Source organism: Serratia nevei (assembly GCF_037948395.1).
Taxonomy (GTDB): domain Bacteria; phylum Pseudomonadota; class Gammaproteobacteria; order Enterobacterales; family Enterobacteriaceae; genus Serratia; species Serratia nevei.
This window is the reverse complement of the sequence record NZ_CP149940.1, coordinates 3,119,029-3,174,366: the sequence shown is the minus strand read 5'-3', so window position 1 is coordinate 3,174,366 and position 55,338 is coordinate 3,119,029. Positions and strand designations below refer to the sequence as shown.

Here is a 55,338-nt window from a genome sequence, read left to right as displayed (position 1 = left end):
CGTCGACCACCCGTTCCAGCGCGGCGTCGTGCCGATCCAGCAGCACCACGATCTCGAACTGGCGCAGCGCCTTTTTCCCTTCGCGCACGCTTTGCAGCAGCGGGCGCAGGCCGTTGACGCTGAAGAACTGGAAGCGCGTCGGGAAGGCGAAGTACTCCTGCAGCAGCCGGTAGCCTTCGAAGTTGCGCAGGTCGTTGGGCAGCAGCGCCTGTTCGGCGGCGAAGCCCTCCTGCCGCAGCCCGTCCAGCGCCAGCGCGCGCCGCTGTGGCTGCGCCTCCACCGTTTGGCAGACAAGCCCGACGCTGTGCTGCATCAGCAGTTCCAGCAGCTGCTGCGCCTGCATGTCCGGCCCGGCCAGGTAAAACATCAGCTGGTCCAGCTGCAGGTTGTTGAGCGTCACGCTTTCGTAGCACTCGAGACGAATGCGCAGCGCGCTGACGCAGCCGCTGTGCTGCAGCCCCAGCGAGGCCAGCGGGATATCGGCCGGAATGCCGCCCAGCTCGACGCCGGCGATGCGCACCGGCTGCAGCGTGACGTCATGGGCGGTGGTGTAGCTGCAGGTGATGCCGCTTTTCTTCAGCGTCTGGCTGTCCATCATGGTGCCGCGCGGCACCACGAAGCCGTTGCTGATGTCGCCTTTGCTGCTGTCCGGCTGCAGCTCGGCGATCGCCATCGACGGCGTCGGCGACAGGTAATTGGGGTAGATGATCTCCAGCAAGCGCTGAGAAAAGCGCGGGAACTCGGCGTCCATTTTCAGCTGCACGCGCGAGGTGAGGAAGGCGAAGCCCTCCATCAGGCGCTCGATATAGGGATCCGCCACGTCGATGCCGCGCATGCCGAGACGGCCCGCGACCTTCGGGTACTGTTCGGCGAACTCGGCGCCCATCTCACGCAGATAGGCCAGCTCGCGGTTGTAATAGTCTAAAAGTTTACTGTCCATCGCCTTACCCTATGTCTTTCAGATCGAAGTGGCCGTTTTCCAGATCCACGTCGGTACGGAACAGAAACTCCAGCGGATAGGGCACGCACCACAGGCGGCCCTTGATTTCGATCGACAGCACGTTGTGCAGCTCCAGCGAGCCGGTGTCCGAGATGCAGCGCACCTGCAGCCCCTCGGGCAAAATGCGCGGTTCGAAATGGAGAATGGATTCGGTCAGCGCGCGCTGAATGTCGAGCCATTCGATATCCGACATGCGCTTGCCCGCCAGCGAGGCGATGCCGTAATTCAGGGTGGAGCGCCGCACCTGCGGAAAGTCGCCGAGATCCAGATTGGACTCGCTGTTGACGCAGTTGAACAGCCACTGCAGATCGCGCAGCACCCGGCGGCGCAGCTCGCTGTGCGACACCAGGTTGCGCACCTGTGCTTCCTGCTTTTTCTGCGGTTCGTCGTCGGTCAGCATGTCGAGCAGCACCGGCTGCATTTTGTCGCGCGACGTCAGGCGCTCGCTGTCCTGACGATAGCGATAGCCCTGGCGGCGCAGATCGCCGCCGTCGTAGTGGGGTGGGCGCTTATCGTTCATGTTCAGGCGCTCGCGTCGAAGCTCAGCTGCCGCAGGCTGTGCAGCGGGAATTCGTCGCTTTCGCTGAGCCAGGTCTTCAGGCCCTGCCCCGCATAGTGGGTGCCGTCGCCCAGCGGTTGCCATTCGGTGCGTTTGCCGAGCAGCAGCGCGTCGTCGCTGCCTTCGGCCAGCGGATAACGGGCGGGCAGTTGGCACACCTGTTCGCGGCCGTCGGTGAGGCGCACCAGCGCATGGCTCCACACCAAATCGATGGCGCTCTGCGGCGCCTGGAACTGGATCGCGGCGATGCCGGCAAACGGCAGCCAGTAGTAAACGCCGTTCAGCGCCAGCTCGCACACCGGCCCGAGGCGGCCGTCACCGTCGGTCAGCCAGTCGAAACTCAGCTGCCGTTCTTGGTCGCCTTCGGCCAGCGTTAACCGCCCGGCGCCGGCCGGGGCGGCCTCCAGCGCTTCGTCACGCAGCGCCTGGGCCTGTTCGGCTGCGCCTTGCGCATCCTGATGCAGCGCCTGCACCATCAGTTTCAGCCAGGGCTGATCCTGCCGCAGCAGCGCCGGCGCGGCCGTGCCGGCGAACACCGCCTGGCGTTGCAGCTCGGCGTTGACCGACTGCATCAGCAGCAGCGTGGTCGGTTGGGCGATTGGTTTCAGCGCCTGCCAGGATTTCAGCTGCGCGTTGGCGCGCATCCAGTTGCCGCTCAGGCACAGCAGTTGCACCAGCGCGGCGCGCAGGTCGGCATCCGCCGGTTTTCCCTTGATCTCGTTTTCGACGGCGGTGATGGCCGCGCCGATCGACTGGCCTTGCAGCATGCTTGCTAATGATTTCACAGGCTTTCCTTATGATCAGTGAGTGGCGCCGTTAACCGACAGGTAGCTGCCGCTGGCGGGATCGACCCGGTCTGCGGCCAGCTTTTCCACCAGCTTGAAGGTCAGCGGAGCGGGGGCGCTCAGCAGCGGTTGCCAGGCGGTTTGCGCCTGCTGCAGGCGCTGTTTGACCTTGTTCTCGTCGGCGGCATCGACGCGCGGCATTTCAACGATCGCTTCGCCGTTGAACGCCCAGGCGTGCAGCTTCGGTTCGAAGCTCAGCAGCAGGAAGCTGCCCGGCGCCTGCGGGTTACCGCCCAGAACCAGCCGTTGGGCGTTGGCGCTGACGACGGTCAGCGCGCGATCGCCGCCGTTGAGCTGCGCCAGCGGATAGCCCTGCAGGAACCACAACGTCGGCGAGAGGGTTTGGCCGCCCTGTTGCAGCGTGACTGCGCCGCTGCCCTGCAGCCAGCCGTCCTCGCCGCAGCGCAGCGCGTCGCCGGCGGGAATGAACAGCGCGCCGCCGTTGGCGTCGTCATGCCAGAAGGTGCGGAAGTGGCAGCCCTGCGGCAGGTTGAAACGCTGAGGCGGCGCGGTGTCCGCCTGCGGAGAGGTCACGGCTACCGCCGCAGGGATCGCCGGCTGCGGCGGGCTTTCCGGCTGCTCGACGGCCTCCTGTTTGACCACCGGTTTCCAGCCGCGCGCTTTGGCGGCTTCGCCGCTGGCCAGCTTTTCACCGCGCTTGTCGGTCAGCGTCCAGGGCAGGTGGCCGGCTTTCGGGCACTGTTTTTCCAACAGATTGCCGACGCGCGGCAGAAAGTCGTTCAGCACCGCCGGGTCTTGGCTTTGCGCCGAGACGATGCGTAGCGGGATGCTCTTGCCGCACCAGCTTTCGGGATTGCTGTTTTTGACGTCATCGATAAACACTTCCAGCTTCTGGCTGGGGGAGTAAACCAGGCGATAGTTCATCGCCTGCGCGGTCGGTACCGCCATCAGGGCGACGAGCCCCGGCATCCAATATTTCATAGTGAACCTTGCTGTGAATGTGCGCTGCTCAGTCGCGGCTCAGAAACCGTTCCGCATCCGCCAGCGAATGCAGCAGGGTGGTTTCCTGCGGTGAGCCAATCCAGACGGCGATAGCGCTGTAGTTATCGCTGTTATTGTTTTTCTTCCATGCCTGCTGCATCAGGGCGATCCACTCGCTGGGGGAGTTGACCATGTGCAGCGACTGTTCCAGTTCGGCCTGGCTGAAGCTGTGCCAGAAGCCGTCGGTGCACAGCAGGAAAACGTCGCCGTCTTCCAGCTGCAGCACGTCGCTGTAGGTGGCGTCGCGCTCTTCGTTCAGCCCCAGCGCGAAATACAGCAGGTTGCTGTTGATGCCGTTGGTCTGATAGCCGGCGTCCTGCATCTGCTGGATCAGGCTGTGGTCGGTGGTGACGGCATGCAGGTAGCCGCGGCGGAACAGGTACAGGCGACTGTCGCCGGCGTGCGCCCAGTAGGCCAACTGGTAATCGCGATCGATAAACAGGCTGACCAGCGTGGTGCCCATCTTGCTGTATTCGTCCGACTGTCGCTGTTGCTGGTGGATGGCGGCGTTGGCGCGCGTAATGTGCTGGCGAATGCTTTGGGCGTTCAGGTGCTTTTCGCCGTCGAAGTTTTGCAAAATAGTGTCGCGCGCCAGTTTGGCGGCGATATCGCCGCCCGGAAAGCCGGCGATGCCGTCGCACACCACGAAGCAGGCGGCGCGGTTGCCGAGCACCTCGCCGGTCTGATCCTGGTTGGAGGCGCGGCCGCCCTGGTTGGAGGTAGAGGCTATGGTGATATTCATTACGCGTCCGGTTTGGTCTGTGAGTCTTTGTATTGATTCACTTCAACGTCATAGGCGTGCAGGAAGGCTTCGCCGAACAGGGTGTGGAAATCGTCCTCGATCTCGCCGGAGGTTTGCTGATAGTTCTTCACGAAGTAGTCCCACAGCGCAGCCTTGCGGTTGGCGGGCAGCGACAGACGCGGCGCCACGCCTTCCTTGCGCGCTTCCTCTTCGAGGCGCTCCGGGTTGAACGACTGCAGCATGGCGGCGATGATGGCGCGGATGCCGGCGATCATCCCCAGCTGGTGCGCCTGCAGGTCGATCAGCGCATCGCGCACCGCCTGCTCCGGCGGCATAAAGCCCGGCATCTGGCTGCCGAACATCTGCATCAGCACCGTTTTGCCCGAAGGCAGCAGCTTGAACGGGTTGTTGGCCTCGTCGAGGATCATGGTCATCTCGGCCTTCACGCCGCGCTTGAGGATCGAGCGGGATGAAAGCAGGGCGACGGTGCCTTGCGAGAACAGGCTCAGCAGGCGGCCGGCCTGGCGGATCTGCCGTTCGTCGAAGTGCGGCTGCGGCTGCAGATCGTCGAGGCCGATGCCTTGCAACAGCGCCGTCAGCAGCGGCCCCTCTAAGGTGTCGCCATTCGGCGCGGCGGCGTGCTGCCGCTGAGCGGACTGGTAGGCGACCGGATCGATGCCCAGGCGGTTGCCCTGGCGCGGGCGCGGCGGCTGCGCAGGCGGTTCCTGCTGGTTGAACTGCGGCACGGGTTGGGGCTGTGGCTCAGGCGTCTGCACGGGTGGTGGCGTCGGCTCTGGGCGTGGCGCTTGCGGTTGTGCGGCGATCGGAGGCGGAGACGGCGGCGCGGGCGGCTGTACCGGCTCATCCGGCTGAGCCAGCGGCACGGCGCCGCCCATCAGCAGCCCCAGCGGATCGTTGCTGTTTAGCGTCTCGGGCGACGCGGGAGCGGATGAACCGCCGAACAGCGCCAGCGGATCCAGCTCTTGCTCCGGTTGCTGCGCATTCTGAGCCGGGGTTGCCGGCCGCGCTGGCGCAGCCTGTTCCGCCAGCAGCGCGCTGGGGGTGGTATCGGCCAGGATGTGTTCGCGCTCAAAGGTGGTGTCGGTGTTGAACAGCGCCGCCGGATCGGTTTGCTGCTGCTGCAGCTGGCGCAGATCGACATCGCCCGCCAGCTGTGCCAGCGGATCGGCCGGGTTCAGCTCGCGAGCGGGGGTATCCAGCAGCGGGTGGTTGCCGGGATTGGCGACCGGCGGCGGCGTGACGGCGGCCGGCGCATTCGGGGTAAATTCTTCCACCAGGCTGTCCCAGATTTCGTTGGGGATTGGCGCGGCGGATTTTTCTTTGGCGGCGGCTGTTGGGGCCGCAGCAGCGGCAACGGCGGCGGCCTTGGCCACCGGTTGAGCCTGTGGCGCGGCGTGCTGTTGCAGCGCGCTGACTTCAATCTGGTAATCGTCGATGCCGAGCATGTCGCCGTCCTGCAGTTCAACCTGGCGGCCACGTTCCAGCGGAATGTCGTTCAGCAGCACGCGGGTAACGTTGCCGCGGTTGGTGATGCGGCATTCGCCGTCAGCGGAAATATGCACGATCGCCTGCAGGCGGGAAATGGCGCGCTCTTCGTCCGGCAGCACCAGGTTGTTGTCCACGCTGCGGCCGATGGTGCCGCCCGGCGGCAGAAAATCGCAACTGCTCTGCGGCGGAACCTGGCCGCTTTTATTTTTTACAATGGAAAATCGCATAAGGCATTCCTGCTGATTAGGAGGTAGTGCAATAATTAATGATTCGATCTTTGGCTTGCCAAAATTGGCGGATATTTTGGCAAGCCGTTAAGTTGTTTCTTAACTCGTTCACTAAGGCTTGTTGTAGTCTTAATTTTACGAAATGCTTTTGTTATTAATTGAAATAATTATGGAATAAGAAGGTGAAATGAAATTCCGTTGAACATCTCAAGGGTAACGGCTCTCTCATAACTAATTCTGATATCAGTTGTCGTCTTTCCCTTGGTACTTCTTGATGATGGCTTGCAACGCTTGGCTATGTACAAGATCGATGCACTTTGCCATCGTCATCGGCTCCCCAGACATGCTGTCATAGTGCTTTGCCAGAAATTCTTTTGCCAGCGCCCTGACAGCGGTATGCGCTTCCAGAGAATAATCGCCGAACTCCATGTAACCCCTGGCGGCAGCGGCGGCATCGTTTTTGACTTCTTTTGCTGAGTACCCCTCGGCGATACAAACGCTAAGCGCGTAGTTTTTGAGGTACTCGGCAGGGGAATAGTCAATTTTTGTTGCTGCATTAGCGTTCAACGTTACGGCTATGGCCACAGCCAGTAAGATTCTTTTCACTGGTTATTTCCGAGACGGTTTTTCATTCACTCTAACCGGATTGTCTTTCACCCAATTATCATTAGGGCGCTGTACATAGTCTTTCGCAAGTTTGTCAAGATCTTCACTATGGTACATATCCATGCACTTCATTAAGTCTAAGCGGCTTTTTCCGTCCTTAGCATTGTAATTCTTTTGCAAGTACTGCTTTGTCAGTGCAATGATAGGGGATTCTTCATCACGAATTGCATAGTATGACCAAGCATCGATTCCATTCGATGAGGCAATTGCATCTTTGCTGGCTTCTGGTGATGTCTTATAAGCGACGGAAATGCAGTAGGTTAGAGCAATATCCTTGTAGTTTTGCAAATAGCTTCTGTATGCTGCTTGCGGCGGCCACTTTTCAATCGACTCTTCTTGATTTTTCTGCGCTATAGCGCAAGTGGCATATAGACAAAAAAAGGAGATAAGGATTCTTTTCATCTCAACACTCCAAAATCCGTATGGTTTGTGCAGAGTAATAGATAACCAACGCATGAGTATCTCAATGCTTGATGGCTAATACCCAGTGAAAATAATTAATAAAACTCTAATTTGCTTAAGTTGATGGTTTTATAAAGTTGCAACCTACAATATTAATTAGAGTAACGTTTGAAGATGGCTTTAGCCTCACTGGAACTCTGAAGCGAAAGGCAATCTAAAGTATGATAACTTCCTTTAACTGAGCCTTGACTATTTTTATTTGCGTACTGTTCAGCCAGTTTTTCGCCTTGTTCGAATGCATCCATGGGGAGTTTGCTGAATTCTAAATAGGCGGAAGCGGAACGGAAAGCATCTTGCTTGGTTTTTTCTGAGTCAGTAGACTTCCCAATGCAGCGGCTAATCAGCCAATTTTCATAAATTTCGCTTTGAGGTAAGTTTTCTATTTTTATATCTTCCGCCAGCAGCATAGGAGAAACGAGAAGAAGAGCAAGGGCGATGTGGGTAGTCTTCATTTTAATATCCAAAGTGATGCGACTTCAGGAACAAAAGAACCATTCTCAGGATCCCCCATGAAATGACAAGAGTCAGAGCAAATGTCACCGTTCCATAATGTGACATGTCCTCTGGCATTTCGCCAGCCATTTCCTTGTATAACCATTATCCCTTTTTTACCTGAAAATTTAGCTGGGGTAGGGGATTTCACCGTGATATCAGGCTTGCCGAAGTTCTTTTCTAAAAAGAGAATCATATCGTTAACACGATAAAGATACCATTTTTTATCTTTACCAGACACGGTCGCATAACCGGAGTTAGAGGGAATTGGTATGCCTGTATAGTTGAGTACATAGCTCATTCGTATAGGACAAGCATTTTCAAAAATACCGTTTTCAATATTGCTTTCTACTTTTCCACCAATCAATGCACCCACTTTTTTTACATTGATATTGACTTCAGAAAAACGAATCCATGCGGGCCCAAATAGAGGTTTTTTCATCCTGACTCTCCATTGTATCCATGTTATGCCCCCCCGGCCGTAACCGGGGGGGCATGCAGATTAAGCTTCGCGGTTTTCTTTGATGTTCCAACCTGCGCTGCTTTCGGCGCCTTTGCCGCCTTTGTCGCTCTGCTCCCAGTATTGCTGTTTCACTTTCGCCGCCTGGAAGGAGTAGGTGACGCCCACGGTATCTTCGCCGCCTGCGCCGGTGTACTGCACGGCGGTGACCAGCACGTCTTCCAGGGTGATTTTTGCGTATTCAACCTGGCTACCACCCGCCTTACAAACCGACAGCTCAATCTTGGTCAGGTGTTTGCCGCTTGAGCAGTGTTTCAGCAAGGCCGGGGTTGACTTGTCGATCAGCGCGTTGACGTGCAGATCGTTGAAGCACACTTTGCCGGCGCCACCGCCGCCGCCAACGCCCATATTGCCCGGTTGAGAAGCGCCCCAGGAGAAAGAAGTAATGTCGGTCCAGCCTTTGTGATTCGAATCTTTGGATTCGCCGCTGGCACCTTCAACTTTCAGGAACATATCAATAGCCATAGTTTCTTCACTCTTTATTAAGGGTTAACAGTAGTATTAACGTTACGTTGAAAAACTCAGGTAATAGCAGCAGGAATTGCAAGTGTGGTAATGCATTACCAATTTATATCCTTGTGCCATGCACCTTCTTAAATACCGAAAACTATCGGTACGGGTTACCGAGCCACTATTAAGTGCTAATGGCTCAATGCTTAATTATTTCGCGTTATCTTGATTCCACGTGCGATCTGGATTGCCTGCAATGAGCTGTCGGGAAAGCTTGTCCAATTCAGAACTATGGTACAACCGCAGACAGTTCAAGGTGACGCCTTGACTCTTGTCTTTAGTTTCACTGTGAAACTCATTGATTCTGGATTTATATTTTCCGATGAGAACATTGATTTTCTCATCACCTGATTCGATGTCGAATGGCATCCATTCTCTCATCGCATTCGCCATTCTGGCTGCATCAAGAGAGAATGCCTTATCCGAATCGGAGACCTGTGCCAGGCAGCGAGACAATGCCAGTTCTTTTACGACCTGGTGATAAGGCATCTGTTTGATAAATGCCACAGGATCCTGATTCGGCGCTGCTTGCAACCTTAATGAGGCGATAAGCAAGCATGCAGTTAAACCAAACCTCATGCTTTTACTGGTCAGCCGATGGAACACTAGCTTAATTCCCAAAACCAGACTTCTTTGCAGTTAAAATAGCAATGGGAATGGCAGGTCAATAGCGAGTTTTCTGGTTCGATAAGATCAATGTGTCCGCCATCATAGTTGGTTATTTTATTGAAGAACACGACGCCTTTTTTATTGCCGATACCCTTCTCTGCATCTGGAGCATTAAAGAAAATGTTGGCTTTGCCAAAACTACTGGAGCGATGCAACTGATCGGCCAGCAGTTTGGCTCCAGGCTCAATCGTTTTACCCTTATAGGCGCCTTTTTTGATTGGCAGACGGCCTTTGAAGCTGATGCCGGCTTTCAACAGCGCCAGGCTCATGCGGACGGCACAGGTATTGGCATAACCAGGGTTTTGCTTTAGAAGCGTATCAAGCTCATAACCAATCTCGGCGTAAACGGCTTCTGCTGCCAAATATCCCGGGCTAGAGTAATCAGAGGAGTAATGGCTGCTTTTTAGCTGACGATATAAAGGTTTCATGCTTTGCCTCCTTTGCAGGGGAAGCGAGTCGCCAGAGCCTCTTCAATCAGGGGGGCAGCCCTTTCGTGTAGGCGCGCAGCGGGAAGTTTATTAAAGAATTCGAACACAAACTCCTGCAGAGTGACAGTTTGTAGCTGGCTGTATTGGCACCAGCTTTTTCCTTCCGTCGCGTCCAGCACGCCCAGCAAATAAATCCGCGCTTTCTCTTTTTCCTGTTTATCTGCACTGCGATAGAAACGGAAAAAGTCGCTGCCTGGCAGATTGACATCATCGGACGTCAAATGCGCTATCGATGCCTGCTCTGCGAAAGCTGGCGGCGCGGCGGAGAGCGAGCAGACGACAGCCAACAGCGATGCCAGATAAAACCGTTTTGTCTTCATCTTTCTTTCCCTGTGATGAGGTTGATGTATCAGCCAGGCCGCACTATCGCGGCCTGACTTCAGTCCATCAGGACGCGTCGTTTTGCTTCAGCGAAGGCAGCTTCGACACCAGGCGCAGGGAGACGGTCAGGCCTTCCAGCTGGTAGTGCGGGCGCAGGAAGAACTTGGCGCTGTAATAGCCCGGGTTGTCTTCGATCTCTTCCACCTGCACTTCCGCCGCAGCCAGCGGTTTGCGCGACTTGGTTTCCTGCGAGGAGTTGGCCGGATCGCCGTCCACGTAGTTCATGATCCAGTCGTTCAGCCAGCGTTCCATGTCGTCGCGCTCGCGGAAGGAGCCAATTTTGTCGCGCACGATGCACTTCAGGTAGTGCGCGAAGCGGCAGCAGGCGAACAAGTACGGCAGGCGCGCGGAAAGCTGGGCGTTGGCGGAGGCGTCGGCATCGTAGTATTCCGCCGGCTTCTGCAGCGACTGCGCGCCGATAAAGGCGGCGAAGTCGGAGTTTTTGCGGTGCACCAGCGGCATAAAGCCGTTTTTGGCCAGCTCGGCTTCGCGTCGATCGCTGATGGCGATCTCGGTCGGGCACTTCATGTCCACGCCGCCGTCGTCGCTCGGGAAGGTGTGGCACGGCAGGTTTTCCACCGCGCCGCCGGATTCCACCCCGCGAATGGCGGTGCACCAGCCGAACTCTTTGAACGAACGGTTGATGTTGGCGGCCATGGCGTAGGCGGCGTTGGTCCAGGTGTAATTGCCGTGGGTCGCGCCGTCGGTTTCTTCTTCAAAGTCAAACTCGTCCACCGGGTTGGTGCGGATGCCGTAGGGCAGGCGCGCCAGGAAACGCGGCATCACCAGGCCCAGGTAGCGCGCGTCTTCCGACTCGCGCAGGCTGCGCCAGGCGGCGTACTCGGTGTTCTGGAAAATCTTGGTCAGATCGCGCGGGTTGGACAGCTCCTGCCAGGACTCCATCTGCATCACGCTCGGCGCGGTGCCGGCGATGAACGGGCAATGCGAGGCGGCGCCGATCTTGGCCATTTCGCCCAGCAGCTCCACGTCCTGCGGGCTGTGATCGAAGTAGTAGTCGCCCACCAGGCAGCCGAACGGCTCGCCGCCGAACTGGCCATACTCTTCTTCGTAGACTTTCTTGAAGATCGGGCTCTGGTCCCAGCCCACGCCTTTATAGCGCTTCAGCGTGCGGCCCAGCTCCTGTTTGGAAATGCTCATAAAGCGGATCTTCAGCATCTCGTCGGTTTCGGAGTTGTTGACCAGATAATGCAGGCCGTGCCAGGCGCCTTCCAGCTTCTGGAAGTCGTCGTGGTGAATGATCTGGTTGATCTGCTGCGACAGCTTTTCGTCGATTTCCGCGATCAGCGCCTGGATGGTGCGGTAGGCGTCGGAAGAAACGGTGACGGTGTTTTCCAGCGCCTGTTGCGCCAGGGTTTTCACCGCGTTCTCGACCGCTTCTTTGGCCTGATCGGTCTTCGGCCGGAACTCTTTGTTCAGCAGCGCGCTGAATTCATCGCTGGAAAAAGTCTCGGTGGTCTGCAACGCATTTTGTTGCTGAGGCGAGTTGCTCATCGATTAATCCTCACGCTCGTTGTTGTCGTCGTTAACCGCCGGCTTCGGCGCGTCGGTCAGGGATTGCAGCAGCGCCGGGTTTTGCAGGATCTTGGAGATCAGCTCTTCGGCGCCGTTCTTACCGTCCATATAAGACAGCAGGTTGGAAAGCTGGGTGCGGGCGTCCAGCAGATTGCCCAGCGAGTCGACCTTGCGGGCGATAGCGGCAGGGGAGAAGTCTTCCATGCTTTCGAAGGTCAGATCGATGTTCAGCTTGCCTTCGCCGGTCAGGGTGTTATCGACCTGATAAGCGACGCGCGGCTTCAGCGATTTCATGCGCTCGTCGAAGTTGTCGACGTCGATCTCCATGAACTTGCGTTCTTCCACGCTGGCTTGCGGATCGACCGCTTTCCCCACCAGATCCGCCATCACGCCCATCACGAACGGCAGCTGGATTTTGCGCTCTGCGCCATAAATTTCGACATCGTATTCAATCTGTACGCGCGGCGCGCGGTTGCGGGCGATGAATTTCTGCCCGCTGCGGGATTTCGAGTTTGACATGATTTACTCCATCTAATGGCGATTGGGAACGCGCCTCGTCCGGCTGGGAGAGTCAGGTTCTGATTCGGGTCTGCGCCGGGGCAGACGGTATCGGATGCGTCAAGAGAACAAAGGTCGGCGGCTAGCTGTTCTCCTCGTGGTCGGGGCGACCGAGAATGGTCTCCAGTTGGTTAAGCCCATCGGGCGCCAAATCGCGGACGATTTGCATAAAGTCCAACGTAATCAGCCGCTGGACCCGATCGATCATCAGCGGCGCCGGGTGGCTCGGCTCATGAAGACGAAAATAGTTTTTCACCTTGTCCAGCATCAGCTGGGCGTCGTCGCGCGACTGGATCTGCGCGCTGCGCCAGTTCAGCGGTGCCGTGGCGTTTTGCATCGCAGCCGGTTGTTGCTGGGCGGCGGTTTCCGGCGGGGCGTCGGGTTCGGCGGCGGCCGGGGCATCGCTCTGGCCGGCGAGCGCCACCAGAGAAAATACCTTGGTCAGCGCGCCCATTTCCGGCAGGGCGCTTTCCCCCAGATGGCGGGTCACTTCACTGCGAATGGCGCCCAGGGTGTGGGCGATGTGCGTCACCAGTGCGCCTTCGGGGCGGCCCTGCTGCGCCAGCTCATCCTGCAGCCGTGCGCGGCCGCCGGGAAAGTTGGGGCACTCTTGCTTGCTGCCGTCGAGCAGGGCGCCGGCATCGCGCAGCGAGATTTCACCGGCGGCGCTTTTCAGCAGCGGTGCGGTGCGCACGCTGGCGGCCAGCGCGGCTTTGTCGCCGAGGTCGGCCAACGCATTGATGCGAAACAGCGGGTCGGCTTCGCCGTCGAACTCCAATGCCGGTTGCAGAGCATCCCAGTAACGGAGTATCGACTGGTGGATCAGCGTCAGCCCGTCGGCGTAGCCCGGCAACCCGCGCAGCTGGGTCCAGGCGCGGGTGAGATACAGCATGACGCGCAGGTCTTTGGTGCGCGCCAGCAGCGAGGTCGCGAGGCGTTCGACCTGCACCCAATCCGGCGCTTCTTCCGGAATGATGGTGCTGCCGAACTGCTGTTCGGCCTTGCCGGTGGCGGCGCGCGCCATTGCCAGAAAGTCGGCGTCGTATTCCAGGTTGTCGCCGCAGGGATTGTCCGCGTCAACCGGGGCCAGCAGGGTATCGGTGTCGATAGCCATAGAATTTCCTTCAACGAACGATGTTAATCAAACATTTGCGGGTACTGGCCGCCGCGGCCGGGGCGTGCCCAGCCGTTGGGCTCGAACAGCAGTGAAAACAGCTGCACGGTGAGGTTGCCGCTGTGCACGTGGGTGTAGAGCGGGTGTCCGTCGGCCTGATTGGTCCACCAGAAGCTGGTGTACTGCGCCGGATCGAAACAGTCGGCGGCCTGTTGCCAGCCGAGACCCGGCACGTCCGGATGCTGAAAACCGATAATCGACAATATCTCGGAATCCGTTTCCGCCGGTGGGCTGGGCAGCGCCGGGATTGCCTGCAGCGTGCGGTCGATCTGTTCGGCGGAGAAGCCGTTGCGCACGCCGTTCAGCAGGGTATGGCCGAGCTGCTGGTACCAGCTCGCCGCCATGTTCAGTTGTTGCGGGCGCCATTCTTGCAGGCTGAACAGGCGCAGCGCGCAGATCGGGTAGCGCCGCCCGACGCGATCGCGCGCCGGCAACAGGCAGCCCATCTGCACGTACGGGCTGCCGAGCGTGGCGGGGATCACGAAGTTCCACACCGGTGCGTTGCTGAACGGGTGGCCGTTTGGCCCCTGCGCATCGCGCTGCAAATTCACCAGCCCGTTATGGAACCAGTGGGCCCAGTTGTTGACCACCGGATCGGGCAGGCGGCGCTGCAGAAAATCGCCGGCGGAAGGAAGTTTTCCGTACCAGCCGAGGCTCGTCGGGGCGCTTGAATCAGTGCTCATGATCATGTCCTTTCGGGGCTACGGGCACGAGAAGGCCGGCAGTTGGAACGGATTACGGATGCTGTTGGGCGTGAACTCCAGCGTGACGCGATGGCCGTCGAGATTGAACGTCGCCTGGCGGCCGAGGCCGCCGGTGCCCGAGGATTGCGCCATGTCCACCAGGCGGTTCAGCGCCCATGGCCCGCTGGTCACCAGGCTGGCGGTGGTGCCGTTGGCCAGCGCCAGCTGCAAATGCACCTGGTTGGTATTGCGGGTGCCCGGCCAGCTGACCACCAGCGGTACCTGAGGGCCATGGCTGTATTTGAACAGTTGGCCGTCGATATCCAGCGTCAGGTTGAGGATGTCGTTATCCATCCGCACCGGCCGCACGGTCACGCGGTACGAGGGCGTCGCGGTACCGTTGGCGAAGAAGGCGTCGCGGATGCGCTGCGCCTGCTGGAACGAACGCAGGATGCCTTCGCCGCCGGGCAGCGTCTTGCCGTCCACGCCGGGAGTAAAGCGCCAGTTGGCGCGGGTGGTGTCGACCTTGCCCTGCAGATTGTCGCGGAAGAAACTGTCCATCAGCCCGCTGTTCGGCGCGAACATGCGCGCCAGATCGTCCGGCGTCACGTCCTGGCGCGCCCGGGCCACCAGCGGATAACGGCCGGCGATCGCCTGGCGGCAGAAGCTGCCGACCTCGAAGCTGATGCGCTTTTTCACGTTCTCCATCTCTTTACGCTGGGTGTCGCTGCTGGCGCCGATCGCCAGCGACAGCAGCATCTGTTTGAACGGCACCGGCAAGCGGCCGGATTCGGCCTGCAGACGCGGGATGATGTCGCTCGGCGGTGCCGACATGCCGCTGTTGGCCGCGCCCTGTACCGCCGTCAGATAGCTGTATAGCTCATCGACCTGCTTCAGCACGCTGTCGAAAGGGATCGCCTTATTGCCTTCGCCCTGGCTTTGCGCCAGCTCCAGCAGCGGCGCGAAGTGCGCCATCACCAGCTGTTCCGGCTGGGCCGACACATCGCCGTCGGCGTTGGCCGGCCGGTTGGTGAACAGCGCTTCCAGCGTGCGGTTGGCGTTTTGATTCAGCCTGTCTTCGGTTTTGGCCAGCAGCGAACGGGAATCGGCGTCGCTTTTCTCGTCGCGCAGGGTGACGTTTTTGCTGACGTTGACCAGCAGGTTACGCATCGGCGACGGGTTGCCGGAGAGTAGCCGCGCGCTGCTGATGCGCTGGGTCAGGTTGCCGATGTTGGCCAGCTGGATATCTCCCAGCAGCGCATCCCAGGCGCTGATGAAGTCCTGCATGTACAGCTGGCGGATGGTCTTGGTCAAATCGGCGCTCTTCTGCTCCGGCGCCTGGCTGTTCAACACCCAGACGTCTTCCTTGCGCAGCGTGTCGGTCACCGGGTCGATATTGTCGCTGAACGCTTTCCAGTACCCTTGTGAGGTGAACAGGCCCGGCACGCCGTCGGTGACCGGTTTGCCGCTTTTGCGGCTGAACGCCAGCTCGGTTTGCGGGCCGGCCAAATCGACCAGGCTGACCGGCTTGATGTCGGTCTGTTTCAGCAGCAGACGTTTGAGGCGGCCATAGACGCGCTGCGACAGCGGCGCCCGATTGATGGCGGCCTGCGCCTGCGCCACCAGCGGTTCGTCTTTGGCGTAAGGCGAGGCCTGGATCTGCGTATCCAGCAGCTGGCTCAGGTGCCATTCGATCTGCTGCAGCTGTTTCTGCGTGCTGCCCTGCGGCAGGTTGCGCTGCAGGTTGAGCATCACCCAGGCGCGCAGGAATTTGCCGTCGTACTGCTTTGGCAGATACAGCATCTGATAGGCCTTCAGCGCTTCGTAGCTGAAGTCCGCATCGCCGTGGTTGTCGTTGCGCAGCGTGGTGGCGATCTGTTGCGCCACCTGCGGCAGCAGCAGTTCTTTCAGCGCTTTTTGGTACAGCGCATTGCCGGCGTCGCCCACCTGATCGCCGCGGAACAGCCCCATGCGGTAGGTGAACGGCGGATCGTCTAGCGAAAAGTTCTGGCTGTCCGGCAGGTGCAGCAGGCTATTGAGGAACGGCAGCAGCGAGAACATGTCGCCGTTACCCAACTGCGTCAGGTTTTGCCCCTGGCGTTCGACGCCGGGCACCTTGGCGGCCACTTCCGCCAGATAGGCCTTGTTGTTGCCGTAGCTGGTGAACCAGAGCATCGCCAGCACCGCCAGGATCACCGCCAGCGCGATGTAACCCGCCCAGTGCAGGGCGCGATTGCGGTATTCCCACCAGCGGTTGCTGCCCGCCAGCCCGGATTCCTGGAAGACCACCGATTCCAGCGTCTCTTTCAGGAAGAAGCTTTGGCCTTTGGCCGCCGGGATCGGCGCTTCCTGGCCCACGCTGTCCCAGGCCGCGTTGGCCTGCGCCCCTGAGTTTGCCGTCGGCAGCTGCAGGTAGCGGTTCAGCTCGCCCATCACCCGGTCGAACGGCAGGCCTTCCTGCGTGCCGCTGGTGAAATAGATGCCGCGCGGGGTAAAGCGGGTTTCAAAACTGGAGGTGGCGAACACCTGTTCCAGGTATTGACTGAGCAGCGGGCGCAGGGCCGCGAACTCCTGCGGGAACAGGTAGCTTTCGGCGCGCTGGCGCGCGTCGTGCTCCATCAGCAGCGTATCCGGCAGCGCCGCGTCCAGCCGCTGTTGCAGCAGGGCGTATTGCTGTTCGAAAGCGGCGTTCAGATTGAAGTCCGGCTGCCGCGAGCGCTCGTAAGGGAAGGTGAACCCCCAGATCTGGTCGCGCTGTGCTTTGTCGAAGCTGCCGAAGTAGGCCATAAAGCCGTTGAGCAGGTCGGTTTTGGTCACCAGCACATAGACCGGGAAGTGAATGCCCAACTGCTCGTGCAGTTCGATCAGGCGTTTGCGCAGCGCGCTGGCCTGGGCGGCACGCGCTTCGGCGCTGTCGCTCAGCAGATCGGCCACGCTGATGGTCACCATCACGCCGTTGATCGGCTGGCGGGTGCGGTATTTTTTCAGCAGCGCGACGAAGCTTTGCCACTCGCCGGCATCTTCTTCGCGCTGGCTTTCCTGCGTGGTGTAGCGGCCGGCGGTGTCGAGCAGCACGGCGTCGTTGGTAAACCACCAGTCGCAGTTGCGGGTGCCGCCCACGCCGCGCAGCGCGGTTTTGCCGAAGCGATCCGCCAGCGGGAAGTGCAGGCCGGAATTGACCAGCGCGGTGGTCTTGCCGGCGCCGGGCGCGCCGATGATCACATACCACGGCAGCTGGTACAGGTATTGGCGGCTGAAGCGGGTCATCCAGCGGTGTTTGCCGCCCTCCTGGCCCGGTGCGAAGCGCGCCTTCTTCAGCAGCTGCGCCGCTTCGTCGAAGCGCTGCGCCAGCTGTTCGTCTTGTTTAATCTCGGGCTTGCCGTCTTCCGCCGGTACCGCTTCGGCGGCGCGCAGGTTGCTCAGCAGGCGACTGTTGAACCAGGCGCTGTAAAGGCGCGGGATCAGGCGGCACAGGAACCAGATCAGGTAGATAACGCCGATGGCGATCTGGCGGTTGAGTTCCGGCTCCAGCGGGCGATAGTCGCCGATGGCCACCAGCGGGCCGATCATCCAGATGATGAACGCCAGCGCGGTGATGCCGACAAAGCCCCACAGCAGGCGGCTGGTGATGATGGAGAATAACGTACTGAGCATTACTTTCCGGTTCCTTGCGGCAAGCCGTTGATTTCCGCCTGGGTATTTTCCGGGGCGACCAACAGCGTAATTTCTACCCGGCGGTTCAACGCGCGGTTCACTTTGTTATCGTTCGGCGCGACGGGGTTGCTTTCGCCGCGGCCCTCGGCCTTGACCCGCTGCGGGTTGGCGAGGTGCTTTTGCAAGCGGGCGCTGACCGCTTCGGCGCGCGCCAGCGACAGCTCCCAGTTGGAGGCGAAACGGGCGCTGCGGATCGGCACGTTGTCGCTGTAGCCGGTGACCAGGATCTTGCCGCTGACGCCGTTCATGGCGGCGGCGATGCGGTCGATGACCGGAATATAGTTGGCGCGCACCGTGGTGGCGGCGGAGTCGAACAGCCCGTCGCCTTTGAGGATCACCACGCTTTGCTGCGCTTCGTCGCGCACCACCACCAGCCCTTCGGCGATCTCTTTGCGCAGGAAGCTTTTCAGGCTCAGCGTCGGCGGCGCGGCCGGCGCCGGGTTACCGATCGCCACCTGCGGCAGATTGGTTTGGTAAATCGCCGCCAGCACCGGGCTGGTGTTGTCGCCCAGCCGCCAGTTGAGGGCGATGAACAGCAGCGAAGCCAGGAAGCCGGTCAACGCCACGCAGGCCCACAGCGGCACCAGCGGGCGCCACAGCTTCTGCTGCACCGGCAGATCCAGCGCATGAGGCGACAGCGGTGGGGCATAGCCGCCGCGCACCGACCGGATCAGCTGCAGCAGGCGCTGCTTCATGGTTTCCAGCTGCGAGCGGCCGTTTTCCATCACTCGGTAGCGGCCTTCAAAGCCCAGCAACAGGCAATAATTGATCAGCTCCAGCAGGTTGATGTGCTCGCGCGGGCTTTGCGACAGTTTGGCCAGCAGCTGGAAAAACTTCTCGCCGCCCCAGGTTTCGTTATGGAAGGTCACCAGCAGCCCGCTGCCGGACCACACGCTGTTGCTGCCCCACGGGGTCAGCGCCGCCGCTTCATCCAGCGCGGTGCACAGGCAATAACGCGCGCCGATGATCACTTCGTACGGCAGGTTGGCGCGTTGGCCGCGGATCTCGAAGCGGCGCATTTCGTCGATCAGCTGTTGGCGCAGCTGCGCCGGGTTGGCGTGCGTGGCCGACTGGCGGATCTGCGAAATGGCGTTCAGCAGCGGGTTGGCGGCGTCCACCAGCGGATTGGCTGCCGGCGTCATGCTATTTTCCTGAGTCATAGGTTACCGGTCCGTATGGCTGCGAATCGCCCAAAATTCCATGTCCAGCCCCGGGAATTCGCCGGCCAGGTGCAGGGCGAAGGCGCTGGATTTTTCCATCTGTTTCCACAGGTCGCCGCCTTTTTCCAGCTCGAAGTAGGTGTAGCCGGCGTGATAGGGGATCTGGCGCGGCGCGGCGGGCATGGTGCGCAAACCGATGCCCGGCAGCTGCAGCTGCACCAAATCGCGGATGCGCGTGACCGGTGCGATCTTCATCTGCGCCGGGAAATGGGTCAGCAACACCTCTGCGGCCACGTCGGCGCGCACCGCCAGCACGAAGCCGAAATCGCGCATCATTTTGGCGTCCTGCACGGTGGCGACGTTCAGCCCGTGGGAGCGTTCGACCAGCGTCAGCTGAATGGCGTTGTCTTCCAGCACCACCGACAGCCCCTGACGCAGCAACAGCATCAGCTTGCCGAAGCACAGCGCCAGATTGTCGTGGTCATACACCGGCAGGCGCCCTTCCGGGGTGCGCTGCGCCGAGAAGCTGGCGAGCTCGGTGGCGAACTGCAGCCAATCGGCGAACAGACGCTCCGGGTGCAGATGGTCGAGGTGGTAGGCGTGGCTCACCTGACCAAGATGGCGGTTGATCAGCTGCAGCAGCATGAAATCGACCATTTCGGAACTGCCGCCGCGGCCCGGCTGCAGCAGGCGCTGGCTCATCTGCTGGCTGCGCTGTTGCAGCAGGCCCTGCAGATCGTTGATGAAGGTTTTCAGTACCGGGTTGCCCTGGCAGTTCAGCATCGGCGGGATCTGCGCGGTATCGAGGCGCAGGCTGTTGTCGCCGCGTTTTTCCAGCACGCGGGTCACGCCGAGCGCGGTCCATTCGGCGTTGAGTTCGCTCTCCAGCATCAGCCGCAGGCGCAGGCGGCCGAACTGCAGCGCCGCGCTGCCCACCGAGACGGCGTTGAGATCGTCGACTTCGTTCTCGTAAGCCAGATAGCGCGCCAGCGCCTCCGGGCTTTCCTGAAAGATCACGTCTTCACGCCCCGCGCGATAGGTCGGCAGGGCCAGCACCACGTTTTCACCGGTCTTGTTTTCGGCGATGGTCAGCGGCGCGGGTGCCTGCTGGGCGCCGGCGAAGCGAAACGGCGTGCCGTCCGGCATGATGCCGCTGGCGGCGTTGAGCGCAATCTTGCCCTGGCGCAGCAGCGTTTGGTCCAGATCCAGGGTCAGGAACCCCCAGAAACAGCCGCTGTGGGCCTGGCCCCAGTTGCGCATATAGCCTTCGAGATAGTTTTCCGCCTGCTGGAAATGGTGAGGGCGCAAAAACATTCCCTCAGTCCAGACAACCTTATGAGCATCTTTCATCATCACACCTATAGTTACTTCGCTTCAGCGCAGCGGTAGGTCAGTCGACCTTTTTTACGGGGCGCAGGCCATTCACGCCCGCGACGATATGCGCTTCCAGCTCATCCGGCGAGAATTGCCATACCTTGTAGAAATTGGTTTCGGTGGGTTCCGGCAGCGGCAGTGAAATGCGCCAGGTCTTGCCGTCCAGATTTTGATACTCGGCGATTACGCCGATGTAGCGCGCATCCAACGCGCTTTGCCCGCCGAGCTTCTTGCCGGTCTGGCCCGGCGTCAGGAAGAACTGATCGCTGTCCAGCAGGCTGTTGCCGAGCACGCTTTTGGCGTCGTTTTGCAGACTGAAGAAGTCGGCATCCATAAATTCCGCATCCGAACGCAGCAGCAGCACGCGGATTTTGATCGGCGCCGGTTGCGCGCCGGCGGCGGCATTGACCTGGCGATCGGCATCGAACACCAGGCTGTAACGCGACGGCACGCTTTTGGCGGAAGACATGCAGCCGCCGAGCGCCAACGCGCCCAGCAGCAGAAACAGCATCCCGCACCAGCGGGAAGCGATAGGGGTCGTCATCATGGGAATCTCGTCGCCCGCAGGCGTGCTGACTACTGGAGGATCCAGGTAGCTGAACCGGCGTTTTTACACGCCTTGCTGTCGCCGCCGACTTTGACGCAGTCCTGTTTGGCGGCGCGTGCGCGGCGCGGCAGATCTTTGCGCAGCGTCGATTTGTAGCGCGCTTCTGGTACGCCGGCGTTGGCCTGGATATACCCCACCAGATCGCCACCGCGAATGGCGGAGATCGCCAGCCAGTTGTTTTCCACTTCGCCCAGCGCGTAGAACGCGGCGGCGTTGTCCAGGCTGCCGACGGCGGTGCCGGTATAATTCGGGCTGCTCATGATGCTGGCGGCGTACAGGCTGCGGTACTCCTCACCGATCGGTTTGAACTGCTTCGGCGCGCTCACCGCGGCGCGGTGCTGCAGCGTGACGCCGTTGACTTCACTGCTGACGATAGCGTCGTTATTGAGCGCCGGCGGCGGTGGCGGCGGGGTGGAACAACCGGCAAGCGTCAGGGCGGTCAACAGCGTCAGGGTAATCCGTGTTTTCACAATGTCCTCTTTTCTTGATTGAATGGCTGTGTAATAAGGCGCCGTCATCAGGGCGCAAGCAGCAACACTTTTAATTGGCTCGGCACGATGCGCATGCCGAGCGCGTTGGTGGAATTCTGCAGGCTGAGGCTGGTCAGCCGGGTGGCCGGGGTGCCTTTGAGCAATACGGTAAAGGCGCCGGTCAGGTGGCGGGACGGCCCCATCACCGTCCCGGAAGCGACGCCGGTGGCCACGCCGGGGTTGTCGCCGTTGGTCAGCGGCGTCACCGTCGCCATGTTGTGCGCCGGGGTGCCGACGAACAGAATGTTGAACGCATTCGGGATGGCGGTCGGCGCCAGGGCGATATCCGGGTAGGGCACGGGCACCGGCGCCGGGCTTGGCGTCAGACAGACGTCGGGAAACGCCAGGTCCACGCCGATCATTTGGCTGTTGGCAAACATAAAAGGCCTCCGCAGGTTATCCGACGTGGATTTGTTCCGAATCCAGCTTGGTGATGTCTTTTGAGGTAATGAGCGTGTTGCGGGCATGAATGCGGGCGTAGTCTTCCGCCTGATAATCCAGCTGCCCGGCGCGCACGTGCTCGGTTTGGCGCACTTTACGGAACAGCGAATGGCTGATCTGGCTGACCGAATGCCACAGCGACTCGCAGCGCTTGCCGACCAGGCGGCTGATACTGACGAAGGCCGACAGTTCCTCGCCGCTGTATTTCATCTTGTCGACGTGGCAGTCGCCGCTGTTGGCCTGCAGCGTCATGGCGTCGCCGCTCAGCTTTAGCGCCTGCGCGCTGTGCAGCGACAGTGAACCGCTCGGCGTTTCAATTTGCAGATCGCCTGTGACGCAGAGCCGCGCTGCGCTTTGCGGCTCTGCACGTTCGAGAACGGCGATCGCCCACAGCTGGTGGCCGCAGCCGGCGACCAGCACGTTATCGCCGAGGGCCGGCGTCAGCAGGCAGCTCGCCGCCCGGCGGCAATGCCAGCCGCGGCCTTCGCACTCCACCACCAGGCTGCCGTCCGGCAACAGGTTGACGACCTGGCCGGCGGCCTGCTGGGGCGGTGCGATGTTGACGGCGCGAGTTGTGTTGGCAACGCTCATGGTGATCCCCTCGTGAAGTGGTCAATGCATTCAGATTCGGCTCTGGCGCTGTGCGCTCCAGGTTTCGGCGGCGTACAGTTCTTCGTCGCGCTCGAGAATTCCGCTGCGATCGCCCCAGCGCGTTTGCTGCTGGTGGGCGCGGTGCATGCGGGTGCGCATAAAGCGCGCGCGCCGGAAATCGGCGGCGCCGATGTCGGCATAACAGAAATCGGCGTAGGTCAGGTCGCTGTCGCTGAAATCACAGCGTGCCGCACGGCTGCGCTGGAACACGCATTGATACAGGCGCGCCTGGCTGAAGTTGGCGGCATCCAGCGTCGCTTCGCTGAAGATCGCCTGATCGAACTGCCCGCTGCGGCACTGCGCCTGAGTCAAATTGGCCTCCAGCCACAGCGACTGCTGCGCTTGCACGCCCGTCAGGTTGGCACGCCGCAGCGAAGCGCCCTTGAAATTGCTCTGGCGCAGCGTCGCCTGGCTGAAATCGACGTCGTCCAGTTGGTTATCGGTAAACTGGCAGGCGATGAGGCGCTGCCCGGCGTAACTTTTGCCGCGATGGTCACATTCGAAAAACGTGACGCGGTCGAAATCTACCCCTTCAAACTCGGTTTCACAGAGGTTTAATCGAAAGAACGTGACAAGGGATAGCCGCGCATGATTCAACGCGGCGCCGTCGAGCGGGCTTTCGTAAAAGGTGGTGCGATCGTGCTGAGTGGCGGAAAAGTTCGCGCCGGCCAATTGGCATGACATCCAGTGGCTTTGATTGAGCGGCAGCCGGCTGAAGTCGCTCTGTTCAAGCCGGCAGTCGTTGAACATCGTCAGTTCGATATGGCTCTCGCAGAAGCGGCCGCCCGGCATGGCGCACTGATTGAAGGCCGTTTGCTTCAGGTTTGCTCGTGCAAATTGCGCGTGTTCGAGTCGGCAATCGCTGAAGACGCTGTCGCGCAGATCGCAATCGGAGAAGTTCACGCCGCTCAGGTTCAACTTGTTGAACATGCCGCCGGCCAAATCCATACCGGCGAATGACAGGCCGTGCAAATCCTCACCGGCAATCAGCTCGCCGCGTTTCACGCGCTGGCGTATCTGCTCAGGTTTTGAGGTCATACTTCCTTCCCGTTATGGCGAGGCAATGTTTTCACCCTGGCGGTATAGGCACCGTCGAGCCGGGTCGCCCGATCCACCTGCGACTGCGACAAATCGGCCCGGAACAGATTGGTGCCCTGCAGGTCGGCGCCTGACAGCACGCATTTTTGCAGGATCGCCGCGATGAAATTGGCGTCGCGCAGGTTGGCCTGGGACAGATCGCTGCGAATGAACAGGCTACCGCTGCCGTTGGCCTGACGGAAATCGGCCTCGTTCAGCCGGGTTTCCGACAGGTCACAGTTATCAAAGCGCGCACGGCTGAAATTAGCCCGCTGCAACGGCATTTGGCGCAAATTGCACTGGTTCAGCGTCGCGTCGCTGAAATCCGCCTGCGGCAACAGCGTCTTCGCTGCGAAGGCGCAGGCGGTGAGGCGTGCGGCGCGGAAGCTGAGGCTTTGCGTCTCGGTATCAACCCAGGCGCAGCTCTCCAGCCGCGCCCGATCGAAGTTCACCGCCAGCAGCCGGCATTTGATGAAGCTGACTTTGTCGAGCCGGGCGTGGCTGAATATCAGCTGCTCCAGCTGCAGTTCCATCAACGTAATGTTGGCCAGCGTGGCGCGGTTGAAGTCACACTGCCCGAGCAAGGTTTCGTATCCCAGCAAATCGCGCAATGACGCCATCGTGAAATCGCAGCGTTGAAACAAGGTTTGTTGAATGTTGGTTTCGTGCAGCTGCGCGCCAACGAAATCCGTCGCTTCGCATTTCGCCAGGGCCAAAGAGGCGTGGCTCAGATCCGCCTGCTGCAAGACGGCGCCGCTGAGATCGGCGCGCGCCAACATCGCCTCGCGCAGGTCACAGCCCACCAACCGGGTTTGGCGCAGATTGGCGTTTTCCAGCAACGTGCCGCGCAAGGTGGCATGGCTGAGGTCCATGCCGGACAGATCGGCGCCGGTAAGGTCCAGGCCGCTGAGATCTTTATCGCGCTGCATCGCAGCGGTGACGCGTTGGCGAATGATTTGCGCCAGATCGCCGCTTAAACGCAGCGCCGGGTTTTGCGCCTGTGCCGACATTAAATACATCTGGTGCAGCGCGCGCTCGCTTTCCCCCAGCTGCTTGTCGCTAAACGCATCGGGACGTTGACGCGCCTGTTGAAACAGCTGGTCGCGCTGTTGTTGGTAGCTTTCCGCGCCGGAAAGGTCGGCGGGGCCTGGGCCGTCAATATCAATGCCGTTTGCCTGCGCGCCATCAAGGATTTCACGGTAATGCGCTTCAGCGCGCTGTTCCATGCCGTCGACAAACTCGGCCAACCTCTCCAAAGAGGGCATCGGTTCCGCTGGCGGCGCGGGGAACATGTCGTCGATGTCTCGGCCTTCGCGCTGCAGACGTTGGCGGTGTTGTTCGCGTTGGTGATGTTCGTAGGCGGCGATGTTTTCCACCATCGGGCTTTGCTGCGTCGGCGTTTCCGTATCCAGCCAGGGGCCGATACAGCACTCCGGCAGCAAATCTTTTTCACGAAAAGCGTGCAGAGCGCCATGCTCTTTATCAAGCCGCTGATCGAGCACCTGCCGATAATGAGCGACGCTGCGGCTTTTACCCTCAATTTCCAGCGCCGGCATGAGCTGCATGACGTCTGCGGCATCGTCTTCATTGATGGGAAGGCTGCCCTGGTAGATCAACAGCATTTGTTCGCGATGGGGAAAGAACCACACGGTGGTGTGGCGCATCGTGATTTCCCCGAAATGTGCTTCGCCGCCGCGCAGCCGGTTGATGAAGCAGCGTGCGCGCCACGGCGGTAAATGCCCTTGCTGCATCGGCTCCGACGGATGCATGTTCCATATCCGGTAGGCGGCTTGGGGCGGCAGAGTGTCGCGCTGGGCAAACTGCTGATCGCCGTCCGCCATGTTGAACAGGCGCCAGTCGATGTCGTTGGCGAAGCCGGGAAAGCCGTTTTTCAACCAGTCGGCGTCGTAGTTTTTACCAATGCGGGAGAAGCGACGCGGCCAGGTGATATCCAACGCGTCAAAGCTTGCCGGTTGCGTGCTATGCCGAGGCGACGTAAGGCGCCCCTGCAGTGATTCGACATTGGGTAGGCGATGGATACGGCCTTGCGGAAATGTTTCTGGAGTGGCGCCGATGCCGTGTGGATTATCGGCGAACTGGGTGCCGCCGTAAGCCCGGCGCCAGTCCAGACGCATTTCTGCAAAAGGAAGGGGAGTGGAGGGACGATCGTTGATCCAATGGCGATCGCCGAAAACCACCAGCGTTTTCTCCAGCGAATCCAGCTGGATCTTCACGGCGCAGGCGGTTTTGTCTTGCTGATGGTGGGTGTAGGCGTTGCCGGTGGCGAGAAACTCCGCACAGGCTTTCGGGATAGCCAGGTCGAGCACGCCGCCGCTCAACGTGAGCTCTTCGGCAGCCAGCTGCCACAGCTCCGGTTCGGGGCGCAGGCGCGGGGAAGCCCCCATATCGGCCAAGGCCAAAACGGAAACGCCCAGATGATTTTGCCCTTGCCAAGAGAAGGGGCGATGAAGCGCGCTGAGGCGCAGAGGTTTTACGACTTTCATTGTGTGTGTAAAGCTTCCTGTGGATATCAGCCGGCAGCCAGGCTGCTTGCTCAAAAACAATCCGTTTTTCGGTTTAATAGATATCAGGCTATGTCACAACAGATGAAGAAAACGATGCGGCGTTCAGCGCCGATCGTTAATGCGGGGAGCGAGCCCCGCTTCGAAATGGATGATCAAGAGGACAGCGCGCTGTCTTTCCCGTTTATTCCGCGAACCAGCAGCACGATGGCTACGGACAACGCCGCGGCGATCGTCTTGGCGATAAATTGGCCGGCGCTTTCCAGGTGATAGGGCGCAAAAAAGCCGATGTCGGCGGTGCCCAGAATCAACAGCGCGGCCAGTGCGGCAAAACAGCCCAGCTCTATCGCCAGTGCCAGTCTGCCGGGTGCCGCCGCACCCAGATAACTCATCAAAAAACCGGGCAGGATCAGGAACCCGATCAGTTCTGCGGGCGCATTCACCGCAGACATCACTTGTTGGTTGTATTTCAGGAGCGCCAGCATCAGCGCGACAAAGATCAGCAGCCGCACAGGTAACGCCGCTGCCCGGCTTGCCGACAAAAAGATTTTGCCGATCGCGGCGAGCAAGACGCAGCCAACCAGGATGCCAAAGAAGGTAAACAGGATTTGTCCCCAAAGACTGTCCTGCGTCGAAAAGGCAATAAACGCGCCCATCGTGACACTTCCTTATGCAAGGTGATTTAGCGAACTGATGGACGACAAGTCGCTTTCAGCACGTAGAAACCGGATCGCGTCGATTGAAAGGTATATTTTCGCTCAAAGCCGGGAAAGCTCTTCGATCACCGCTTTCTTGGGGTTCTTCGGGTCGTACTTTATCGCGGTGAAATGACCCGGCTGATATCGCGGCAGATCCACGACGCTGATCGGGCCTTTCGCCACCGCCGTATGGTTCTTTCCGTCTTGGGCGATGTACTTGATCTCGACTTCACAGACCGGTCGGTTGCCGTCCCAGAGATTGGTCTGGCGAATGCTGACGATTTGCCCGGAGGCGGAAACGCCGTTTTCCATCACGCTGAGAGAAGAACCGATATGCTTGAAATAGCCCCAGATATCGACCGTGATGAATTTGAAAAAACCCACCAGGCTGAGGATAGGGGCCAATAAAATCAAACCGATGACGGTGAAGATATTTTTGGCTTTTGACATGGGCATCCCTACTTATAAAAAGATCGCCAACGCCTTGCTGCTCAATCGCAAAGAACCGTTGGTTATTAAGGCCCCAAGCTGCGTGAACGTCATGGGATCGTTGCTTAGCTTGAAATTGGTTTTGCTGATTGAAAGCGGGTTATGGGAAACATCGAACATCGTGTGCTTGACGCTCAGCCCCGTTAAGGCAAGGTTGGCGCCTATCGCGGTCCACTTATAGCCATGGCAGTTGTCTTTCCAGGTGGGCGCCGAAATAGACACGCCGTCCTCGCTGGTAATGTTGATGGTTTTTGCCGTGATGGTGAGCGAACCGCTAATGGTCGTTTGCTGATCGTTTTTGTAGGTTTCTTTGACATTCCCCGTGATATCGGTGGTCTGGCCGCCAGCCTCCACCGTCAGCGTTTGACCGCCCGCGGTGACCGTAGTGGTTTGCCCGCCGGCGGTGATGGTGGTGTGCTGGCCGCCGGCGGTGATGTTGACCGTCTGCCCCTTGTTGATGGTGCTGGTCTGTTGCCCCTCGGTAATGTCGAGGGTCTGATTGCCTTTCACCGTCACATGTTGCGTCTGCGTGATGTCTTGCGTCTGCGCGCCGTCAAGCTTGAAAGACTGATTGCCGGTGATGTTGATCTTATCGCCGCCGTCGATAATCGTCAGGTCGCGGCCGCCTTTGATGTTCACCGTCTGGTGAGCGTTCAGGTTGGCGGTTTCGAGCCCATTGACGGTGGTGGTGCGTTTTGCTTTGTACAGGAATGTGGCGTCGCCGGTGACGGTGTCGTCCTGCAGGCGGCCGATGGTGGTGGTGCGACTGCCGTCAATATTGACGTTCTTGTCGTTTTCCACCGTCATATTCATGTTGCGTTCGGCGTGCATGTCGAAAGATTCGTTGCCGGGCGCGTCTTCCAGGAACAGGAAGCTGGCGTTGTCGGTGCCGCCGCCTTTGCTGCGGCTCATAAAGCCCATTTTGGTGGCGTCGCCGGGCAGATCCCACGGTGGCATGCTGTCTTCGTTGTAAACGCGGCCGGTGATGATCGGGCGATCCGGATCGCCGTTGATAAAGTCGACCACCACTTCCTCACCCACACGCGGGATCTGGATCCCGCCGTATTTCCAGCCGGCCCAGGCGCTGGAGACGCGCACCCAGCAGGAGCTGGTTTCATTGCCGTTGCCGTGGCGATCCCAACGGAACTTGAGTTTCACCCGGCCATATTTATCGGTCCAGATGCTTTCGCCTTCCGGGCCAACCACTTCGGCGGTTTGCGGGCCATGGGTTTTCGGCCAGGGCGTGGTGCGCGCGGGGCGCCAGTTGATGCCCGCCGGGACGACCTGAAATTCGGTACGTTGCTCGCCGGCGTCGTTATCATTGCTGGCGTAGCTGTTTTCCTGCATGAAGTAATGCGCGCTGACGACCAGGTAGGCCTGGTTGTCTTCCGTGCGCGGCGCCTGGGTCAGTTGGAAACGGTAGCCGGGGGCAATGCCCTGCGAACTGCCTTCGCCGCTCATCTGTTCATGCTGCGCTTCGAACTCCTGCTGGCGAACCTTGACGTAAAACTGGCCGTGGGCGTGATCGGTATAACGCCCGGGCCAGTCGAACACTTCGGCTTTGTCCTGCGCGAACGAGGCGGGATTCTGCCGGGCCTCCAGCAACCGCGCGCGCGGTTTGCGAAAATCGTAGTCGTCCAGGCTATACAGGCTGGGCGTAATGGCGTCCGAGACGCTCCAGCTGTTGATGCTGTCTTTATTTTCCACCAGGCCGCCTTCCGCGAGCTGATAGGGAATGCTGGCGTAGCCGGCGAGTTCCTGATGTGCCGACGGCGCATCAGCCAGCACCAGCGTATGGCCGTCTTGCTGGTGCGTGAAATAGTAATAGATGCCTTCGTGTTCCATCAGGCGGCTGATGAAGTCGAAATCGCTCTCCTGGTACTGCACGCAGTATCCCCAGATGCGGTAGTCGTAGCTCAGGCGATTATCGATTTTCACCTGATACTGCCCCAGCACCTGAGTCAGGATGTCGGGAACGGTCTTTTCCTGGTAGATGCGAAAGTCGCGGTTTTGCGTCAGATACCACAGCGTGGGGCGCAGCACGGCGCGGTAGATATAGTAACGGTTGCCGCCGGCTTCTCTTCCGGAGAGCGTCATGCGCGTGATATTGCCGTTGAGATAACGCGGCGCCAACGGATTGCCCCGCAGCTCCAGCGTGATTTTTTGTCCCAGCAGTGCTTTCAGATCGAGCCGATTGTCGGGGCTGAGCAGCTCGACGTCGAATTCGAACAGCCCGGCCAGTTTTTCCTCACCGGAAAGGCTTCGGAACAACAGCTGATGGGCGGGCAAAGGCGTGTGCGCAATGATAAGGCGATCCATACTATTCCCCGGTTTAGGCATAGCTACCGCACGAGAGTTGACGCGCGATCCCGATGGCGTATCTGTCACGAATTGAGACAGGAACTGACGAAAGATTTAACAAAGTTTACACAAAGGCACGATTTGTGCAGTCTACAATAGAGCTCTGCATTTGCAAAATAGCCTTGTGGATCAATGCTCAATTCGTTAACTTGCTCACGATCTTGATTTTTATTATCTAAAACATATAGATGCGAGCAGATCATTTTTTATCTCAAATTATTGGGAAATTGGTAATACCAAAAAGTAAATCTGTAACACTTAAACCAACGTGTTTATAAAACAACTCTTTTTTTTCGTAAAAAAAGTCACTGACTGTTTTTTATCCTTACCATTTGCCAGTTAAAGATGATCAAATATATAAATTTGTCGAATGTGAATTCGGATGATTCCTATTTGGTGGGCGAAAAAAGGCCCAGCGACGGGGCCTGAGGTGCGGGTTTGAACGATTGAAAATGCAGCGAGTGCCGGCGTTAAGCCGGGCAGAAATTGAAGGGAATTTGGCCGATCAGTTCGCAGAGCCAGATTAAGGCCGGGTCGCGTTGCACCTGCCGGCCGGCGATCAGTTCAATGGGAAAGGGGGCGATGGCCAACTCGTCGGGCAGCGGGAGAAAACGTACGCGTTGCGGATCGGAAAAGCGTCGAGCCACGCTGGCGGCCAGGGTGGCGATCAGATCGCTGTCGGCGACCACGGCCGGCAGAGCGACAATATGCGAAAAGGTTACGGCGACGCGCCGCTGGCCGCCGATTTCCGCCAGGCGACGGTCGACCAATCCTCTGGCAGAGCCGTCGTCGGCCGGTGCGTACAGCCCGTGCGGCAGGCTGAGATAGCGCGCCAGATCCCAGCGGCCATCCGCCAGCTGTGGGTGCGAACGGCTGGCGATGCACACCAGATGCTCTTCAAACAACGTGCGCACATAGTGGCTTTCCGTACCGGAAAGATGCCCTCCCAGCGCGATGTCCACCTCGCCACGATCCAGCTGCCGGTAAATATTGTGACGATCCAAGCGCGAAACGCGAATATCAATGCCGGGCGCTGTCTGACGCAACCGGCTGATGATGGCGGGCAACAGTAAGATATCGGCATAGTCGCCGGCCGCCAGCGTAAAGCGCCGTTGCCCGGCGGTGGCCGGATCGAAACGGGCAGGGGGTGCCAATGCCAGGTGGATCTGTTCAAGCACCTGCCGTATCTGCGGCATAAGCTGATGGGCGCGCGGCGTGGGCGCCATGCCGCCGCCACTGCGAACAAACAGCGGATCGTTCAGCAGCGTGCGCAGCCGCGCCAAGGCATTGCTGACGGAGGGCTGGGCGCGGTTGAGACGCCGGCCTGCGGCGGTCACGTTGCGCGTCTGATACAACGCCTCGAACACCACCAGCAAGTTGAGATCGACGTTGGCTAAATTCATTTTATGAATACTCTATATACAGATAATCCATTTCCAGAATCATACTGCGTTCTCTAGGCTGGTAGCACACGAATTTGGCCTTCAGTCAGGAGAAATGATGAACAAAGTCTTGGTTACCGGCATTGAGCCGTTCGATGGTGACGCGGTGAACCCTTCCTGGCAGGTCGCGCAGGCATTGGCCGGTGAGCAGATCGCCGGCGCGGAGATCGCGGTGCTCGAGCTGCCCTGCGTATTGGGCCAGGCCAATCTGCAGTTGATCGCTGCGATCGAGGCATTGCAGCCGCTGGCGGTGATTTGTCTGGGGCTGGCCGGAGGCCGTGCCGAGATATCGCTGGAACGGGTGGCCATCAATCTGATCGATGCCCGCATTCCCGACAATGCCGGTAAGCAGCCGATCGACGTACCGGTCGTCGCCGGCGGGCCAGTGGGCTATTTCAGTACGCTGCCCGTCAAGGCCGCGGTGCAGCAGCTGCGCCGGCAGGGGATCCCGGCGGGGGTGTCTTATACGGCAGGCACTTATAACTGCAACCATATCTTTTACGGTCTGCGGCACTATCTGGAGACGCAGCACGCGAAGGTCAGGGGGGGATTCGTGCATATTCCGTACAGCCACACGCTGGCGGCGGCGCATCCGGGCAAGCCGAGTATGGCGCTGGCGACGATGGTGGAAGCGGTGCGCACTATCGTGCAGGTGACGCTGACGGTAGAGGAGGATGCGCGATTCGGCGACGGTGCCGTGCATTAAAAGCAGGGCGTGGTGTACCACGCCCTGTTACCGGTTACTCGTCGGCGACGCGGATCACCAGTTTGCCGAAGTTCTTGCCCTGCAGCAGACCGATAAACGCCTGCGGCGCCTGTTCCAGCCCGTCGACGATGTCCTCGCGGAACTTGATTTTCCCCTGCTCGACCCAACTGCTCATCTGTTGCAGGAACTCATCAAAGCGAGAGCCGTAGTCGTCGAAGATGATAAAGCCTTGCATACGAATGCGTTTACGCAGGATCAGCCCCTCCAGCAGCGGCAAACGGTCCGGCCCGGCGGGTAATCCGGTGGCATTGTAATGGGCAATGATGCCGCAGACCGGAATGCGGGCTTTGGCGTTCAACAGCGGCAACACAGCGTCGAACACCGCACCGCCGACGTTTTCATAATAGATGTCGATGCCCTGCGGGCAGGCAGCGGCCAATTGCTCGGCAAAGTCGGGCGCGCGGTGATCGATGCAGGCGTCGAAACCCAATTCTTCCACCACATAGCGGCACTTTTCCGCTCCGCCGGCAACGCCGACAACGCGGCAGCCTTTCAGCTTCCCGATTTGGCCGACCACCGAACCGACTGCCCCGCTGGCGGCGGCCACCACCAGCGTTTCACCCGCCTGCGGTTGGCCGATATCGAGTAACCCCATGTAAGCGGTAAACCCTGGCATGCCCAGCACGCCCAGCAGGCGGGAAGGGTGCGGCAGGTGCGGGCCGAGGTTGCGCAGGCCGCTGCCGTCGGACAGGGCATAATCCTGCCAGCCGTCATAACCCAGCACCCAATCGCCGACGTTGAAGTCGGGATGCTGTGAGACCGCCACGCGCGAGACCGTGCCACCCACCATCACCTGACCGATCTCGACCGGCGGCGCATAAGAAGGGGCATCGCTCATGCGCCCGCGCATATAAGGATCCAGCGACAGATAAACGGTACGCAACAACAGCTGTCCCGCGCCGGGCTGCGGCACGGGGACGGTGTCGAGACGAAAGTTCGCCGCCGTCGGTTCGCCGTGGGGGCGCGAGGCCAGCAGGAAGCGGCGGTTCTGTTGAGAAGGGGACATCGAGAGCTCCTTTGCATTGCGACAAACAAGGTTCGTTAAGCCTAGTTCAGGGGCGGCAAGGCAACGTTACCGAATGTGCTTAGCCTTAGAGCGGGACGATCAGTACGTCAATATGGCTGATATTGATGAAGCGGGCGGCGGAACAGGAGACTTTGTTCATCATGCCGTCGCGGTGATTGCCGCACAGCAGCAGGTCGAACGGCCTGCTGCGGCTGGCGTATTCCAGGCTGTCACCCAGTTCGCCGTGCACGATCAGCATATCAGCAATCGGGTAACCGGCGCGTTGACGCAGCTCTTCCATAAACAGCCGGGTTTCCTCCTCCATCAGCGTGCGCAAATCGCCCAGCATCGGCCCGGCGAAATTGTTGTACATTTCCGGGTTGGCGAGGGTGCTTAACAGGGTGATGTTGCCGGCGTAGGGGCGGACGATAGAGACGGCCTTTTCCACCAGGCGGTGGCTGTCAGGCGCGACGGCGACGGTGACCAGAACGTTTTGATACCCCATATCCCACTCCTTGTTGTTTCCGCCGTGTTTCAGGCTGCCGCGTCGGTGGCCTTAGAGAACATGCTGCGCTCGGATAAAGGGTAGAACCTGATGGGCGTAATAAATGTGTTTCGCATCACGCGCGGCAATAAAAGCGGCGTTTGCCCGGTTATATAGCAATAAAAGATAAAACCGTTGCCGCACGTAATTTCGCTGAATTAAAGCACCTGCGCCCACAGCGTTTTCGGCACCTTGCCCAGATCGAACAATTTACCGGCAACCAGCTCGGCGCGACGGTGGTCGGCGGCGCGGTACATGTTGCTCATTTCTGTATCATTTTCAATGGAATAGTTCAGTTTGTCGTACACCTTTTCCAGGCTGTCCAAAGAGGAGCATTTACGGAATGTCAGCAAATATTCGAGCGTATCGGTCATGATTAAAATATAGCCTGTTAATAGTTAAAGCCGGGTGAATAACACATCAGCGGCTCACGGCGACGCCGCCGAGGCAGTGATGTACGACCTGACAAAAATCATTTCAAGTAGATAAATTGCACTGGGTAATAATGAGGCGTCGCCTGCGGCGGCGCTTCGATAAATCATAATATGCAAGTGCGTCATCAGCAATCTCATCCTGCTGATAAATGAAGAAATAGGGAAAGTCTCAGGACGAGGCTGCGCGGATGACGGCAGAAGCGCCGCTGTTCCTGCTGCGCGCCAGTTCGCGCTGTCGCTTTTGCGGCGTTTTTTTCACCCGCCCTAAGAGGCGCAACGGCATTACGCGGTGTTTGTCATTGCCGCTTGCGTTGAGGTTTCACCTCCCTGACGCTGAAGATTGGGGGGAGTAAAACAAAACTGCGTTTTATTTTATCGCAATGAAAGGATGGAAACGGGGGCGGGTTAATAATCTATTCACCTGCGGAATAATTATAACGGCGACAGAAAAGAAATAAAAAAGCATTAAAGTTTTAGGGTGTGCTGCCGATATGCCGTTTTAGGGGTGATTTAACGTAAAAAGACCATTCTTTCGCCGTGCTGATACGGAAACATATCGTTACGTCTGTTTGCTTGTTCACTACGCCAGCGAATCATTGATAAGCCTTAATCACCTGATGTTGAAAATTAGAACAGCCTCAAGCGGGGGGCTTAAGTCAAATCTGATAGCTAATAACCTTATAGTTTACAGCGGTTATTTTTCAGCTTGGATATTTTTTAGCGGCTTAACTGGTTATTTATGCTGAGTTTGTCGGCTACATGCAGATTTTTGTTCTGTTATTTTGGTTTGGTGATGCTTTTGTTCGAATTGATCTAAAAAAGATAATTTTTTGGCTGATAAACATTGTTTTTAAGACGTTTTTTTACCTGTGTCTGTTTTGTGAGCAAAATGGTGGTCAATAAATGTGCGTATTTGGGGGTATTTGGCTTAAATATTTTTTATTTTTGTGATCTATGTCACATTGTATTTAAAATTGCCTCTCACTTACATTGTGTGTGCTAATGGTTCGGGGGTAGAGTTGCGCTGCTTTAGGAATAATCTTATTAAATTTGTAAAAATAGTTTCATGGTGACTAAACACTATCGAAGCAGAATGCTGTACATCCATACACGTTGGTTTACGCTCGTAGCAAATACTGAACAGTGGTCGAATTTAGCGATTGGCGAAAATTATAGCAGTCGTTTTTGAGAGATTAATTTGCCAACTTTGGGAAACAACCCAGGTCACGGGCGATAAAATTTATCACCCAGCGTATGTTTTTAAACATAGTCTGTCGGGATGGGGAATATGGGTACGTCTGAATTACTTAAGCATATTTATGACATCAATTTGTCATATTTACTTTTAGCACAGCGTTTGATCAACGATGAAAAAGCGTCCGCGATGTTCCGCCTTGGTATCGATGAAACCATGGCCGACGCGTTGGCGCAGCTGACTTTACCGCAAATGGTCAAACTGGCCGAGACCAACCAGCTGGTTTGCCACTTCCGCTTTAACGATCACCAGACCATCGAACGCCTGACCAAAGAGTCGCGCGTCGACGATCTGCAACAAATCCATACCGGCATTTTGCTATCAAGCCATTTACTGCAAGAGCTATCGAGTAAAGACGCTAGCCCGACGAAGAAAAGAGCCTGATGATGGTTGAGAAAAGTATTGTTCAAGAAGCCAAGGACATTCAGCTCGCCATGGAGCTGATTTCACTGGGAGCCCGTTTGCAGATGCTGGAGAGCGAAACCCAGCTCAGCCGCGGGCGCTTGATTAAACTTTATAAGGAGTTGCGCGGTAGCCCGCCGCCAAAAGGGATGTTGCCGTTCTCAACCGACTGGTTTATGACCTGGGAACAGAATATTCACTCGTCGATGTTTTACAACGCCTACCTGTTTCTGATGAAAAGCGGGCAGTGCAGCGGGGTCGAAGCGGTGATTAAAGCCTATCGCCTCTATCTGGAGCAGTGCCCCCAGCAGGCCGGCGATGCGCCGCTGCTGGCGCTGACCCGTGCCTGGACGCTGGTGCGTTTCGTCGACAGCGGCATGCTGCAGCTTTCCGCCTGCAGCTGCTGTGGCGGCGCATTTATCACCCACGCGCACCAGCCGCTGAACGGTTTCATCTGCAGTTTATGCCAACCCCCATCCCGCGCCGTAAAAAGACGTAAACTTTCGCCGCAACTGGCCGATATTATTCCTCAACTGCTGGACGAGCAGGTCAAACGCGCCATTTGAGCCGCCACATTGCCGGCTCTCGGCAATGAATACCGACGTGTGATACGCAGGGGCGGCATGCCGCCCCCAGACACGCAGCCTGGTCTGTCGCGCCAGGGCGCGTTTGCCCCACCTTCCATCCACATTGTTAATTTAAGGAATGCGTGTGCTAGTTATTTTGGGTTATCTCGTGGTATTGGGTGCGGTGTTTGGCGGCTACCTGATCGTGGGCGGTCATCTCGGTGCGTTATATCAACCGGCGGAGTTTCTGATTATCGGCGGGGCGGGGGTCGGCGCTTTCATCGTCGGCAACAACGGCAAGGCGATCAAGGCTACGCTGCGCGCGCTGCCGCGGCTGATGCGCCGTTCCAAATACAACAAAGATCTGTACATGGATCTGATGGCGCTGTTGTTCCGCCTGCTGGCCAAATCGCGTCAGCAAGGCATGCTGTCGCTCGAGTTCGACATCGATAATCCACAAGAAAGTGAAATTTTCTCTAATTATCCGCGCATCCTTGCCGATAACACCCTGGTGGAGTTCATTACCGACTATTTACGGCTGATGGTGAGCGGCAATATGAATGCGTTCGAGATCGAAGCGCTGATGGACGAAGAGATCGAAACCTACGAGCAGGAAAGTGAAGTGCCCGCCGGCAGCCTGGCGATGGTGGGCGACTCCTTGCCGGCGTTTGGTATCGTCGCGGCGGTGATGGGGGTGGTGCACGCCCTGGCTTCGGCCGATCGGCCGGCAGCGGAACTGGGCGCGCTGATCGCTAACGCCATGGTCGGTACTTTCCTCGGCATTTTGCTGGCCTACGGCTTTATCTCGCCGCTGGCCACGTTGCTGCGCCAGAAGAGCGCCGAAAACGTCAAGATGATGCAGTGCATCAAGGTCACGCTGCTGTCGAGCCTGAACGGTTACGCGCCGCAGATCGCCGTCGAGTTTGGCCGTAAAACGCTGTACACCACCGAGCGTCCTTCTTTCGTTGAGCTGGAAGAACACGTGCGCCGCGTGAAAGCGCCGGCGCAGCAGGCGACGGAAGAAGAAGAAGCATGAAACAGAATCATCCGGTCGTTCTGGTCAGAAAGCGCAAGTCGCATCATGCCGCCCATCACGGCGGCTCCTGGAAGATCGCTTATGCCGACTTTATGACGGCGATGATGGCGTTCTTCCTGGTGATGTGGCTGCTGGCGATCGCCAGCCCGCAGGAGCTGACGCAAATCGCCGAATATTTCCGCACGCCGCTCAAGGTCGCCCTGACCAGCGGCGACAAGAGCAGTTCCGAAAGCAGCCCGATCCCGGGCGGCGGCGACGATCCTACCCAGCAGCACGGCCTGGTGAGAAAGCAGGTCGACTCGCCGGACTCGCGCGCCGAAGAGCTGCGCCTGAACAAGCTGCGCGAAAAGTTGGACGAATTGATTGAGTCCGACCCGCGCCTGAAGGCGCTGCGTCCGCATCTGTTGATCAACATGATGGACGAAGGGCTGCGCATCCAGATTATCGATAGTCAGAACCGGCCGATGTTCAAAACCGGCAGCGCGCAGGTCGAGAGCTACATGCGCGATATTCTGCGGGCGATAGCGCCGATCCTTAACGACCTGCCGAACAAGATCAGCCTGTCCGGCCACACTGATGATATCCCTTACGCCACCGGCGAGCGCGGCTACAGCAACTGGGAACTGTCGGCCGATCGCGCCAACGCCTCCCGGCGCGAGCTGATCGCCGGCGGCCTGGCGGAAGGCAAAGTGCTGCGGGTGGTGGGCATGGCGGCCACCATGAGCTTGAAACAGCACGGTGCCGATGACGCGATTAACCGTCGCATCACCGTGCTGGTGCTGAATAAGCAAACGCAAGAAGGCATCGAACACGAAAATGCCGAAAGCAACGCGATGGATATCGCCCAGCCGGCTAGCCTGAAGCAGCTGGCGCCGTCGGCGACTGCGCCGGCCAGCCAAACGCCGGAACCCCAGGCGGTAACGCTGACCGATCAAGCGACGCCGCCGCCGGCGGCAGACCCTGTCGCTCAATCGCAGACATCCCCGGCGATAGCCCCGGCCGGCCAAGCGCCGGAACAACCGGCGGCCGCACCCGCACCGACTAACCGCGACTCACAGCCAGAGGTGACCCCGTGAGCATGGACATTAGCGATTTTTATCAGACCTTCTTTGATGAGGCGGACGAGTTGCTGGCCGACATGGAGCAACACCTGCTGGAGCTGGATCCGCTGGCCCCCGATATCGAGCCGTTGAACGCCATCTTCCGCGCGGCGCACTCGATCAAGGGCGGTGCGGCGACCTTTGGCTTTTCGGTGCTGCAGGAAACGACCCACCTGCTGGAGAACCTGCTGGACGGTGCAAGACGCCAGGAAATGAGCCTGAGCACCGAGATTATCAACCTGTTTCTGGAAACCAAAGACATTATGCAGGAGCAACTGGACGCCTATAAAACCTCGCAACAGCCTGATGCCGAAAGCTTTGAATACATTTGCCAGGCGCTGCGCCAGCTGGCGTTGGAGGCGCAACAGCAGCAGGAGGCGCCTGCGGCTCAACCGGCCGTTCAGCAGCCTGTCGTGAAGCCGGTGGCTGCGCCGGCGGCGATCGAAGGCGGCATGCGCATCAGCCTGAACGGGCTGAAAGCCAGTGAAATCCCCTTGATGTTGGAAGAGCTGGGCAACCTCGGCGAGGTTAAAGACCCTCATCAGACGGAACACAGTCTGGACGTGACGTTGCTCACCTCCGCCAGCGAAGACGACATCAGCGCCGTGCTGTGCTTCGTGCTGGAGCCGGAACAAATCAGCTTCTCGACGCCGACGCAGAGCGAACCGGCCGTTGCAGAAGCGAGCTTACCGGCAGCGGTCGCCGCGCCGGAAGCTGCACCTGCGCCGGTCGCGAACGCCGCGCCGCCTGCCGCCAAACCGGCCGCCGCTCCGGCGGAAGCGCCGAAAGCGCGCGCCAAGGCGAGCGAGTCCACCAGCATTCGCGTGGCGGTGGAAAAGGTGGATCAGCTGATCAACCTGGTGGGCGAGCTGGTGATCACCCAGTCGATGCTGGCGCAGCGCTCCGGCACGCTCGATCCGGTGAACCACGGCGATCTGCTGAACAGCATGAGCCAGCTGGAGCGTAACGCGCGCGATCTGCAGGAGTCGGTGATGTCGATCCGCATGATGCCGATGGAATACGTCTTCAGCCGCTATCCGCGCCTGGTGCGCGATCTGGCCGGCAAGCTGAACAAGCAGGTGGAGCTGACGCTGCAGGGCAGTTCCACCGAACTGGACAAGAGCCTGATCGAACGCATTATCGATCCGTTGACGCACCTGGTGCGCAACAGCCTCGATCACGGTATCGAAGAGCCGGCCACCCGCATCGCCGCCGGCAAGTCGGCGGTGGGCAATCTGGTGCTGTCGGCCGAACACCAGGGCGGCAACATCTGCATTGAGGTTATCGATGACGGCGCGGGCCTGAACCGCGAAAAAATTCTCGCCAAGGCCGCGTCGCAAGGGCTGGCGGTGAGCGACAGCATGAGCGATGAAGAGGTCGGCATGCTGATCTTCGCACCGGGCTTCTCCACCGCCGAGCAGGTGACCGACGTTTCCGGCCGCGGCGTCGGCATGGACGTGGTGAAACGAAATATTCAGGAGATGGGCGGCCACGTCGAGATCCGTTCGCAGGCCGGTAAAGGCACCACCATCCGCATCCTGCTGCCGCTGACGCTGGCGATCCTCGACGGCATGTCGGTCAAGGTGAACGACGAAGTCTTTATCCTGCCGCTGAACGCGGTAATGGAATCGCTGCAGCCGCAGGCAGAAGATCTGCATCCGCTGGCCGGCGGCGAACGCGTGCTGCAGGTGCGCGGCGAATATCTGCCGCTGGTGGAGCTGTATCGGGTATTTGAAGTGGAAGGCGCCAAAACCGACGCCACGCAGGGCATCGTCGTTATCCTGCAAAGCGCCGGCCGCCGCTATGCGTTGCTGGTGGATCAGCTGATTGGCCAACATCAGGTGGTGGTGAAGAATCTGGAAAGCAACTACCGCAAAGTGCCGGGCATCTCCGCCGCGACCATTTTGGGCGACGGCAGCGTGGCCTTGATCGTCGATGTCTCGGCGTTGCAAACCTTGAACCGTGAAAAGCGTCTGACGGACGCCGCCGCATAATAATGAGTTTATTGATTTAAAAGGTGAATGATATGGCAGGATTGGCAGCCGTCAGCAAATTGGCTGGCGAAACGGTAGGGCAAGAGTTTCTGATTTTTACCCTGGGCAACGAGGAGTACGGCATCGATATCCTCAAGGTGCAGGAAATTCGCGGCTACGACCAGGTGACCCGTATCGCCAACACGCCGGCGTTCATCAAGGGCGTCACTAACCTGCGCGGCGTGATCGTCCCGATCATCGATCTGCGGGTGAAATTCTCACAGCAAAGCGTGTCTTACGATGAAAACACCGTGGTGATCGTGCTGAACTTTGGCCAGCGCGTGGTGGGCATCGTGGTCGACGGCGTTTCCGACGTGCTGTCGCTGACCGCCGAGCAGATCCGCCCGGCGCCGGAGTTCGCGGTGACGCTGGCGACCGAATACCTCACCGGTCTCGGTTCGCTGGGCGAGCGCATGCTGATCCTGGTGGATATCGAAAAGCTGCTGAGCAGCGAAGAGATGTCGCTGGTCGACAGCGTGGCGAAAAGCGTCTGATTCATGACCCGAGGGGGCAGGGCGCTTGCCCCCTTCATCCATCACTCTTCCTGACCTGTCGCGACGCCGCCGACCGAGCCCGGAACCCCCACTAAAAATAGTTACTTTCCCGCATAAAGTTTTGCCGCACGGCGCCGATAACTCTCACATTCAACGTCATCAGAGCCTGTCTGCGCGGGCTTCAACAAGGGAAATCATGTTAAATCGTATGAAGGTGGTCACCAGCCTGTTGCTGGTGTTGGTGCTGTTTGGCGCCTTGCAGTTGATTTCGGGCGGACTCTTTTTCTCCTCGCTGAAAAGCGATAAGGAAAACTTTACCGTCCTGCAAACTATCCGCCAGCAGCAGCTGCAGCTGAGTGAAAGCCGCGTTGACCTGCTGCAGGCGCGCAACTCCCTGAACCGTGCCGGTATTCGCTACATGATGGATACCAATAAGATCGGCAGCGGCGCCACCATTGATGAACTGCTGGGCAAAGCGAAAGAAGAGCTGGCCGAGGCGGAAAGACACTATGCCGCTTACGAAAAAATCCCTCAGGATCCGCGTCAGGATCCCCAGTCAGCAGAGCGCGTTAAGCAACAGTACGACATTCTGTACGGCGCGCTCTCCGAACTGATCCAACTGCTGGGCGAAGGCAAGATTAACGCCTTCTTCGATCAGCCTACGCAGAGCTACCAGGACAACTTTGAGCAGAGCTACAACGTTTATCTGGAGCAAAACGGCAAGCTGTATCAAATCGCGGTCGACGGCAGCAACAGCTCCTACAACTCGGCCATTTGGACGCTGATCGTGATTCTGGTGGTGGTGCTGGCGGTGATCGTACTGGCCTGGACCGGCATTCATCACATCCTGGTGCGCCCGCTGAACCGCATGATTGACCACATCAAACAGATCGCCGCCGGCGACCTGACTCAGCAGATCGTCGTCACCAGCCGCAACGAAATGGGCGTGCTGGCGGCCAGCCTGAAACACATGCAAAGCGAACTGATCGAAACCGTCAGCGGCGTGCGTCAGGGCGCGGACGCCATCTACAGCGGCGCGTCGGAAATCGCCGCGGGCAACAACGATCTCTCCTCCCGCACCGAGCAGCAGGCCGCTTCGCTGGAAGAGACCGCCGCCAGCATGGAACAGCTGACCGCGACGGTGAAACAGAACGCCGAAAACGCCCGTCAGGCTTCACAGCTGGCGCTGAGCGCCTCCGAAACCGCGCAGAAAGGCGGCAAGGTCGTGGCCAACGTGGTGCAGACCATGCACGACATCGCCGGCAGCTCGCAGAAAATCGCCGATATCACCGGCGTGATCGACGGCATCGCCTTCCAGACCAACATCCTGGCGTTGAACGCCGCGGTGGAAGCGGCGCGCGCCGGTGAGCAGGGCCGCGGCTTCGCGGTGGTGGCCGGTGAAGTGCGCAACCTGGCGCAGCGCAGCGCGCAGGCGGCAAAAGAGATCAAAGGCCTGATCGAAGACTCGGTCAGCCGCGTCGATATGGGCTCCGTGCTGGTGGAAAGCGCCGGCGAAACCATGGGCGATATCGTCAACGCCGTTACCCGCGTGACCGACATCATGGGCGAAATCGCGTCGGCTTCTGACGAGCAGAGCCGCGGTATCGATCAGGTTGGCCAGGCGGTAGCGGAAATGGACCGCGTGACCCAGCAGAACGCCTCGTTGGTGGAAGAATCCGCCTCGGCGGCGGCAGCGCTGGAAGAACAGGCCAGCATGCTGACCCAGTCGGTGGCGGTATTCCGCCTGAGGTCGGAAGGCCAGGAAGAGTTTAAAGCGCCTGCCACCAGCAAGGCGACGGTAACACCGGTAATCAATCATAAGAAAATGAACGCCAGCGATCTGCAGGATAACTGGGAAACGTTCTGACCGGTATCGGGCCTCTCTCGCAGAGGCCCTTTTCCCTACGTAGGCCGGTCGCCGGCCGGCTGCAAGGAGGTTCACAGTGTTTAACCGAATCCGTATCTCTACCAGCTTGTTCCTGTTGTTGATGACCTTCTGCGTTCTGCAGTTGGCCAGCAGCGGCCTGTCGTATTCCGCGTTTCGCTCCGATAACCACAACCTCGACATCATCACCCTCGGCAGCCAGCAGCGCGATTCGCTCAGCCTGAGCTGGGTGTCGCTGTTGCAGGCGCGCAATACGCTGAACCGCGCCGGCACCCGCGCGGCGCTGAAACTGCCGCAGGAGCAGGTGAACGAATTGATGAGCAGCGCCCGCAGTTCGCTGCAGAAGGCCGATCTCTATTTCAATCAGTTCATGGCGGTTGAGCGCAGCAGTGAGCAACAGAGTCAGCAGACGGCAACGACCAAGGCCAGCTACGAGCGGCTGCGCGGCGCGCTGCGCGAGCTGATCGGCTTCCTGGAGAAGGGGGAGCTGCAGGCATTTATGGATCAGCCGACGCAGAAAACCCAGGACCTGTTCGAGGCCGACTTCGTGCAGTACCTGCAGCTGGTCAACGGCGACATCAGCGAAGCCAGAGACGCCAACCAGTTCTCCTTCACGCTGGCGGGCCTGATGCTGGCAGGGGCGGTCTTGATGCTGATCGTGGTGACCGGCAGCGCCATGTGGTGGCTGCGTACCATGTTGGTGCAGCCGCTGAACCAAATCCGCAGCCACTTTGAACGCATCGCCGCCGGCGATTTGGCGACGCCGATTCAGGTGTATGGCCGCAATGAAATCAGCATGCTGTTCGCCAGCCTGCAACGCACGCAGCAGTCGCTGATCGGCACCGTCGGCGCCGTGCGCGACGGGGCGGAGTCGATTCTGATCGGCCTGCAGGAGATATCCGAAGGCAATAACGATCTCTCTTCCCGCACCGAGCAGCAGGCCGCTTCGCTGGAAGAAACCGCCGCCAGCATGGAACAGCTGACCGCCACGGTGAAACAGAACGCCGACAATGCGCGGCAGGCCTCTCAGCTGGCGCGCGACGCCTCGGCCACCGCGGCCAAGGGCGGCGAACTGGCCGGCGACGTGGTGACCACCATGCACGATATCGCCAACAGTTCGCAGAAAATCGGCGCCATCACCAGCGTGATTGACGGCATCGCTTTCCAGACCAACATTCTGGCGCTCAATGCGGCGGTGGAAGCGGCGCGCGCCGGTGAACAGGGGCGCGGTTTCGCCGTGGTCGCCGGCGAAGTGCGCAACCTGGCGAGCCGCAGCGCGCAGGCGGCGAAAGAGATCAAGGTGCTGATCGACGAATCGGTCAGCCGCGTCAAACACGGCTCGGTGCTGGTGGAAAACTCCGGCGCCACCATGCAGGACATCGTGCGTTCGGTGACCCGCGTGACCGACATCATGGGCGAGATCGCGTCGGCTTCGGATGAACAGAGCCGCGGCATCGAGCAGGTGACGCAGGCGGTGACCCAGATGGATCAGGTCACCCAGCAGAACGCCGCGCTGGTGGAAGAGTCCGCTTCGGCCGCCACCGCGCTGGAAGAGCAGGCCATTACCCTGGCCGACGCGGTCGCGGTATTCCGTCTGGCGGACGATAACTTCGTCGCGCCAGGTAACAGCAACAACGCAGTTTCACCCGTGGTAAAGGAAGCCCAAGATTGTTAAACCGCATAAGCAGCACGTTTTTCCCCGGTGAGGTGGCATGAAACAGGCGCCGTCAACTTCTAACCGGGATACTGCGTCGATGTTGACGCAAATGGTGCAGCGCCTGCCGCTGTCGGACGTGCATTTTCGCCGTATCAGCCAGTTGATTTATCAACGCGCCGGCATTGTGCTGGCGGAGCATAAGCGCGAGATGGTTTACAACCGCCTGGTGCGCCGTTTGCGGCTGTTGGGATTGCACGATTTCGGCGACTACCTGGCGCTGCTGGAAAGCGACCCGAACAGCGCGGAGTGGCAGGCGTTTATCAACGCGCTGACCACCAACCTGACGGCCTTTTTCCGCGAGGCGCATCACTTCCCGATCCTGGCGGAGCACGCGCGCTCGCGGCCGAACGGCTACAGCGTCTGGAGCACTGCGGCCTCGACCGGCGAAGAACCGTATTCGATCGCCATCACTCTGAGCGATGCATTGGGCCAACGGGCCGGCAGTTGCCAGGTTTGGGCCAGCGATATCGATACGCAGGTGCTGGAAAAAGCGGAGGCGGGCGTTTACCGCCAGGAAGATCTGCGCACCCTGACGCCGACCCAAATGCAGCGCTATTTTCTGCGCGGCACCGGGCCGCATCAGGGGCTGGTGCGCGTGCGGCCGGAGCTGGCGGCGCGGGTGAACTTTCAGCCGCTGAACCTGCTGGCGCCGGAGTGGGCGCTGCCGGGGCAATTCGACGCCATTTTTTGCCGCAACGTCATGATCTATTTCGATAAGGCGACGCAGGAGCGCATCCTGCGCCGCTTCGTTCCCTTGCTTAAGCCGGGGGGGCTGATGTTTGCCGGCCACTCCGAGAATTTCAGCCAGATCAGCCGGGATTTCTACTTGCGTGGGCAGACCGTGTATGGGCTGACCAAGGAGAGGTAATGAGTAAAATCAGAGTGTTATGCGTAGACGATTCGGCACTGATGCGCCAGCTGATGACGGAAATCGTGAACGGCCACGCCGACATGGAGATGGTGGCGACCGCGCCGGATCCGTTGGTGGCGCGCGATCTGATCAAAAAATTTAATCCTCAGGTGCTGACGCTGGACGTCGAGATGCCGCGCATGGACGGGCTGGATTTCCTCGAGAAGCTGATGCGCCTGCGGCCGATGCCGGTGGTGATGGTCTCTTCGCTGACCGGCAAAGGCTCGGAAATCACGCTGCGCGCGCTGGAACTGGGCGCGGTGGACTTCGTGACCAAACCGCAGCTCGGCATTCGCGAGGGCATGTTGGCCTACAGCGAGCTGATTGCCGAGAAGATCCGCACCGCCGCCAGAGCACGCCTGCCGCAGCGTTCCAGCAGCCCGGCGCCGGCGATCCTCAGCCATGCGCCGCTGCTGAGCAGTGAAAAACTGATCGCCATCGGCGCTTCCACCGGCGGCACCGAAGCGATCCGCCAGGTGCTGCAGCCGTTGCCGGCAACCAGCCCGGCGCTGCTGATCACCCAGCACATGCCGCCGGGTTTCACCCGTTCGTTCGCCGAGCGGCTGAACAAGCTGTGCCAGATCACGGTGAAAGAAGCGGAGGACGGCGAGCGCGTACTGCCGGGCCACGCCTACATCGCTCCGGGGGATCGTCACCTGGAGCTGACGCGCAGCGGCGCCAACTATCAGGTGAAGCTGCATGACGGCCCGGCGGTCAACCGCCATCGCCCCTCGGTCGACGTGCTGTTCCGCTCGGTGGCGCAATATGCCGGCCGCAATGCGGTGGGCGTGATCCTCACCGGGATGGGCAACGACGGAGCGGCGGGGATGCTGGAGATGCACCGCGCCGGGGCCTATACCCTGGCGCAGAACGAGGCGAGCTGCGTGGTGTTCGGCATGCCGCGCGAGGCGATCGCCAGCGGCGGCGTCAGCGAAGTGGTCGAGCTGGACAGGATGAGCCAGCGCATGCTGGCGCAGATCGCCGGCGGCCAGGCATTGCGCATTTGATTTTAGTCCGCAGGGTCTTCCCGGCGGCGATATGACCCAGGTTCGCCGCGCGGCGGCCTGCGGTTTTGCATCATTAAACGGTTAACTATTTCAGGAGTAACAATGGCAGACAAGAACCTCAGATTTCTGGTTGTGGACGATTTCTCCACCATGCGCCGCATCGTCAGAAATTTGCTCAAAGAGCTGGGCTTCAACAACGTCGAAGAAGCTGAAGACGGCGCGGATGCGCTGAACAAGCTGCGCGCCGGCGGTTTCGACTTTGTGGTGTCCGACTGGAACATGCCGAACATGGACGGGCTGGAGCTGCTGCAAACCATCCGCGCCGATAGCGCGCTGGCCGCGATGCCGGTACTGATGGTGACGGCGGAAGCCAAGAAAGAAAATATCATCGCGGCGGCGCAGGCCGGCGCCAGCGGTTATGTAGTGAAACCTTTTACGGCGGCGACGCTGGAAGAAAAGCTCAACAAGATTTTTGAAAAATTGGGCATGTAAGGAGAGGGCGATGAGAGACATTCCAATGCCTGCCAGCGATGCAGCGACCGCGGGAGAGATCATCTCCCGCATCGGCCAACTGACCCGAATGCTGCGCGACAGCATGCGCGAACTGGGGCTCGATCAGGCGATCGCCCAGGCGGCAGAGGCGATCCCGGATGCGCGCGACCGTCTTGACTATGTCGTAACCATGACGGCGCAGGCGGCGGAACGGGCGTTGAACTGCGTGGAGGCGGCGCAACCGCGCCAGGCGGAGCTGGAATCCGGCGCGAACGCGTTGAAAGGGCGCTGGGACGAGTGGTTCGCCAACCCCATCGAACTGGACGACGCGCGTTCTCTGGTTAACGACACGCGCCAGTATCTGGATCAGGTGCCGGGCCATACGGCCTTCACCAATGCCCAACTGCTGGAAATCATGATGGCGCAGGACTTCCAGGATCTGACCGGCCAGGTGATCAAGCGCATGATGGACGTGGTGCAGGAGATCGAAAAGCAGCTGCTGATGGTGCTGATGGAAAACATGCCGGAGCAGCCGGTGAAGGAAAAACGGCCGAACGACAGCCTGCTGAACGGCCCGCAGCTCGACCAGAACGGCGTCGGCGTGATCGCCAACCAGGCGCAGGTCGACGATCTGCTCGACAGCCTCGGTTTCTGAGGCTTTTCGGGGCGCGCGACGGCGCGCCCCGAAAGTTGCGCGGTGTCCCGCAAAGATTAATGTATATAGCATTGCTATATACATCATGGCGGTTATAATTTGTACTCCAGTTAAAGGAGGTCGCCATGACGTTAGGTTCTGTCTTTACCAATAATCGGACACAGGCTGTACGCTTGCCTGCAGAGGTGCGTTTCCCTGATACCGTTTCTAAAGTGACCGTCCGCGTAGTGGGCAAAGAGCGCATTCTTGCCCCCCTGGAGAATACCTGGGATAGCTTCTTCTGTGCGGAAAATGAGGTGAGCGATGATTTCCTCAATGAACGTGCCGGGCAGCACCAGCGCGAGCGGGAAGATTTTTGATGTTCAGTCATATGCTGGACACCAACATTGTTATCTATGTCATTAAGCGCCGCCCGCTGGAAGTGCTGGAGGCATTCAATCGCTATGCAGGTAAAATGGTCATTTCGTCGATCACCTATGGCGAATTGGTTCACGGGGTGGAGAAAAGCGCTCGCCCAGCGGTGAACGCCAGAGTCGTTGAGGATTTTGTCTCCCGATTGGACATTCTCGATTACAGCGCCAAAGCAGCATCGCACTACGGCAACATCCGGGCTGCGCTGGAACGCCAGGGAACGCCTATTGGCGTAAACGATCTACATATCGCCGGGCATGCGCGCAGCGAAGGATTGATCCTGGTGACCAATAATCGACGCGAATTTGAGCGCGTTGAGGGTTTGCGGCTGGAAAATTGGTTGTAACCTCTCCCTGATGGTCTCATCCCCTAAATAACCCGCCTTTTCCCCCGTTGTTCCGTCAATGACATCGCCAATTTTTTGGCATGCTGACCGCCATTCTTTACCCTCTCGACACAGGAACGGCGTTTCGTGGCTGAAGACAGCGATCTGGAAAAAAGCGAGGCCCCCACGCCCCACAGGCTGGAGAAGGCGCGTGAAGACGGCCAGATCCCGCGTTCCCGCGAACTGACCTCGGTACTGATGCTGCTCTCGGGCCTCGCGATCATCCTGATGTCCGGCAGCAACATGGCGCAACAGCTGGCGGCGATGCTCACGCAGGGGTTGAACTTCGACCATGGCATGGTCAGCAACGATAAACAGATGCTGCGCCAGCTGGGCATGTTGCTGCGCCAGGCCGTACTGGCGCTGTTGCCAATCATGGCGGGGCTGGTGCTGGTGGCGCTCGCCGCGCCGATGCTGTTGGGAGGCATTCTGTTCAGCGGCAAGTCGATCAAATTCGATTTGAAGCGGCTGAACCCGTTGTCCGGATTGAAGCGCATCTTTTCCAGCCAGGTGCTGGCCGAGCTGCTGAAAGGGATCCTGAAAGCGACGCTGGTCGGCTGGGTGACTGGCCTCTATCTCTGGCATAACTGGGCGGCAATGCTGCATCTGATGACCCAGCAGCCGCTCGACGCGTTGGGCAATGCGCTGCAGATGATTCTGTTCTGCGGTTTTCTGGTGGTGCTGGGATTGACGCCGATGGTGGCGTTCGACGTGTTCTACCAGCTGTGGAGCCACTTCAAAAAGCTGAAGATGACCAAGCAGGATATTCGCGACGAATTCAAAGACCAGGAAGGGGACCCGCACGTTAAGGGACGTATTCGCCAGCAGCAGCGGGCGATCGCCCGGCGCCGCATGATGGCCGATGTGCCCAAGGCGGACGTGATCGTCACCAACCCGACGCACTACGCCGTCGCGTTGCAGTACAACGACAAAAAAATGAGTGCGCCGAAAGTGCTGGCCAAGGGGGCCGGCGAAATCGCCTTGCGCATTCGCGAACTCGGTGCGGAGCACCGCATCCCGATGCTGGAAGCGCCGCCGCTGGCGCGTGCGCTGTATCGACACAGCGAGATTGGACAACATATTCCGGCCACCCTGTATGCCGCGGTCGCCGAAGTGCTGGCCTGGGTGTACCAACTGCGCCGCTGGCGGCGCGAGGGCGGCCTGATCCCGAAAAAACCTGAACGTTTACCGGTGCCGGAAGCACTGGATTTTGCAAGAGAGAGTGACTCTGATGGCTAATTTGGCCTCCCTGCTTCGTTTGCCGGGCAATTTTAAAGATACGCAGTGGCAGGTGTTGGCCGGCCCGGTGTTGATCCTGTTGATCCTGTCGATGATGGTGCTGCCGTTGCCGGCGTTTATCCTCGACCTGCTGTTTACCTTCAACATCGCGCTGTCGATCATGGTGCTGCTGGTGGCGATGTTCACCCAGCGCACGCTCGAATTCGCCGCCTTCCCGACCATTCTGCTGTTCTCCACGCTGCTGCGTTTGTCGCTCAACGTCGCGTCCACGCGCATCATCTTGCTGGAGGGGCACACCGGTTCCGCCGCCGCCGGCCGCGTGGTGGAGGCCTTCGGGCACTTCCTGGTGGGCGGCAACTTCGCCATCGGTATCGTGGTGTTCATCATCCTGGTGTTGATCAACTTCATGGTCATCACCAAGGGGGCCGGGCGTATCGCCGAAGTGGGCGCGCGTTTTGTCCTGGACGGCATGCCGGGTAAACAGATGGCGATCGACGCCGATCTGAACGCCGGGTTGATCGGCGAGGACGAAGCGAAGAAACGCCGCGCCGAAGTCACCCAGGAGGCCGATTTCTACGGCTCGATGGACGGTGCCAGTAAATTCGTGCGCGGCGACGCCATCGCCGGCCTGATGATCATGGTGCTGAACGTGGTCGGCGGCCTGTTGGTCGGCGTGGTGCAACACGGCATGGAGCTGGGGGCGGCAGCGGAAAGCTATACGCTGCTGACCATCGGCGACGGCCTGGTGGCGCAGATCCCGGCGTTGGTGATCTCTACCGCCGCCGGCGTTATCGTCACTCGCGTCGCGACCGATCAGGACGTCGGCGAGCAGATGGTGGGCCAGCTGTTCAACAATCCGCGCGTGATGCTGCTGAGCGCCGGGGTACTGGGGCTGTTGGGCCTGGTGCCGGGCATGCCGAACCTGGTGTTCCTGCTGTTTACCGCCGCTTTGCTGGGCCTGGCCTGGTGGCTGCGCGGCCGTGAACAACAGGCACCGAAAGCGGTGGAGGCGCCGGTGATGCCGGACAACCCGCAGGCCGCCGAAGCCAGCTGGGCCGACGTGCAGTTGGAGGATCCGCTGGGGATGGAAGTAGGCTATCGGTTGATTCCGATGGTCGATTTTCAACAAAACGGTGAGCTGCTGGGGCGTATCCGCGGTATTCGCAAGAAATTCGCGCAGGACATGGGGTATCTGCCGCCGGTGGTACACATTCGCGACAACCTGGAACTGCCGCCTGCCAGCTACCGCATTCTGATGAAAGGCGTCGAAATCGGCAGCGGTGAAGCGCAGCCGGGCCGCTGGCTGGCGATCAACCCCGGCAATGCCGTGGGTGAGCTGGCGGGAGACAAAACCGTCGATCCGGCCTTTGGGCTCGAGGCGGTGTGGATCGACAGCGCCTTGCGCGAGCAGGCGCAGATCCAGGGCTTTACCGTGGTGGAAGCCAGCACCGTAGTGGCGACGCACCTCAATCACCTGATCGGCCAGTTCGCCAGCGAGCTGTTTGGCCGCCAGGAAACCCAACAGTTGCTGGATCGCGTGTCGCAGGAGATGCCGAAACTGACCGAAGACTTCGTGCCGGGTGTGGTATCACTGACCACGCTGCACAAGGTGCTGCAAAACCTGCTGGCCGAGCGTGTTTCTATCCGCGATATGCGCACCATCGTCGAAACGCTGGCGGAGCATGCTCCGGCGCAAAGCGATCCTTATGAGCTGACCACCGTGGTGCGGGTAGCGCTGGGCAGGGCGATCACGCAGCAGTGGTTCCCGGGCAACGGCGAGATTCAGGTCATCGGTTTGGATACCCAACTGGAGCGCCTGTTGTTGCAGGCGTTGCAGGGCGGTGGCGGTCTGGAGCCGGGGCTGGCCGATCGCCTGCTGGATCAGGCGCGCCAGGCGCTGCAGCGGCAAGAGATGCTCAGCGCGCCGCCGGTGCTGCTGGTCAACCATGCGCTGCGGGCCTTGCTGGCGCGCTTCCTGCGCCGCAGCCTGCCGCAGATCGTGGTGTTGTCCAACCTCGAAATCAACGACGATCGCCAGATTCGCATGACGTCGACCATTGGAGCCGCCTGATGAAACGCTGTCTGTTCGTGTTGTGTTTGCTGGCGCCGTTAACCGCCGGTGCGGTGTCCGGTTCCTGGGTGGCCGAAGGGGGGGGCGTGACGTTGGAACAGGGCGGCATGCGCGATGAGTCCGCCGGTTTGCGGCCGCCGAACGCGTTGCCGGATGCCAATGCGCGCATCACCAGCGTCAGCTGGCGCTACCGTTTACTGGGGCCGGAGCCGGTCGGGCTGCAGGCCCAGCTGTGTACGGTGAACCGCTGCATTCCGCTCGGCGGCGGCAGCGGCAGCAGCAACGGTTTGCAGGGCGAACCGGCCAATGCGGAATTGCGCTTTGTCTATTACGTGCAGTCGCAAGGCGGGCTGAACCCGCCGCTGCGCGTGATTGGCAATCAGGTCATCGTCAATTATCAGTAGGATCAGGCCAGAATTTGCAGGCCGTTGCGTTCCACCAGTGACAGCAGCTTCATTGCGGCGGAGTTCGGTTGCGCTTCGCCGCGCTCCCATTTTTGTACCGCCTTTTTACTGACGTTGAGATACAGCGCAAACACCGGCTGACTGACGTTTTCCCGTTCGCGCAGCGCGCGGATCTCGGCCGGCCCGAACTGTTTCACCGGCCGCAGACACAGCATGTCGAAGGTGCGCATGGTCACGTCGTCGACGAAACCGGCGCGGTGCAGGCCCTGAACTTCCTGGTGGATCGATTTCAGCATCTTGCTCATAGTTGTAACCTTATTAATTCCCCGCAGTTGACCAGCTGATACAGTCTGAATGGTGAATAATCCAGATACAGCGCCGCCAAATGCCGCCAGGAAATTAACTCATCCTGATTGATGTTGTCTCTTTCGTTTTTGGCAAAGCCATACATGAAAAAGATCCTGCCTTCATCTGCCGTTGCGATTAATACCCGATACCCGCGCCGTTTTCCACTCCCCATCCGGGCGATGCGTTTTTTGTAAACGCAACCACCGAGATTGGCGTCGTACAACTGATTTTGCATCTCTCGCGCCGCTTTCACTATCGTGGCGTCACTGATGCGTTCGTCGCCGGCAAATGTCTGGAAGGCTTTTGTGAGATAAATGTCGGTCATTCACTCTCCGTGTGAAAATATACCCTTAGTGGGTATAGATCAAGATGTTTAACGACCGAGCTAAGATGACGAAATAGGGAGTGATGAGGAACAGGCAAATATCCGTTCTGCGCAGCCTGGCGCATAACGTTAAGGGAATTCAGAAAGCGATAAGAAGAAAATGCGAGAGGGCGCGCATAGCCGGGTAAACCCGCGCCCGGTGGTGCGCACACCGGGCGAAATCAGGGGGGTTAGACGCCGATTTTTCTGCCGAGCAGGCTGCCGGCGTGCGACTGGCCGTCCGGGCCATACAGCGATTTGTTGTTCTTGCTGAGGATCGCCAGCGCCTGAGCGTTATGGTCGATCTGCTGATTGAGCAACAGGCCATTGTGCTGATTCTTCTCGCGCAGCGTTTGGCTCAGCAGTTGAACGCGTTGCCAGCGATCGGCCAAGGGCGCATGGCTGGCGTAGGGCGCGCGTTGCCCGCAGGCTTTTTCCTGCCCCAGGCGCTGTTGCTCGAGGTAGGCGACCGTCGCCAGCAGTTGGCTTTTGGCATCGGTTACGCGCTGCAGCGCCACGCCGGGCAACTGGCCGGAACACAGCAAGTCGTGCTCTTCCTCCAGCACGCCATTGAGCGCCTGCAGCGTTTCCAACAGTTTATCCAGCAGTTGTGCCAGGTTTTCCATAGTGATGACTTATCCTTTACCGCTACTCGCCGCCGCGCCGTCAGTCGCGCCCGGCGATCCATTGAATGTCGCTCTGCGCGTCTTGCAGCAGCGCGTCGGCGATTTTGCCGGCGTCCATCTTCAGTTCGCCGTTGCGGATCGCCTGCTTGATGGCCTCGACCCGGCCCATATCGATATCCTGGGTGCCCGGCTGCATCAGGCGCGCCTGCGCCTCGCTCAGTTTGACCTGCGTGCCGCTGACGGCCGTTTCGGCCACGGCGGCCTTACGCGGTTGGAGCGGGTTGTCGGCCGGGGTTTCACGCGGTTGCACAGTGGAAACCGGCTGTAACCGCTGGGTGCGATCGATACTCATGGTCCATCTCCGTTTACGCCGTGACCGCTCGGGGGCGACGACGCTGCAATGAAAGTTTTGCGGCCCTGGTGGCCAATAAAATGCTGCTTGATTTGTCTTATCGGCAAGGTTTGCGGAACCTTTACTTTTTTATAACGTAATGCGAATCGCGCCGTCGTCCCCGACCACGCCGCTGACGATCTGCCCGGACGCCATGCGCACGCGCACGCTGTCTTCGGCGGCGGCGTTGTTCATCGCCTTGCCCGCACCGCTGATGTTGAACCCTTCGCCCTGCGCGGTGACCTGTACCGGTTGCCCGGCTTTGATAATCCAAGCTCGGCGCAGCATGGCGAGGGTCAGCGGTTGGCCGGGGCTGATATTGCGCAGGCTGACGGCGCCTAACGCTTTGCCCGCTTCGGTCAGCGCGCGCGGCGGCAGGGTATCGAGCCGGCCTTCCTTCAACGCCAGATCCGCCGCGGTCAACCGGCTGCCGGCGCTGATGCCGCGCGCCGAAACCAGATAGCGGCCGAACACCTGCACCTGCGTCTGGATAAAACGCCGCTCCTGGCCACAGCGCGCCGAAATGCTGACGTTGCCGCCGATCCGCGCGTTGGGCGGCAGCGACAGCTGGGGCAGTTCGCAGGCGGGCCATTGGGCCGGCGGCGTGCGCACCCGCACTTTCACCTGTACCGGCTCGCCGGTGAACTTGCCTTTGATGAAGCTTTCGATTTGCGTCGCCAGATCGTCGGCGCGCGCGTTCAGACTGCACAGCAGGCCGATAAGCAGCAGCATTTTACCTTTCATCGTCATCTTCTCAAGCTTCATCGGGATACGCGTAAGTGTACCCGCAGCGCGCGCAGGCTAAGCAGATAAATAGCGCCCCATTTTGCGTCTATTCCCGCGATAGGGTGGCGCTGGGGACGTTTATCCTGTCGACTCCAAATTCTAACCTCGCGGAGGGAGCATGCTCGACAAACTGGACGCGGCTCTGCGCTTTGGCCAAGAGGCGCTGAACTTGCGCGCCCAGCGGCAGGAAATTCTGGCCGCCAACATCGCCAACGCAGACACACCGGGTTATCAGGCGCGGGATATCGATTTCGCCAGCCAATTGAACAAAGTGCTGGAACAAGGGCGCGTCAACGGCAACGGCATGTCGCTGAACCTGACGGCGGCGCGCCACATCCCGGCGCAAACCCTGCAGCCGCCGCAGCTCGATCTGTTGTACCGGGTACCGGACCAGCCGTCGATGGACGGCAACACGGTGGACATGGATCGCGAACGCACCAACTTTGCCGATAACAGCCTGAAATATCAGACCGACCTGACGCTGCTCAACGGGCAGATCAAAGGGATGATGTCCGTGCTGCAACAAGGATAAGGCGCATGTCTTTACTGAACATTTTTGATATCTCCGGCTCGGCGTTATCGGCGCAATCCCAGCGCATGAACGTCAGCGCCAGCAACATGGCCAACGCCGACAGCGTGACCGGCCCGGACGGCGAGCCTTACCGCGCCAAGCAGGTGGTGTTCCAGGTCGCGGCGGCGCCCGGGCAGCCGACCGGCGGCGTGCGCGTCGCCCAGGTGGTGGACGATCCGGCGCCCGAGCGTCTGGTGTACCAGCCGGGCAACCCGCTGGCGGACGCCAAGGGCTACGTGCGCATGCCGAACGTCGACGTAGTGGGGGAAATGGTCAACACCATCTCCGCTTCCCGCAGCTACCAGGCCAACGTCGAGGTGCTCAACACCACCAAGTCGATGATGATGAAAACCC

Annotated in this window: 59 protein-coding genes (2 of these 59 cut by a window edge); 20 read left to right on the top strand and 39 right to left on the bottom strand. The window is 59.6% G+C overall.

Annotation, left to right across the window (positions count from 1 at the left end; translation table 11 throughout):
• From tssF to V8N38_RS15135, 31 genes are all read right to left on the bottom strand, one after another.
• Positions 1-940, bottom strand: the start of a protein-coding gene (tssF, locus tag V8N38_RS15285) for a type VI secretion system baseplate subunit TssF (protein WP_060420717.1). Its footprint begins 947 nt before the window's first position; the window shows 940 of its 1,887 coding nt (coding positions 1-940); its start codon is at positions 938-940; the stop codon falls past the left edge of the window.
• Between the two features lie 4 nt (positions 941-944).
• Positions 945-1,520, bottom strand: a complete 576-nt coding sequence (locus V8N38_RS15280) for a type VI secretion system baseplate subunit TssE (protein WP_038876749.1) — start codon at positions 1,518-1,520, stop codon at positions 945-947.
• A 2-nt stretch (positions 1,521-1,522) separates the two neighbouring features.
• Positions 1,523-2,344: a type VI secretion system accessory protein TagJ gene (locus V8N38_RS15275; protein ID WP_265342350.1), complete on the bottom strand. Its 822-nt coding sequence runs from the start codon at positions 2,342-2,344 to the stop codon at positions 1,523-1,525.
• A gap of 15 nt (positions 2,345-2,359) precedes the next feature.
• Complete coding sequence (locus V8N38_RS15270) at positions 2,360-3,346, bottom strand: type VI secretion system-associated protein (RefSeq protein WP_147839796.1); 987 nt, start codon at positions 3,344-3,346, stop codon at positions 2,360-2,362.
• 28 nt (positions 3,347-3,374) lie between these two features.
• Positions 3,375-4,148 carry a PP2C family protein-serine/threonine phosphatase gene (locus tag V8N38_RS15265; protein ID WP_015378289.1) on the bottom strand — a complete coding sequence of 258 codons (774 nt, stop codon included), beginning with the start codon at positions 4,146-4,148 and terminating at the stop codon, positions 3,375-3,377.
• Complete coding sequence (gene tagH / locus V8N38_RS15260; protein WP_147839797.1) at positions 4,148-5,884, bottom strand: type VI secretion system-associated FHA domain protein TagH; 1,737 nt, start codon at positions 5,882-5,884, stop codon at positions 4,148-4,150. The genes V8N38_RS15265 and tagH overlap by 1 nt, the downstream gene beginning before the upstream one ends.
• 243 nt (positions 5,885-6,127) lie before the next feature.
• Entirely contained in the window at positions 6,128-6,475 is a 348-nt protein-coding gene (locus V8N38_RS15255; protein ID WP_371935063.1) for a T6SS amidase immunity protein Tai4 family protein, read from the bottom strand.
• Between the two features lie 18 nt (positions 6,476-6,493).
• Positions 6,494-6,952 carry a T6SS amidase immunity protein Tai4 family protein gene (locus tag V8N38_RS15250; RefSeq protein WP_147839799.1) on the bottom strand — a complete coding sequence of 153 codons (459 nt, stop codon included), beginning with the start codon at positions 6,950-6,952 and terminating at the stop codon, positions 6,494-6,496.
• A 152-nt stretch (positions 6,953-7,104) separates the two neighbouring features.
• Positions 7,105-7,464 (bottom strand): T6SS amidase immunity protein Tai4 family protein, encoded by a 360-nt coding sequence (locus V8N38_RS15245; RefSeq protein ID WP_147839800.1) that lies wholly within the window; start codon positions 7,462-7,464, stop codon positions 7,105-7,107.
• Complete coding sequence (locus V8N38_RS15240; RefSeq protein WP_071796739.1) at positions 7,461-7,946, bottom strand: type VI secretion system amidase effector protein Tae4; 486 nt, start codon at positions 7,944-7,946, stop codon at positions 7,461-7,463. The genes V8N38_RS15245 and V8N38_RS15240 overlap by 4 nt, the downstream gene beginning before the upstream one ends.
• Positions 7,947-8,006: 60 nt before the next feature.
• Entirely contained in the window at positions 8,007-8,489 is a 483-nt protein-coding gene (locus V8N38_RS15235; RefSeq protein WP_038876771.1) for an Hcp family type VI secretion system effector, read from the bottom strand.
• Positions 8,490-8,684: 195 nt separating this feature from the next.
• Positions 8,685-9,113, bottom strand: a complete 429-nt coding sequence (locus V8N38_RS15230; protein ID WP_147840039.1) for a T6SS amidase immunity protein Tai4 family protein — start codon at positions 9,111-9,113, stop codon at positions 8,685-8,687.
• A 26-nt stretch (positions 9,114-9,139) separates the two neighbouring features.
• Positions 9,140-9,631 carry a T6SS effector amidase Tae4 family protein gene (locus tag V8N38_RS15225; protein WP_033653618.1) on the bottom strand — a complete coding sequence of 164 codons (492 nt, stop codon included), beginning with the start codon at positions 9,629-9,631 and terminating at the stop codon, positions 9,140-9,142.
• The gene (locus tag V8N38_RS15220; protein ID WP_060420734.1) at positions 9,628-10,011 is read right to left on the bottom strand and encodes a Rap1a/Tai family immunity protein; all 384 of its coding nucleotides are present in this window, start codon (positions 10,009-10,011) and stop codon (positions 9,628-9,630) included. Before V8N38_RS15220 ends, V8N38_RS15225 begins: the two co-directional genes overlap by 4 nt.
• Before the next feature lie 67 nt (positions 10,012-10,078).
• Positions 10,079-11,584 (bottom strand): type VI secretion system contractile sheath large subunit, encoded by a 1,506-nt coding sequence (gene tssC / locus V8N38_RS15215; protein ID WP_019452990.1) that lies wholly within the window; start codon positions 11,582-11,584, stop codon positions 10,079-10,081.
• A gap of 3 nt (positions 11,585-11,587) precedes the next feature.
• Positions 11,588-12,124: a type VI secretion system contractile sheath small subunit gene (gene tssB / locus V8N38_RS15210; protein ID WP_047730442.1), complete on the bottom strand. Its 537-nt coding sequence runs from the start codon at positions 12,122-12,124 to the stop codon at positions 11,588-11,590.
• A gap of 121 nt (positions 12,125-12,245) precedes the next feature.
• Positions 12,246-13,277 (bottom strand): type VI secretion system protein TssA, encoded by a 1,032-nt coding sequence (gene tssA / locus V8N38_RS15205; RefSeq protein ID WP_060420740.1) that lies wholly within the window; start codon positions 13,275-13,277, stop codon positions 12,246-12,248.
• Between the two features lie 23 nt (positions 13,278-13,300).
• Complete coding sequence (tagF, locus tag V8N38_RS15200) at positions 13,301-14,020, bottom strand: type VI secretion system-associated protein TagF (protein WP_060420743.1); 720 nt, start codon at positions 14,018-14,020, stop codon at positions 13,301-13,303.
• An 18-nt stretch (positions 14,021-14,038) separates the two neighbouring features.
• A complete protein-coding gene (tssM, locus tag V8N38_RS15195; protein WP_070914631.1) occupies positions 14,039-17,674 on the bottom strand; it encodes a type VI secretion system membrane subunit TssM in 3,636 nt (1,211 codons plus the stop codon).
• Positions 17,674-18,876 (bottom strand): DotU family type VI secretion system protein, encoded by a 1,203-nt coding sequence (locus tag V8N38_RS15190; protein WP_080440212.1) that lies wholly within the window; start codon positions 18,874-18,876, stop codon positions 17,674-17,676. The genes tssM and V8N38_RS15190 overlap by 1 nt, the downstream gene beginning before the upstream one ends.
• 21 nt (positions 18,877-18,897) lie before the next feature.
• Positions 18,898-20,244 carry a type VI secretion system baseplate subunit TssK gene (gene tssK, locus V8N38_RS15185; protein WP_033638522.1) on the bottom strand — a complete coding sequence of 449 codons (1,347 nt, stop codon included), beginning with the start codon at positions 20,242-20,244 and terminating at the stop codon, positions 18,898-18,900.
• Between the two features lie 40 nt (positions 20,245-20,284).
• Entirely contained in the window at positions 20,285-20,815 is a 531-nt protein-coding gene (gene tssJ, locus V8N38_RS15180; RefSeq protein WP_060439705.1) for a type VI secretion system lipoprotein TssJ, read from the bottom strand.
• Positions 20,816-20,844: 29 nt separating this feature from the next.
• Positions 20,845-21,345, bottom strand: coding sequence for a type VI secretion system accessory protein TagV (tagV, locus tag V8N38_RS15175; RefSeq protein WP_019452982.1), 501 nt, complete (start codon positions 21,343-21,345; stop codon positions 20,845-20,847).
• Positions 21,346-21,392: 47 nt separating this feature from the next.
• A complete protein-coding gene (locus V8N38_RS15170; RefSeq protein ID WP_004934933.1) occupies positions 21,393-21,785 on the bottom strand; it encodes a DUF4150 domain-containing protein in 393 nt (130 codons plus the stop codon).
• A 16-nt stretch (positions 21,786-21,801) separates the two neighbouring features.
• Positions 21,802-22,437 carry a DUF3540 domain-containing protein gene (locus V8N38_RS15165; RefSeq protein ID WP_060420752.1) on the bottom strand — a complete coding sequence of 212 codons (636 nt, stop codon included), beginning with the start codon at positions 22,435-22,437 and terminating at the stop codon, positions 21,802-21,804.
• Positions 22,438-22,467: 30 nt separating this feature from the next.
• The gene (locus V8N38_RS15160; protein WP_147839801.1) at positions 22,468-23,535 is read right to left on the bottom strand and encodes a pentapeptide repeat-containing protein; all 1,068 of its coding nucleotides are present in this window, start codon (positions 23,533-23,535) and stop codon (positions 22,468-22,470) included.
• The gene (locus tag V8N38_RS15155; protein ID WP_147839802.1) at positions 23,532-26,078 is read right to left on the bottom strand and encodes a DUF2169 domain-containing protein; all 2,547 of its coding nucleotides are present in this window, start codon (positions 26,076-26,078) and stop codon (positions 23,532-23,534) included. Before V8N38_RS15155 ends, V8N38_RS15160 begins: the two co-directional genes overlap by 4 nt.
• 173 nt (positions 26,079-26,251) lie before the next feature.
• A complete protein-coding gene (locus V8N38_RS15150; protein ID WP_147839803.1) occupies positions 26,252-26,752 on the bottom strand; it encodes a hypothetical protein in 501 nt (166 codons plus the stop codon).
• Positions 26,753-26,854: 102 nt separating this feature from the next.
• The gene (locus V8N38_RS15145; RefSeq protein WP_038876796.1) at positions 26,855-27,244 is read right to left on the bottom strand and encodes a DUF3592 domain-containing protein; all 390 of its coding nucleotides are present in this window, start codon (positions 27,242-27,244) and stop codon (positions 26,855-26,857) included.
• A 12-nt stretch (positions 27,245-27,256) separates the two neighbouring features.
• Positions 27,257-29,602: a type VI secretion system Vgr family protein gene (locus V8N38_RS15140; protein ID WP_147839804.1), complete on the bottom strand. Its 2,346-nt coding sequence runs from the start codon at positions 29,600-29,602 to the stop codon at positions 27,257-27,259.
• A 512-nt stretch (positions 29,603-30,114) separates the two neighbouring features.
• Positions 30,115-31,047: a LysR family transcriptional regulator gene (locus V8N38_RS15135; protein ID WP_060439709.1), complete on the bottom strand. Its 933-nt coding sequence runs from the start codon at positions 31,045-31,047 to the stop codon at positions 30,115-30,117.
• A gap of 97 nt (positions 31,048-31,144) precedes the next feature.
• Here V8N38_RS15135 and pcp point away from each other — a divergent pair, with 97 nt between their 5' ends.
• Entirely contained in the window at positions 31,145-31,792 is a 648-nt protein-coding gene (pcp, locus tag V8N38_RS15130) for a pyroglutamyl-peptidase I (RefSeq protein WP_060420769.1), read from the top strand.
• Positions 31,793-31,826: 34 nt separating this feature from the next.
• Here the strand turns inward: pcp and V8N38_RS15125 are convergent, their stop codons facing one another.
• The 3 genes from V8N38_RS15125 to ydgT form a co-directional block, all read right to left on the bottom strand.
• Entirely contained in the window at positions 31,827-32,858 is a 1,032-nt protein-coding gene (locus V8N38_RS15125; RefSeq protein ID WP_060420772.1) for an NADP-dependent oxidoreductase, read from the bottom strand.
• Positions 32,859-32,943: 85 nt separating this feature from the next.
• Positions 32,944-33,363 (bottom strand): universal stress protein UspC, encoded by a 420-nt coding sequence (gene uspC, locus V8N38_RS15120; RefSeq protein ID WP_060420775.1) that lies wholly within the window; start codon positions 33,361-33,363, stop codon positions 32,944-32,946.
• Positions 33,364-33,560: 197 nt separating this feature from the next.
• Positions 33,561-33,776, bottom strand: coding sequence for a transcription modulator YdgT (gene ydgT / locus V8N38_RS15115; protein ID WP_004934895.1), 216 nt, complete (start codon positions 33,774-33,776; stop codon positions 33,561-33,563).
• A gap of 1,348 nt (positions 33,777-35,124) precedes the next feature.
• Here ydgT and flhD point away from each other — a divergent pair.
• From flhD to V8N38_RS15030, 17 genes are all read left to right on the top strand, one after another.
• The gene (flhD, locus tag V8N38_RS15110) at positions 35,125-35,475 is read left to right on the top strand and encodes a flagellar transcriptional regulator FlhD (RefSeq protein WP_033643537.1); all 351 of its coding nucleotides are present in this window, start codon (positions 35,125-35,127) and stop codon (positions 35,473-35,475) included.
• Positions 35,475-36,059, top strand: a complete 585-nt coding sequence (gene flhC / locus V8N38_RS15105) for a flagellar transcriptional regulator FlhC (RefSeq protein ID WP_019452971.1) — start codon at positions 35,475-35,477, stop codon at positions 36,057-36,059. The genes flhD and flhC overlap by 1 nt, the downstream gene beginning before the upstream one ends.
• A gap of 145 nt (positions 36,060-36,204) precedes the next feature.
• The gene (motA, locus tag V8N38_RS15100; protein WP_015378266.1) at positions 36,205-37,095 is read left to right on the top strand and encodes a flagellar motor stator protein MotA; all 891 of its coding nucleotides are present in this window, start codon (positions 36,205-36,207) and stop codon (positions 37,093-37,095) included.
• Positions 37,092-38,171, top strand: coding sequence for a flagellar motor protein MotB (gene motB / locus V8N38_RS15095; RefSeq protein WP_147839805.1), 1,080 nt, complete (start codon positions 37,092-37,094; stop codon positions 38,169-38,171). The genes motA and motB overlap by 4 nt, the downstream gene beginning before the upstream one ends.
• Positions 38,168-40,189: a chemotaxis protein CheA gene (gene cheA / locus V8N38_RS15090; RefSeq protein WP_147839806.1), complete on the top strand. Its 2,022-nt coding sequence runs from the start codon at positions 38,168-38,170 to the stop codon at positions 40,187-40,189. Before motB ends, cheA begins: the two co-directional genes overlap by 4 nt.
• A 32-nt stretch (positions 40,190-40,221) precedes the next feature.
• Positions 40,222-40,722: a chemotaxis protein CheW gene (gene cheW / locus V8N38_RS15085; protein WP_025303271.1), complete on the top strand. Its 501-nt coding sequence runs from the start codon at positions 40,222-40,224 to the stop codon at positions 40,720-40,722.
• A gap of 196 nt (positions 40,723-40,918) precedes the next feature.
• Complete coding sequence (locus V8N38_RS15080) at positions 40,919-42,589, top strand: methyl-accepting chemotaxis protein (protein ID WP_060420782.1); 1,671 nt, start codon at positions 40,919-40,921, stop codon at positions 42,587-42,589.
• A gap of 76 nt (positions 42,590-42,665) precedes the next feature.
• Positions 42,666-44,282: a methyl-accepting chemotaxis protein gene (locus tag V8N38_RS15075; RefSeq protein WP_047730456.1), complete on the top strand. Its 1,617-nt coding sequence runs from the start codon at positions 42,666-42,668 to the stop codon at positions 44,280-44,282.
• A 37-nt stretch (positions 44,283-44,319) separates the two neighbouring features.
• Positions 44,320-45,192, top strand: a complete 873-nt coding sequence (gene cheR, locus V8N38_RS15070) for a protein-glutamate O-methyltransferase CheR (RefSeq protein WP_025159837.1) — start codon at positions 44,320-44,322, stop codon at positions 45,190-45,192.
• Positions 45,192-46,241, top strand: a complete 1,050-nt coding sequence (locus tag V8N38_RS15065) for a protein-glutamate methylesterase/protein-glutamine glutaminase (protein ID WP_015378262.1) — start codon at positions 45,192-45,194, stop codon at positions 46,239-46,241. Before cheR ends, V8N38_RS15065 begins: the two co-directional genes overlap by 1 nt.
• 102 nt (positions 46,242-46,343) lie before the next feature.
• Positions 46,344-46,733 carry a chemotaxis response regulator CheY gene (gene cheY, locus V8N38_RS15060; RefSeq protein ID WP_004934862.1) on the top strand — a complete coding sequence of 130 codons (390 nt, stop codon included), beginning with the start codon at positions 46,344-46,346 and terminating at the stop codon, positions 46,731-46,733.
• Positions 46,734-46,743: 10 nt separating this feature from the next.
• Entirely contained in the window at positions 46,744-47,388 is a 645-nt protein-coding gene (gene cheZ / locus V8N38_RS15055) for a protein phosphatase CheZ (protein WP_004934858.1), read from the top strand.
• Positions 47,389-47,513: 125 nt separating this feature from the next.
• Positions 47,514-47,747, top strand: coding sequence for a type II toxin-antitoxin system VapB family antitoxin (gene vapB / locus V8N38_RS15050; protein ID WP_041035628.1), 234 nt, complete (start codon positions 47,514-47,516; stop codon positions 47,745-47,747).
• Complete coding sequence (vapC, locus tag V8N38_RS15045; protein WP_033640020.1) at positions 47,747-48,145, top strand: type II toxin-antitoxin system tRNA(fMet)-specific endonuclease VapC; 399 nt, start codon at positions 47,747-47,749, stop codon at positions 48,143-48,145. The genes vapB and vapC overlap by 1 nt, the downstream gene beginning before the upstream one ends.
• A 126-nt stretch (positions 48,146-48,271) precedes the next feature.
• Complete coding sequence (gene flhB / locus V8N38_RS15040; RefSeq protein ID WP_047730459.1) at positions 48,272-49,423, top strand: flagellar biosynthesis protein FlhB; 1,152 nt, start codon at positions 48,272-48,274, stop codon at positions 49,421-49,423.
• Positions 49,416-51,494, top strand: a complete 2,079-nt coding sequence (flhA, locus tag V8N38_RS15035; RefSeq protein ID WP_038876828.1) for a flagellar biosynthesis protein FlhA — start codon at positions 49,416-49,418, stop codon at positions 51,492-51,494. Before flhB ends, flhA begins: the two co-directional genes overlap by 8 nt.
• On the top strand, positions 51,494-51,898 hold the full coding sequence (locus tag V8N38_RS15030; RefSeq protein ID WP_060420791.1) for a flagellar protein FlhE: 405 nt from the start codon (positions 51,494-51,496) through the stop codon (positions 51,896-51,898). Before flhA ends, V8N38_RS15030 begins: the two co-directional genes overlap by 1 nt.
• A 2-nt stretch (positions 51,899-51,900) precedes the next feature.
• Here V8N38_RS15030 and V8N38_RS15025 read toward each other — a convergent pair whose 3' ends face one another.
• From V8N38_RS15025 to flgA, 5 genes are all read right to left on the bottom strand, one after another.
• Positions 51,901-52,203: a helix-turn-helix domain-containing protein gene (locus V8N38_RS15025; RefSeq protein WP_038876832.1), complete on the bottom strand. Its 303-nt coding sequence runs from the start codon at positions 52,201-52,203 to the stop codon at positions 51,901-51,903.
• Complete coding sequence (locus V8N38_RS15020; protein ID WP_033647787.1) at positions 52,200-52,571, bottom strand: type II toxin-antitoxin system RelE/ParE family toxin; 372 nt, start codon at positions 52,569-52,571, stop codon at positions 52,200-52,202. Before V8N38_RS15020 ends, V8N38_RS15025 begins: the two co-directional genes overlap by 4 nt.
• A 230-nt stretch (positions 52,572-52,801) precedes the next feature.
• Complete coding sequence (locus tag V8N38_RS15015; protein ID WP_033634998.1) at positions 52,802-53,236, bottom strand: flagella synthesis protein FlgN; 435 nt, start codon at positions 53,234-53,236, stop codon at positions 52,802-52,804.
• A 40-nt stretch (positions 53,237-53,276) separates the two neighbouring features.
• Positions 53,277-53,588, bottom strand: coding sequence for a flagellar biosynthesis anti-sigma factor FlgM (gene flgM / locus V8N38_RS15010; protein WP_019452957.1), 312 nt, complete (start codon positions 53,586-53,588; stop codon positions 53,277-53,279).
• A gap of 129 nt (positions 53,589-53,717) precedes the next feature.
• Positions 53,718-54,371, bottom strand: coding sequence for a flagellar basal body P-ring formation chaperone FlgA (flgA, locus tag V8N38_RS15005; RefSeq protein WP_060420907.1), 654 nt, complete (start codon positions 54,369-54,371; stop codon positions 53,718-53,720).
• Between the two features lie 160 nt (positions 54,372-54,531).
• Between flgA and flgB the strand changes: the two genes are divergently transcribed.
• Positions 54,532-54,945, top strand: coding sequence for a flagellar basal body rod protein FlgB (gene flgB, locus V8N38_RS15000; protein ID WP_033634995.1), 414 nt, complete (start codon positions 54,532-54,534; stop codon positions 54,943-54,945).
• 5 nt (positions 54,946-54,950) lie between these two features.
• Positions 54,951-55,338, top strand: partial view of a flagellar basal body rod protein FlgC gene (gene flgC / locus V8N38_RS14995; protein ID WP_004934826.1) — the 5' portion only. The gene runs 17 nt beyond the window's last position; the window shows 388 of its 405 coding nt (coding positions 1-388); it begins with the start codon at positions 54,951-54,953; the stop codon falls past the right edge of the window.

What these genes read in the sequence shown, in the direction of transcription:
- V8N38_RS15280 (WP_038876749.1), bottom strand. Translation starts at nt 1,520, where the DNA reads ATGAACGATAAGCGCCCACCCCACTACGACGGCGGCGATCTGCGCCGC.
- V8N38_RS15270 (WP_147839796.1), bottom strand. Translation starts at nt 3,346, where the DNA reads ATGAAATATTGGATGCCGGGGCTCGTCGCCCTGATGGCGGTACCGACC.
- V8N38_RS15265 (WP_015378289.1), bottom strand. Translation starts at nt 4,148, where the DNA reads ATGAATATCACCATAGCCTCTACCTCCAACCAGGGCGGCCGCGCCTCC.
- tagH (WP_147839797.1), bottom strand. Translation starts at nt 5,884, where the DNA reads ATGCGATTTTCCATTGTAAAAAATAAAAGCGGCCAGGTTCCGCCGCAG.
- V8N38_RS15250 (WP_147839799.1), bottom strand. Translation starts at nt 6,952, where the DNA reads ATGAAAAGAATCCTTATCTCCTTTTTTTGTCTATATGCCACTTGCGCT.
- V8N38_RS15245 (WP_147839800.1), bottom strand. Translation starts at nt 7,464, where the DNA reads ATGAAGACTACCCACATCGCCCTTGCTCTTCTTCTCGTTTCTCCTATG.
- V8N38_RS15240 (WP_071796739.1), bottom strand. Translation starts at nt 7,946, where the DNA reads ATGAAAAAACCTCTATTTGGGCCCGCATGGATTCGTTTTTCTGAAGTC.
- V8N38_RS15235 (WP_038876771.1), bottom strand. Translation starts at nt 8,489, where the DNA reads ATGGCTATTGATATGTTCCTGAAAGTTGAAGGTGCCAGCGGCGAATCC.
- V8N38_RS15230 (WP_147840039.1), bottom strand. Translation starts at nt 9,113, where the DNA reads ATGAGGTTTGGTTTAACTGCATGCTTGCTTATCGCCTCATTAAGGTTG.
- V8N38_RS15225 (WP_033653618.1), bottom strand. Translation starts at nt 9,631, where the DNA reads ATGAAACCTTTATATCGTCAGCTAAAAAGCAGCCATTACTCCTCTGAT.
- V8N38_RS15220 (WP_060420734.1), bottom strand. Translation starts at nt 10,011, where the DNA reads ATGAAGACAAAACGGTTTTATCTGGCATCGCTGTTGGCTGTCGTCTGC.
- tssC (WP_019452990.1), bottom strand. Translation starts at nt 11,584, where the DNA reads ATGAGCAACTCGCCTCAGCAACAAAATGCGTTGCAGACCACCGAGACT.
- tssB (WP_047730442.1), bottom strand. Translation starts at nt 12,124, where the DNA reads ATGTCAAACTCGAAATCCCGCAGCGGGCAGAAATTCATCGCCCGCAAC.
- tssA (WP_060420740.1), bottom strand. Translation starts at nt 13,277, where the DNA reads ATGGCTATCGACACCGATACCCTGCTGGCCCCGGTTGACGCGGACAAT.
- tagF (WP_060420743.1), bottom strand. Translation starts at nt 14,020, where the DNA reads ATGAGCACTGATTCAAGCGCCCCGACGAGCCTCGGCTGGTACGGAAAA.
- tssM (WP_070914631.1), bottom strand. Translation starts at nt 17,674, where the DNA reads ATGCTCAGTACGTTATTCTCCATCATCACCAGCCGCCTGCTGTGGGGC.
- V8N38_RS15190 (WP_080440212.1), bottom strand. Translation starts at nt 18,876, where the DNA reads ATGACGCCGGCAGCCAATCCGCTGGTGGACGCCGCCAACCCGCTGCTG.
- tssK (WP_033638522.1), bottom strand. Translation starts at nt 20,244, where the DNA reads ATGAAAGATGCTCATAAGGTTGTCTGGACTGAGGGAATGTTTTTGCGC.
- tssJ (WP_060439705.1), bottom strand. Translation starts at nt 20,815, where the DNA reads ATGATGACGACCCCTATCGCTTCCCGCTGGTGCGGGATGCTGTTTCTG.
- V8N38_RS15170 (WP_004934933.1), bottom strand. Translation starts at nt 21,785, where the DNA reads ATGTTTGCCAACAGCCAAATGATCGGCGTGGACCTGGCGTTTCCCGAC.
- V8N38_RS15165 (WP_060420752.1), bottom strand. Translation starts at nt 22,437, where the DNA reads ATGAGCGTTGCCAACACAACTCGCGCCGTCAACATCGCACCGCCCCAG.
- V8N38_RS15160 (WP_147839801.1), bottom strand. Translation starts at nt 23,535, where the DNA reads ATGACCTCAAAACCTGAGCAGATACGCCAGCGCGTGAAACGCGGCGAG.
- V8N38_RS15155 (WP_147839802.1), bottom strand. Translation starts at nt 26,078, where the DNA reads ATGAAAGTCGTAAAACCTCTGCGCCTCAGCGCGCTTCATCGCCCCTTC.
- V8N38_RS15150 (WP_147839803.1), bottom strand. Translation starts at nt 26,752, where the DNA reads ATGGGCGCGTTTATTGCCTTTTCGACGCAGGACAGTCTTTGGGGACAA.
- V8N38_RS15145 (WP_038876796.1), bottom strand. Translation starts at nt 27,244, where the DNA reads ATGTCAAAAGCCAAAAATATCTTCACCGTCATCGGTTTGATTTTATTG.
- V8N38_RS15140 (WP_147839804.1), bottom strand. Translation starts at nt 29,602, where the DNA reads ATGGATCGCCTTATCATTGCGCACACGCCTTTGCCCGCCCATCAGCTG.
- V8N38_RS15135 (WP_060439709.1), bottom strand. Translation starts at nt 31,047, where the DNA reads ATGAATTTAGCCAACGTCGATCTCAACTTGCTGGTGGTGTTCGAGGCG.
- pcp (WP_060420769.1), top strand. Translation starts at nt 31,145, where the DNA reads ATGAACAAAGTCTTGGTTACCGGCATTGAGCCGTTCGATGGTGACGCG.
- V8N38_RS15125 (WP_060420772.1), bottom strand. Translation starts at nt 32,858, where the DNA reads ATGTCCCCTTCTCAACAGAACCGCCGCTTCCTGCTGGCCTCGCGCCCC.
- uspC (WP_060420775.1), bottom strand. Translation starts at nt 33,363, where the DNA reads ATGGGGTATCAAAACGTTCTGGTCACCGTCGCCGTCGCGCCTGACAGC.
- ydgT (WP_004934895.1), bottom strand. Translation starts at nt 33,776, where the DNA reads ATGACCGATACGCTCGAATATTTGCTGACATTCCGTAAATGCTCCTCT.
- flhD (WP_033643537.1), top strand. Translation starts at nt 35,125, where the DNA reads ATGGGTACGTCTGAATTACTTAAGCATATTTATGACATCAATTTGTCA.
- flhC (WP_019452971.1), top strand. Translation starts at nt 35,475, where the DNA reads ATGATGGTTGAGAAAAGTATTGTTCAAGAAGCCAAGGACATTCAGCTC.
- motB (WP_147839805.1), top strand. Translation starts at nt 37,092, where the DNA reads ATGAAACAGAATCATCCGGTCGTTCTGGTCAGAAAGCGCAAGTCGCAT.
- cheW (WP_025303271.1), top strand. Translation starts at nt 40,222, where the DNA reads ATGGCAGGATTGGCAGCCGTCAGCAAATTGGCTGGCGAAACGGTAGGG.
- V8N38_RS15080 (WP_060420782.1), top strand. Translation starts at nt 40,919, where the DNA reads ATGTTAAATCGTATGAAGGTGGTCACCAGCCTGTTGCTGGTGTTGGTG.
- cheR (WP_025159837.1), top strand. Translation starts at nt 44,320, where the DNA reads ATGAAACAGGCGCCGTCAACTTCTAACCGGGATACTGCGTCGATGTTG.
- V8N38_RS15065 (WP_015378262.1), top strand. Translation starts at nt 45,192, where the DNA reads ATGAGTAAAATCAGAGTGTTATGCGTAGACGATTCGGCACTGATGCGC.
- cheY (WP_004934862.1), top strand. Translation starts at nt 46,344, where the DNA reads ATGGCAGACAAGAACCTCAGATTTCTGGTTGTGGACGATTTCTCCACC.
- cheZ (WP_004934858.1), top strand. Translation starts at nt 46,744, where the DNA reads ATGAGAGACATTCCAATGCCTGCCAGCGATGCAGCGACCGCGGGAGAG.
- vapB (WP_041035628.1), top strand. Translation starts at nt 47,514, where the DNA reads ATGACGTTAGGTTCTGTCTTTACCAATAATCGGACACAGGCTGTACGC.
- vapC (WP_033640020.1), top strand. Translation starts at nt 47,747, where the DNA reads ATGTTCAGTCATATGCTGGACACCAACATTGTTATCTATGTCATTAAG.
- flhA (WP_038876828.1), top strand. Translation starts at nt 49,416, where the DNA reads ATGGCTAATTTGGCCTCCCTGCTTCGTTTGCCGGGCAATTTTAAAGAT.
- V8N38_RS15030 (WP_060420791.1), top strand. Translation starts at nt 51,494, where the DNA reads ATGAAACGCTGTCTGTTCGTGTTGTGTTTGCTGGCGCCGTTAACCGCC.
- V8N38_RS15025 (WP_038876832.1), bottom strand. Translation starts at nt 52,203, where the DNA reads ATGAGCAAGATGCTGAAATCGATCCACCAGGAAGTTCAGGGCCTGCAC.
- V8N38_RS15020 (WP_033647787.1), bottom strand. Translation starts at nt 52,571, where the DNA reads ATGACCGACATTTATCTCACAAAAGCCTTCCAGACATTTGCCGGCGAC.
- V8N38_RS15015 (WP_033634998.1), bottom strand. Translation starts at nt 53,236, where the DNA reads ATGGAAAACCTGGCACAACTGCTGGATAAACTGTTGGAAACGCTGCAG.
- flgM (WP_019452957.1), bottom strand. Translation starts at nt 53,588, where the DNA reads ATGAGTATCGATCGCACCCAGCGGTTACAGCCGGTTTCCACTGTGCAA.
- flgA (WP_060420907.1), bottom strand. Translation starts at nt 54,371, where the DNA reads ATGAAAGGTAAAATGCTGCTGCTTATCGGCCTGCTGTGCAGTCTGAAC.
- flgB (WP_033634995.1), top strand. Translation starts at nt 54,532, where the DNA reads ATGCTCGACAAACTGGACGCGGCTCTGCGCTTTGGCCAAGAGGCGCTG.